General features: G+C 57.8%; 45 protein-coding genes. 14 read left to right on the forward strand and 31 right to left on the reverse strand.

All coding sequences use genetic code 11. The features are described 5' to 3' along the window. Positions 1 to 146 precede the first annotated feature (146 nt). Positions 147 to 623, forward strand: a complete 477-nt coding sequence (locus tag B2590_RS00005) for a DUF4124 domain-containing protein (protein ID WP_278368445.1) — start codon at positions 147 to 149, stop codon at positions 621 to 623. A gap of 5 nt (positions 624 to 628) precedes the next feature. Here B2590_RS00005 and B2590_RS00010 read toward each other — a convergent pair whose 3' ends face one another. Together B2590_RS00010 and B2590_RS00015 are read right to left on the reverse strand one after the other, a co-directional pair. Further along, positions 629 to 1,810 (reverse strand): methyltransferase, encoded by a 1,182-nt coding sequence (locus tag B2590_RS00010; protein WP_341456181.1) that lies wholly within the window; start codon positions 1,808 to 1,810, stop codon positions 629 to 631. A gap of 62 nt (positions 1,811 to 1,872) precedes the next feature. Further along, positions 1,873 to 3,144 (reverse strand): D-amino acid dehydrogenase, encoded by a 1,272-nt coding sequence (locus B2590_RS00015; protein WP_041332479.1) that lies wholly within the window; start codon positions 3,142 to 3,144, stop codon positions 1,873 to 1,875. A gap of 118 nt (positions 3,145 to 3,262) precedes the next feature. On the opposite strand from B2590_RS00015, the gene B2590_RS00020 reads away from it, so the two are divergent. Continuing rightward, the gene (locus B2590_RS00020) at positions 3,263 to 4,072 is read left to right on the forward strand and encodes a TatD family hydrolase (protein ID WP_041332478.1); all 810 of its coding nucleotides are present in this window, start codon (positions 3,263 to 3,265) and stop codon (positions 4,070 to 4,072) included. Next, on the forward strand, positions 4,069 to 5,277 hold the full coding sequence (locus B2590_RS00025; protein WP_041332477.1) for an HD-GYP domain-containing protein: 1,209 nt from the start codon (positions 4,069 to 4,071) through the stop codon (positions 5,275 to 5,277). Before B2590_RS00020 ends, B2590_RS00025 begins: the two co-directional genes overlap by 4 nt. A gap of 4 nt (positions 5,278 to 5,281) precedes the next feature. Here the strand turns inward: B2590_RS00025 and B2590_RS00030 are convergent, their stop codons facing one another. The 6 genes from B2590_RS00030 to B2590_RS00055 are packed head-to-tail and all read right to left on the reverse strand — an operon-like array spanning position 5,282 to position 10,184. Next, entirely contained in the window at positions 5,282 to 6,193 is a 912-nt protein-coding gene (locus tag B2590_RS00030; RefSeq protein WP_278368404.1) for a lysine exporter LysO family protein, read from the reverse strand. Positions 6,194 to 6,229: 36 nt separating this feature from the next. Beyond that, positions 6,230 to 6,601, reverse strand: a complete 372-nt coding sequence (locus B2590_RS00035) for a hypothetical protein (RefSeq protein ID WP_036211122.1) — start codon at positions 6,599 to 6,601, stop codon at positions 6,230 to 6,232. A gap of 18 nt (positions 6,602 to 6,619) precedes the next feature. Then, a complete protein-coding gene (locus B2590_RS00040; protein ID WP_036211125.1) occupies positions 6,620 to 6,940 on the reverse strand; it encodes a DUF2288 domain-containing protein in 321 nt (106 codons plus the stop codon). 2 nt (positions 6,941 to 6,942) lie between these two features. Beyond that, the gene (locus tag B2590_RS00045) at positions 6,943 to 7,338 is read right to left on the reverse strand and encodes a response regulator (protein WP_075195631.1); all 396 of its coding nucleotides are present in this window, start codon (positions 7,336 to 7,338) and stop codon (positions 6,943 to 6,945) included. After that, complete coding sequence (locus B2590_RS00050) at positions 7,331 to 8,476, reverse strand: response regulator (protein WP_278368408.1); 1,146 nt, start codon at positions 8,474 to 8,476, stop codon at positions 7,331 to 7,333. Before B2590_RS00050 ends, B2590_RS00045 begins: the two co-directional genes overlap by 8 nt. 10 nt (positions 8,477 to 8,486) lie before the next feature. Next, entirely contained in the window at positions 8,487 to 10,184 is a 1,698-nt protein-coding gene (locus B2590_RS00055; RefSeq protein WP_286811715.1) for a diguanylate cyclase, read from the reverse strand. Between the two features lie 106 nt (positions 10,185 to 10,290). On the opposite strand from B2590_RS00055, the gene B2590_RS00060 reads away from it, so the two are divergent. Genes B2590_RS00060 through B2590_RS00070 form a run of 3 tightly spaced genes read left to right on the forward strand, consistent with a single transcriptional unit; the run spans position 10,291 to position 16,487 of the window. Continuing rightward, entirely contained in the window at positions 10,291 to 12,102 is a 1,812-nt protein-coding gene (locus tag B2590_RS00060; protein ID WP_286811714.1) for an ATP-binding protein, read from the forward strand. Then, positions 12,099 to 14,561, forward strand: a complete 2,463-nt coding sequence (locus B2590_RS00065; protein ID WP_278368413.1) for an ATP-binding protein — start codon at positions 12,099 to 12,101, stop codon at positions 14,559 to 14,561. The genes B2590_RS00060 and B2590_RS00065 overlap by 4 nt, the downstream gene beginning before the upstream one ends. A 6-nt stretch (positions 14,562 to 14,567) precedes the next feature. After that, positions 14,568 to 16,487 (forward strand): ATP-binding protein, encoded by a 1,920-nt coding sequence (locus B2590_RS00070; RefSeq protein ID WP_278368415.1) that lies wholly within the window; start codon positions 14,568 to 14,570, stop codon positions 16,485 to 16,487. Between the two features lie 63 nt (positions 16,488 to 16,550). On the opposite strand, the gene acnA is transcribed toward B2590_RS00070, so the two are convergent. The 3 genes from acnA to B2590_RS00085 all read right to left on the reverse strand — a co-directional run bounded on the left by acnA (position 16,551) and on the right by B2590_RS00085 (position 23,234). Continuing rightward, complete coding sequence (gene acnA / locus B2590_RS00075) at positions 16,551 to 19,310, reverse strand: aconitate hydratase AcnA (protein WP_278368417.1); 2,760 nt, start codon at positions 19,308 to 19,310, stop codon at positions 16,551 to 16,553. Positions 19,311 to 19,511: 201 nt separating this feature from the next. Beyond that, positions 19,512 to 21,335 carry an ABC transporter ATP-binding protein gene (locus tag B2590_RS00080; RefSeq protein ID WP_414673314.1) on the reverse strand — a complete coding sequence of 608 codons (1,824 nt, stop codon included), beginning with the start codon at positions 21,333 to 21,335 and terminating at the stop codon, positions 19,512 to 19,514. Between the two features lie 231 nt (positions 21,336 to 21,566). After that, positions 21,567 to 23,234, reverse strand: coding sequence for a carboxypeptidase regulatory-like domain-containing protein (locus tag B2590_RS00085; protein ID WP_126811203.1), 1,668 nt, complete (start codon positions 23,232 to 23,234; stop codon positions 21,567 to 21,569). A 238-nt stretch (positions 23,235 to 23,472) separates the two neighbouring features. On the opposite strand from B2590_RS00085, the gene B2590_RS00090 reads away from it, so the two are divergent. Further along, the gene (locus B2590_RS00090) at positions 23,473 to 24,927 is read left to right on the forward strand and encodes a hypothetical protein (RefSeq protein ID WP_286811717.1); all 1,455 of its coding nucleotides are present in this window, start codon (positions 23,473 to 23,475) and stop codon (positions 24,925 to 24,927) included. Between the two features lie 126 nt (positions 24,928 to 25,053). Here B2590_RS00090 and B2590_RS00095 read toward each other — a convergent pair whose 3' ends face one another. Continuing rightward, positions 25,054 to 26,502: a rhomboid family intramembrane serine protease gene (locus tag B2590_RS00095; protein ID WP_036211151.1), complete on the reverse strand. Its 1,449-nt coding sequence runs from the start codon at positions 26,500 to 26,502 to the stop codon at positions 25,054 to 25,056. 334 nt (positions 26,503 to 26,836) lie between these two features. Between B2590_RS00095 and B2590_RS00100 the strand changes: the two genes are divergently transcribed. After that, positions 26,837 to 27,283, forward strand: a complete 447-nt coding sequence (locus B2590_RS00100) for an OmpA family protein (RefSeq protein ID WP_036211154.1) — start codon at positions 26,837 to 26,839, stop codon at positions 27,281 to 27,283. A 54-nt stretch (positions 27,284 to 27,337) separates the two neighbouring features. Here the strand turns inward: B2590_RS00100 and B2590_RS00105 are convergent, their stop codons facing one another. The 5 genes from B2590_RS00105 to B2590_RS00125 all read right to left on the reverse strand — a co-directional run bounded on the left by B2590_RS00105 (position 27,338) and on the right by B2590_RS00125 (position 31,610). Further along, positions 27,338 to 27,739, reverse strand: a complete 402-nt coding sequence (locus B2590_RS00105) for an MAPEG family protein (protein WP_036211157.1) — start codon at positions 27,737 to 27,739, stop codon at positions 27,338 to 27,340. Between the two features lie 2 nt (positions 27,740 to 27,741). After that, entirely contained in the window at positions 27,742 to 27,984 is a 243-nt protein-coding gene (locus tag B2590_RS00110) for a GlsB/YeaQ/YmgE family stress response membrane protein (protein ID WP_007154902.1), read from the reverse strand. 103 nt (positions 27,985 to 28,087) lie between these two features. Further along, positions 28,088 to 28,798: a lysophospholipid acyltransferase family protein gene (locus tag B2590_RS00115; RefSeq protein ID WP_036211160.1), complete on the reverse strand. Its 711-nt coding sequence runs from the start codon at positions 28,796 to 28,798 to the stop codon at positions 28,088 to 28,090. Positions 28,799 to 28,845: 47 nt separating this feature from the next. Further along, positions 28,846 to 29,457: a class GN sortase gene (locus B2590_RS00120; protein WP_036211163.1), complete on the reverse strand. Its 612-nt coding sequence runs from the start codon at positions 29,455 to 29,457 to the stop codon at positions 28,846 to 28,848. Then, positions 29,454 to 31,610 (reverse strand): marine proteobacterial sortase target protein, encoded by a 2,157-nt coding sequence (locus tag B2590_RS00125; protein WP_278368422.1) that lies wholly within the window; start codon positions 31,608 to 31,610, stop codon positions 29,454 to 29,456. The genes B2590_RS00120 and B2590_RS00125 overlap by 4 nt, the downstream gene beginning before the upstream one ends. 213 nt (positions 31,611 to 31,823) lie before the next feature. On the opposite strand from B2590_RS00125, the gene pdsR reads away from it, so the two are divergent. The 3 genes from pdsR (at position 31,824) to B2590_RS00140 (ending at position 35,946) form a co-directional block, all read left to right on the forward strand. Further along, the gene (gene pdsR / locus B2590_RS00130; RefSeq protein ID WP_036211169.1) at positions 31,824 to 32,525 is read left to right on the forward strand and encodes a proteobacterial dedicated sortase system response regulator; all 702 of its coding nucleotides are present in this window, start codon (positions 31,824 to 31,826) and stop codon (positions 32,523 to 32,525) included. Between the two features lie 3 nt (positions 32,526 to 32,528). Beyond that, a complete protein-coding gene (locus B2590_RS00135; RefSeq protein WP_041335481.1) occupies positions 32,529 to 34,553 on the forward strand; it encodes an ATP-binding protein in 2,025 nt (674 codons plus the stop codon). Between the two features lie 82 nt (positions 34,554 to 34,635). Then, entirely contained in the window at positions 34,636 to 35,946 is a 1,311-nt protein-coding gene (locus B2590_RS00140; RefSeq protein ID WP_278368425.1) for a DUF3422 family protein, read from the forward strand. Positions 35,947 to 35,954: 8 nt separating this feature from the next. On the opposite strand, the gene B2590_RS00145 is transcribed toward B2590_RS00140, so the two are convergent. Then, positions 35,955 to 36,743, reverse strand: coding sequence for an ATP-binding protein (locus B2590_RS00145; protein ID WP_036211178.1), 789 nt, complete (start codon positions 36,741 to 36,743; stop codon positions 35,955 to 35,957). Between the two features lie 89 nt (positions 36,744 to 36,832). On the opposite strand from B2590_RS00145, the gene B2590_RS00150 reads away from it, so the two are divergent. Beyond that, the gene (locus B2590_RS00150) at positions 36,833 to 37,273 is read left to right on the forward strand and encodes a methylglyoxal synthase (protein WP_007154894.1); all 441 of its coding nucleotides are present in this window, start codon (positions 36,833 to 36,835) and stop codon (positions 37,271 to 37,273) included. Here B2590_RS00150 and B2590_RS00155 read toward each other — a convergent pair. Continuing rightward, complete coding sequence (locus B2590_RS00155; RefSeq protein ID WP_227517844.1) at positions 37,266 to 38,078, reverse strand: hypothetical protein; 813 nt, start codon at positions 38,076 to 38,078, stop codon at positions 37,266 to 37,268. The genes B2590_RS00150 and B2590_RS00155 overlap by 8 nt on opposite strands. 57 nt (positions 38,079 to 38,135) lie before the next feature. Here B2590_RS00155 and B2590_RS00160 point away from each other — a divergent pair, with 57 nt between their 5' ends. Together B2590_RS00160 and cysK are read left to right on the forward strand one after the other, a co-directional pair. After that, entirely contained in the window at positions 38,136 to 41,069 is a 2,934-nt protein-coding gene (locus B2590_RS00160; RefSeq protein WP_082040584.1) for a transporter substrate-binding domain-containing diguanylate cyclase, read from the forward strand. 47 nt (positions 41,070 to 41,116) lie between these two features. Next, positions 41,117 to 42,088: a cysteine synthase A gene (gene cysK / locus B2590_RS00165; RefSeq protein ID WP_041335476.1), complete on the forward strand. Its 972-nt coding sequence runs from the start codon at positions 41,117 to 41,119 to the stop codon at positions 42,086 to 42,088. A 73-nt stretch (positions 42,089 to 42,161) separates the two neighbouring features. Here cysK and B2590_RS00170 read toward each other — a convergent pair whose 3' ends face one another. From B2590_RS00170 to B2590_RS00225, 12 genes are all read right to left on the reverse strand, one after another. Next, positions 42,162 to 42,740, reverse strand: coding sequence for a porin family protein (locus tag B2590_RS00170; RefSeq protein ID WP_036211188.1), 579 nt, complete (start codon positions 42,738 to 42,740; stop codon positions 42,162 to 42,164). Between the two features lie 150 nt (positions 42,741 to 42,890). Beyond that, a complete protein-coding gene (locus B2590_RS00175) occupies positions 42,891 to 43,178 on the reverse strand; it encodes a hypothetical protein (RefSeq protein ID WP_051947076.1) in 288 nt (95 codons plus the stop codon). After that, positions 43,175 to 44,083 carry an esterase/lipase family protein gene (locus B2590_RS00180; RefSeq protein WP_041335473.1) on the reverse strand — a complete coding sequence of 303 codons (909 nt, stop codon included), beginning with the start codon at positions 44,081 to 44,083 and terminating at the stop codon, positions 43,175 to 43,177. Before B2590_RS00180 ends, B2590_RS00175 begins: the two co-directional genes overlap by 4 nt. A gap of 103 nt (positions 44,084 to 44,186) precedes the next feature. Further along, complete coding sequence (locus B2590_RS00185; protein WP_041335470.1) at positions 44,187 to 45,506, reverse strand: glycerophosphodiester phosphodiesterase family protein; 1,320 nt, start codon at positions 45,504 to 45,506, stop codon at positions 44,187 to 44,189. A 71-nt stretch (positions 45,507 to 45,577) separates the two neighbouring features. Then, positions 45,578 to 46,087 (reverse strand): hypothetical protein, encoded by a 510-nt coding sequence (locus tag B2590_RS00190; RefSeq protein WP_041335468.1) that lies wholly within the window; start codon positions 46,085 to 46,087, stop codon positions 45,578 to 45,580. 2 nt (positions 46,088 to 46,089) lie between these two features. Beyond that, on the reverse strand, positions 46,090 to 46,413 hold the full coding sequence (locus tag B2590_RS00195) for a DUF883 family protein (protein WP_036211199.1): 324 nt from the start codon (positions 46,411 to 46,413) through the stop codon (positions 46,090 to 46,092). 204 nt (positions 46,414 to 46,617) lie between these two features. Continuing rightward, on the reverse strand, positions 46,618 to 47,466 hold the full coding sequence (locus B2590_RS00200; RefSeq protein ID WP_278368434.1) for a DNA ligase: 849 nt from the start codon (positions 47,464 to 47,466) through the stop codon (positions 46,618 to 46,620). Further along, positions 47,454 to 47,897, reverse strand: a complete 444-nt coding sequence (locus B2590_RS00205; RefSeq protein WP_278368436.1) for a DUF4124 domain-containing protein — start codon at positions 47,895 to 47,897, stop codon at positions 47,454 to 47,456. Before B2590_RS00205 ends, B2590_RS00200 begins: the two co-directional genes overlap by 13 nt. 54 nt (positions 47,898 to 47,951) lie before the next feature. After that, positions 47,952 to 48,965 carry a hypothetical protein gene (locus B2590_RS00210; protein ID WP_278368439.1) on the reverse strand — a complete coding sequence of 338 codons (1,014 nt, stop codon included), beginning with the start codon at positions 48,963 to 48,965 and terminating at the stop codon, positions 47,952 to 47,954. Further along, positions 48,962 to 52,570, reverse strand: coding sequence for a hypothetical protein (locus tag B2590_RS00215; RefSeq protein WP_278368441.1), 3,609 nt, complete (start codon positions 52,568 to 52,570; stop codon positions 48,962 to 48,964). Before B2590_RS00215 ends, B2590_RS00210 begins: the two co-directional genes overlap by 4 nt. Before the next feature lie 38 nt (positions 52,571 to 52,608). Beyond that, a complete protein-coding gene (locus B2590_RS00220; RefSeq protein WP_278368442.1) occupies positions 52,609 to 53,148 on the reverse strand; it encodes a DUF4123 domain-containing protein in 540 nt (179 codons plus the stop codon). Positions 53,149 to 53,160: 12 nt separating this feature from the next. Beyond that, on the reverse strand, positions 53,161 to 54,027 hold an 867-nt coding region (locus tag B2590_RS00225), incomplete at its 5' end, for a type VI secretion system Vgr family protein (protein ID WP_286847767.1).

Raw genomic sequence — 54,027 nt, forward strand, 5'->3', positions numbered from 1 at the left:
CATCGCCAATTGAATTTAAAACACCCAAATGCAACGAACCCCGGATAACCGGGGTTCGTCAGCAATCTGAGGCGCCTTCGGGCGCCTTTTTTATTGGCGGGCAGGCGCCCTTAATTTCATGCTCGCGAGAGAATGCCGTGAAGCGAATGTTGTTCGTCTTTATTCTCACATGGGGTATACCCGCTGCTGCGTGGCCCCAGGTTTACCGGTGCGATGCCGGTGGTGATACTCGCTTTTCGGACCAGCCCTGCGGGGAAGACTCCGAGGAAATCACCATCCGTGACAACCGGATTGGCGGCAATTTTGGCCAGAACCTCCCGCCGTCACCCAAGCGTGATGAAACAGTGGAAGAACCGGAAAAAAGCACACAGGAGGCGACCAGTGATGACACCTGCCGTTTTATTAACTCCACCGACCTGCGGCGCTATCTGGTGCGGGAACAGGTGGTGAAAGGCATGACCAAAGAGCATGTCCTAAAAGCCTTTGGCCGACCTCCGGAAACCTACCCCACACCCCAGGAAACCTGGGTATACCAGACGAAATACTATGGCGCCCTTTATGAACTGACCTACGTGTATTTTCGGGACGGCTGCGTGGAAAACGTGGTGTACCGAAAGCCCTGAGCCATTTAGCAGTCCACAGACCTTTTTTCGGCGTCGATCAGCAGATTGCGGGGCGTCAGCTGGCGCTCGCAGAAGGTCCCCAGCCGAACGTCATACCCCTGTTCCTCAAGAAACATTGAATAATCCAGCACCACCCAAAGCTCCAGTGGCCGCCGGAACAGATGGCGCACCAGCTCGTGGCGGCGCACTTCCTGCCGTCGCCGCTCGCCATGACGTTCCCAGACACCAAAGTCTGTGTCCCCGGGTAGTTCCAGCCCCCTATTGCCGGCTGCCCAGCGACAGAAGGTGGCAAAATCGCCGTTCGTCAGCCGCGTCGGGTGCGACGGCACCGGCAGGTAGGCATCCACGCCGCGAAGCTGCCTTTGAAGACCATCGAACCCGAGACGCCAACGACTGATCCTGCGGGTTTGCTCACGCACACGCTTCGGTGCGGTCACGGTTTCCCTGACGGCCAGTCGCAGCTCGTTGCGGGTCAGCTCCAAGCCATTTTTTGAAACCCGGACGCGCCTGGAAAGAGGCTGGTAGTCCAACGCTTCCGTCAGGTGGTAGCAGCAAGGTGAAACGCTCACTCTTGGCAGGCCCTCGCCAGCCACCTTACGCATCAGCCTGCGATGAAGGTCACCACAAGCGTGCAGGGCAACACCGTGAGCGTCGGGCGGCATCGTCAGGTTCTCGGCCATGACATCCTGGCACTGCAGGGTAACCGCATCCCCGAACTTTCCGGCCAGGCGGTTGCCATCATCCACCAGGGTCGCGTTCCATTCAAACCCGGTTACGTCACCCCCGCACAGGGGTGCCAGGGTTCTGGCCAAGTGGCCCTTGCCGCAACACCAGTCCAGTACGTTGTGCTTCAAGGGTTGGATAGCGCTTGCAAAAGCGCCGGCCTGAAGCCGCTTACGGCCAGGCATATCCGTTGCCCGGACTTCAGGCAAGGTGTTCTGATCGGCGAATTCGACGGCAAGTGGCTGAATGCCGGTCAGCTCACCGAACTCCCGGAAAGAGGGCAACGCCCCGGCCACCCATTCAGCCAGCGCGACAGGATCATCGTCCCATTGCACACAGTCGCTGTCAGAGAGTCGGGCAACCCGGTCCGCCAATGCCGGCCAGTTCTTCGTCCAGGCCGGGCTCGGGTCAGCGAATGGCGCCGGTTGCCAGAACTCACGATGCTGCGCCAGCCAATCGTTCAAGCGCTGCCAGCGCCGATAAAAAGCGTCAGCGCGGTGATGTGAACTCGCCGCCGAAGGTAACGTCACTCGGAAAATCGCCCAGGCCGAAAAGCATCCAGGCACACCGACGGCGCCTCCCCATCAATCAACTGGGAAATCACCGAAGCGCTGCCCGCCGACAGGGTCCAGCCAAAGGTGCCGTGCCCGGTGTTGAGGAACAGGTTCTCCCGGGGGCCTCGACCGATGATGGCAGGACCGTCCGGAGTCATGGGGCGAAAACCGGTCCAGGTCTCGGCGGCCTCCAGATCGGCGCAACCGGGATAACGGGATTCCACGGACTTTCGAATGGTCGCCAGCCGGGCTTCCGGAATGTCGCGGTTGAAGTCGTCCAATTCCACAAAGCCGGAGGCGCGTAGTCTCTCTCCCAGACGGGTCGAGACCACTTTGTAGTTGTCATCGTGGATGGTCGACACCGGCGCGCGGCCAGGGTCTTTCAAGGGTACCGTAAAGCTGTAGCCCTTCACCGGGTAGATCGGCAACTCAAGCCCCAGGGGACGGGTAAGATGCCCAGACCAGCAACCGGCACTGACAACCACAGCGTCTGCCTTCAGGGTTTCCGATGTGCCATCGTCCTTGCGGATGGTCACCCCCGTTACCCGCCGATCATCAGCCACCAAATGTTCGGTTTCCGTGTTGTAGCGGAACTGCACCCCCTTCGTTTCGCAGGCCTTGGCCAGTTCACGGGAGAACAGATGACAATCACCGATGCCATCCGTGTCATAGCTCAGGGCGCCGTAGAGTGGGCCATCCCCGATCATGCCGGGCTCTGCTTCGCGAACCTGTTCAGGAGTGAGCAATCGGGAGGGGATACCCAGTTCGTCGAGCAACCGCTGGGTTTCGCGGTAGTTTTCCAGGGTTTCCGGGGTGCTGGCAAGGTGAAGCAGGCCCTGATGGCCGCCGTCGAACGGCAGATCAAGCTCCTTTTCAAGGGCCAGGAAGCGTTCACGGCTATGAATACCAAGGCGTATCATGGCGCGCTTGTTCAGGCCAAACAGGCCAGGCGACCAGGCGTAGCGCAGCGTTGCGAACATAAACCGCAAGGTTTCCATGGATGGCGGCACCGACATTTTCAGCGGGCCGTCCTTCTTGAATAACCAGGGGATGGCCTTCAACACCATGGATGGGTCTGCCCATGGATAGACCACCCCATAGGAGCGCTGGGCGGCGTTGCCTTTGCTGGTTTCATTCCCAGCCGCGCTGTGACGTTCCAGCACGGTTACCTGATGGCCCCGGCTTTGCAGCTCGTACGCCGTGGTTACGCCAACCACGCCGGCACCAACAACAATGATGTGCATGCACTTCTCCCTATGACAGCAATGTAGGTCAACAATCGAACAAACTGATAAACTACTGTGACAAAGTTCTCAGGATAGCAGCCAACGCTTTGGTTGCGATGGAGTGAAGTAACCGCCAATGAGCAAGAAACGTCGCGACATTCCCGTTTTCGATCAACCGATTATCGAAACCCACTGCCATCTGGATTACCTCAAGGATCGCCCCCTGGCGGAAACCCTGGCCGAAGCGCAGCGGGTCAATATCGAACGTGTGATCACCATCGCTGTGTCACCGGACAATCTGGCTACCGTGCGTGAACTGAGCCAAACAGCCCCCTGGGTGTATGGCACGCAAGGGGTACACCCCCACGATGCCGAACAGTATTCCGATGCCGCCGAGGCGGAAATCCGCGCGCACGCCGGCGACGACAAGATCGTGGCAGTGGGCGAAATTGGCCTGGACTACTTTTACGACAACGCAGACCGGGACGTTCAGCGTGACGTGTTCCGCCGCCAGTTGCAGATCGCCTGTGACACCGACCGGCCCGTGGTCATCCACAGCCGCGAGGCCGATGACGACACCATCGACATCCTGAAGGAGTTCGAAGGTACTCTTAAGCGCCGCGGCGTGATCCACAGTTTCACGTCAGGCCCGGGGCTGGCGCAATACGCATTGGACGAAGGCTGGTGCCTGGGCTTTAACGGCATCACCACCTTCAACAAAGCCGAAAACGTGCGTGACATTGTGCGTATGGCACCCATCGAGCAGATCCTGCTGGAGACGGATTCACCGTTCCTGACCCCGGTTCCCTATCGCGGCAAGGAAAATGCACCTTTCTACATACCATTTGTTGCCGAGAAAATCGCCGAGGTGAAACAACTACCGCTGGAGAACGTACTGGCTACAACCTATGACAACAGCCTGAGAATGTTCTTCCAGCCGCGATGATCAAACGCATCCCCGTCTCCGCGCTCAAGGTCGGCATGTACATCACCGACCTGAACAACGACTGGATTCCTCACAACACCCAGCGCCGTCGCGGCGTGATCAAAAAAGAGGACACCGTTGAAAAAATCCGCCGGATGGGGGTGGACTACGTCTACATCGATGTCTCCAAGGGCTTGGATTCCCAGGATTCGGAACCAGCCCACGAGGTCGATCGCCGCAACGAGTCCGCGCTGCAGCGCGCCGGCGAACAGACTCCCGGCGTTTTCAAACGGGTAGCAGTGGCCGAGGAAATGGTGTTCGCCCAGCAGGTGCACAACCAGGCTCAGGGGCTGGTCGGCAACCTGATGAACAGCGTGAAGCTTGAAGGGGCCATCGACATAGCCCCCATTCACCAACTGGCTGACGAGCTCCAAAGCTCTATCTTGCGCAACGCCAATGCCCTCAGTTGCCTGGGCCGTATCCGCGAGAAGGACAACTACCTGCTGGAGCATTCGGTCAATCTCAGCGTGCTGATGTCCCTGTTTGGCAACTACCGCAAGCTGCCTTCGGAGGCGCTACACCAAACCATTGTTGGTGCACTGCTCCATGACATCGGCAAAATCCTTACGCCGGACGACATTCTCCACAAGCCGGGACGGCTAACGCCAGAAGAGTTTGAGGTCATGAAAGCCCATGCGCGGCATTCGCGGGATATTCTCAAGGCAACAGAGGGTATTGGCGAACTGGCCATCGTCACCGCCGCAGAGCACCATGAGCGCCTGGACGGCAGTGGCTACCCCGAGGGTCTGAAAGGCGAGGAAATCTCCGTGTACGGTCGTATGGTGGCCATTACCGATGTGTACGACGCCATTACCTCAGACCGCGTCTATCACAAGGGCATGACCCCGACCCAGGGCCTGAAGAAACTGCTGGAGTGGAGCGGCAGCCATCTGGACGCCGCCCTGGTGAAAGAGTTTATTCGTTGTGTGGGGCTCTACCCCATTGGCTCACTAGTGCTTCTGGAAAGCGGCCGGCTCGGTGTCGTCATCGAGACCAACGACGAGGACCAGCGATTGCCCGTGCTGCGCGTGATGTATGACACCCGTTTTCGCATGCCCATCACCGTTGACACCCTGAACCTGGCGAAACCGGGTACCCAGGACCGGATTCTGCGTTCCGTGGACCCGGAAGACTACAAGATCGACGTCAGAAAGTTCCTGCTCTGAAACATCACCCTCCCATGGACAGGAACACGGCCATCAGGATGGGAGACAGGAACGACAGGATAAACCCCGACGCAATCGCCACGGGCACGCAATCCAGGCCGCCACTGCTGCGGATCACCGGCAGGGTGAAGTCCATGGCAGTCGCCCCCCCATAGCCGATGGCCATGGCCGGTCGCTGGCCAATTAACAGCGGAATAATCGCAAGCGCAATAATCTCCCGGATCACATCATTGAGAAAGGCAACACCGCCCCAGGACGGCCCCAGGGCATCGCCAATCACAATACCGGACAGGGAATACCAGCCAAACCCGGACGCCAGTGCCAACGACTCATGCCAGGCGGCGTCCAGCAAGGGCACCATTGCAAAACCAGCGAGCAGAGAGCTCCCGGCCAGCGCTAACGCAATGCCCAACCCCTGTCGGTTGAGCAGCAGCCGACGAAGGGACAGGCCGGCATTGCGCAGTTGCAGGCCAATCAGAAACAGCAGCAACATTAGCGACCAGGTCGCCACGTCTTCGGCCATGGGCATATCCGACAGCCAGTAGAAACCGGCCAAACCACCCACCACAACCGCCAACAGTGGCTTCAACCCCGCCAGGAAAAGGCGACGATAGCCACGAGGCTGGTCCACGTGATCCTCCCGCGCTGCCATCGGCTGCCAACGGTGAAACAGCCACAGCCCCGCCAAGTTGGCCACAAACAGTACCACCACAAGCACGGCAACCTGGGATGCCATATTGGCCAACTGGCCACCAACGCCTTCCATCTGCCCGAGGCTCAGTCCCAAGAGTGCCAGAATCAAGTACACCAGCCCTTCAACGCCGTAGTGAATGGCCGTCATCAGATGGCGGTTCTCAAGTGCCAGGGCAAACCCCAGGAAAAGCGGTGCCAGGATCAGCAGTGCGCCGGTCAGCATGAAGTCCTCGAAAAAAGTGTATTGGGGAGGGAAAGATCAGCCGATAGGTTCGTACTGATCGGGATCAAAATGAAACTTGCCTGCACTGGCATCGCGATCGGTTCGAATGGTGCGCGCCAGGCGCTGGGCCATCACCGACCAGACCACATAGTCGTTGGGTTGGGGCTGGTAATCCTGCCCCATCAGCGCGCCCGCGACACTGCGCAACACCGCTTCCGCCTGGGAAATGGAACGATAGGGGCCCTGGCAGCGATGTTTTTCTGGTTGGCCGTCCACCGAACCACTGAGTGCCACCAACGCCCAGATGTCCTCACCGACGGGTTTGATGAACAATTCAACCCGGCGCTGTTCCCGGACCATAACCAGTGCCCGTAGCGGGCCACGCCCATGAAAGTAATGCAGTTTCACGGCCTTATTCCAGGAGTTTCAGTGAAGTACATGCCCGGACCTGTCCTGCACCAGCACCCAGGGCGCAATCACCACTGCCCAGAGTTCCGTGTTTTCGTCATACCAGTGGCGGGCAAGATCCGGAGCGACATCGCCCACTTTGTTATCGGCCAACCAACGCTCAAACTGGGCCTTGTTGTCCGCTGACAGTTCTGCCGCCACATCCAGCAGGTCCAGTTCCGGGACCACCTTCACGACATGGCCACGGGCATAATAAACCTGCAGGTCATGCCAATTAATCCGGGACGTTTCCAGATTCAGCTTGTGTTTCAGTTCCTCTGGCGATTCTTTTGCAACCATGTTCACACCTTGGACGTCCATATTTCACGTATCTGATCGGCAAGGGTCATGGGGTCGAACGGTTTGGGTATCACGTCAACCGCTCCCAATTCCCTGTAGAACGCCACCTCTTCAGTTTGCACCTTAGCGGTCATGAACACCACAGGTGTCGCGCTCAATGCCGGAATTTCCCGTAACGCCTGAAACGTAGTCGGGCCATCCATACCCGGCATCATAACATCCAGCAGGATCAGTTCGGGGTCAAAATCCGGACCCTCAACAAGCGCCTCCTGACCGGAGCTGCAGCTCTTTACTGAAAACCCCCCAACGGTTTCCAGTGCCAGCTCCGCCACGGCCCTGATGTCGGCATCGTCCTCCACATAAAGAATTCGCTGAAGCTCTCCAACCGGGCTAGCCATCGTCTTTACCCCTGTCTTGGTTATCCACACCCAGTCTGCGCAGCAAGCGCAAACACTCTTCGTCCTGATTCTGCCCATCCGCGATCAAGGCGGAGGCACGCATAACCAGTTTTGACTCGCTTGTGGCGTCACGCGGTAAAAAGTGAACGGCCCCAATCAGCTCTCTCAACTGCAAAGGCAGATGCCACTGCACTTTGAGACGATTCCCATAATTCTGAGCCCAAGCCTTTAGCCCGTCCTCAATCTGCTCATCGGAGACCACGCCTTTGCGATCCAGGCACTGCTGCATCACCTTGAGCACCGCCAGTTCGCCGACCCGACTGAGCAGGGCCGCCGTATGCACCGCGGATTGATCGACCCCGATACGCAGAGCAATCCGTGCGGCCTCCTGGGCCACCTTTTCGGCTGTTTCGAGAAAGGCTGTCGCTTTCTTCGCCAAACGGGGATCGCGTAACTGGCCGCCAATATCCAGTGACATCGCCATGGCGTGCCGCAAGGCCATATCCACGCCCATGGTTGCAATCCCGTCACGCAAACTGCGAACCGGCTCACCGGTTTTCTGGAACGAGGCGCTATTGGCCACATCAAGCAGGCGGGTTGTGAGAGCAACCTCGCCATTCCACCGCTCCGCGAGTTGCGATGGCGAGATATCCTGTTTTCGTGCCATCAATTCGAGAACCCGAGCCGTATCAACGGCGGAGGGCAGCTGAATAACGGACTCCACCGACGTCTGCAGCAGGTGCTCCAGATCAGGTTGAGACTCCCGATCAAAGTCTGCCGGGTCCACCAGTGCTGTCAGCCTTTCGTGCACCATCTCCACATTGAACGGCTTGCTGATATAGCCATTGATGCCATAGCGCGCGGCTTTCAGAACCGACTCCCTGTCAGCGCGACCGGAGATCATGACAATGGCGGCCTTGCTGCTCTTCTCGCGGGCAGCGCGAATAACCTCAAGGCCGGAGCCATCCGGCAGGTTCCAGTCGATGATCATCAGGTCAGCACCGTGTTTGGACCAATGTGCCAAGGCTCCCTTGACGGATGCCGTTACAAAAACATCCATTCCGGGATAAAGCCCGCCAACCACCGTTTCCAGCAAATCAGCCAACAGAGTGTCATCTTCCAGAATAAGTGCCTTCATAACGCTCGCTTCATCCCTGCTGGAAAATGGTCACCCCGTTACGGCCCGCTTTTTTGCGCTCGTATAGGGCCTGATCGGCTGCGTTAAGCGCATCGCTACCGGACTCAAATGAACCCAACGCGGCAATACCAACGCTGAGGGTCACCGACAGGCTGACGCCATCATTGTGGAACGACAGGTCTGAGAACGTCTTGCAGACCTGCGCCAGCACCGACTGCCCTTCCTGCACCGTACACTCCGGCAGAACCACCGCAAACTCCTCCCCACCGTACCGACCGATCATGTCGGTGGAACGTAAACGTTGCCTGAGCAGATTTGCGAGTGCCTTGATGACAATATCACCCACTCTGTGCCCGTGTTGATCATTCACCTTCTTGAAGTGATCCAGGTCCAGCATGGCGACAACGGAAGACCGCGACTGTCGCCTGCACCGGGCGTGTTCCTTGTCGACTTCGTGCTTGATGAACGAGTGCTTCAACAGGCCTGTAAGGCTGTCCCGTATCAGAAGCTCGTTCAGTTGACGGGCGCGGTAGCAGCGAATCTGAGCCGCGCGCACAAGATAGCTGTCGGATACGGGTTTGGTCAGGAATTCATCCGCTTCTTTTGCCATCGCCTCAAGCTGAACCTGCTTATCCTGCTCAGACGAAAGGTAAATAATCGGCAGGCTGACCCATTCGGGATCAAAACGGACCAGCTTCGCCACCGTCGGCCCGGAGTAGTCCCCCATACGAACGTCCAGCAGCATTATGTCGGGGGAGAATTCCGAAAGTTCCGACAACACCGTTTCGGGATTGCTGATGGCGCGGACGACAAAACCCGCTCCTTCAAGAACCGCTTGGTAGTGCCCTGCAAGATCTTCGTCGTCATCCAGAATCAGTATTTTCCCGGAAACCGTTCGGCTCCGCTCCGTGACCAAACGCTCAATATTGTCCGCCAGTATGGTGGCATCAACCGGTTCCGTAATCAGTGCATCTGCCCCGTTCTCGGCCAGGGTATACCGGGTTTTAAAATCATCCCTGCTGCCGATGCAAATTAGCGGTGGTTTTAATATGTTCTCGTTCCCGGCCTTGGTATCGAGCACTGCAGACACCTCGGAAAGTACGTCCTCACTGGTCACCACAAGGGTTACCCCCGGCGTCCCGCTGAACGAGAGGGTAGAAACCTCTTGGTGCGATATCGAGAAACCGTGATTTGAGAGCGCGTACTCCAGAAAAATCTGCGAACCTTCTGACAGCCCACACAGGACAACATGAACATCCGAGGCCGTCAGACTGTACTGATCGTTTAAGCGCTCAGGATCGTTGGTGCGGCGGGTTGCTGGCACCGAGGTTTCATCCAGCAAAGAACGCAGTTGCCTTGCCTGTGCCAGGGTATCGATAACCTGTGGAATTTCCTCGCTGGGAACGCCGGGGCTGGCGTCATCATGCAACGGATATTTTTCCACCAATGGTTTAAGGCGTTGCTCCAACCTACGCGCCTCCGCTCCCAACGCCGCATACCCGAAGGTTCCCGCGGAACCGGCCAGACGATGAAGGAGCTGGTAGGCCGACATCACGTCTTCACGCAGCAGTCGCTGCTCCTGATCACCCCCGGTTATCCTTGAAGCAACTTCGCTTAACTGATCGAGTTCTCCCTCCGCCTTACCACGAAAGCTGAGTCGCAATTGCGCGAGTTTGTCGGCGATATCCGCTTTTGGATCCTTTCCCATAAGAAATCTCAGGCTTTGAGTTTTTGCTAATATAAACGCGTCAATTGAGCTAACCTTCTTTCATCACAGAACATTATCCGTCAAAACGCAACAGTGGGGAATTTCATTGCGGCCGCGCAAATCGCTTTCACTTAGCAGCCGGGTGGCCATCATCATCGTCATCGGCAGCCTTGCAACTGTGTCCGCCGTTATTGCGATCGCTTACCAGGCTCTGGTGCAGGACTTCGAAGATCTGCTCACTCAACGCCAGATTATCGAGGCTGAGAGAGCCTCCGAGCGCGTCAACCAGAGGCTGCAGCTCAGTTTGAACTCTCTGTCAGCGTTTGCGTCGCAGCTTGCTGCCGACGACCGCCTTGCGGATCAGTCTGATCTCAATGCAGCACTGGCCCGCCAGACGACGCTTCAGGACCTGTTCCCGGCGGCGCTTCTCATATTCGACGACAAAGGCTGTGCCGTAGCGGAAAATGTGCACGTTCCAAATCGTATTGGGACCTGCTACCTGGATCGCCCCCACTTCCAGGAGGCCGTGGAAACTCGACGGCCCATTGTCAGCAAGCCCATCATCGGAAGGACCACAGGTAGGCCCCTGCTATCATTTCTGGCGCCCATCGAAACCGACGACGGGGATCTACTTGGCTTCGCAGGTGGCACCCTGGACCTGGGCAAGACCAGCCTGTTACCAGAAAACCGACGCAAAGGCTTTGCTGAATCACAGGGTATCGAGAAAATCATCGACACAGAAAACTTTCTGTACGTGGATTCCGGCAAGGGCTCCCAGAATATCGAACCCCTGCCATCTCCTGGCGAAGATGCCCTGACGGACGCTGCGTTATCCGGCATCACTTTCGGACAGGTCAACAGCAAAGATGGCCTCCCACTGATATACGCCACCAATCACCTGCAGCGTCTGGGATGGGTGTTCGTCCGTGCTGTGCCTTACGAACAGGCGACCACGCCAGCCCGCCAATCGTTTATTCAGTTCTTCAACATCAGCCTGCTGATCACGCTTGTGATCGCCGCTTTGAGTTTTCTGCTGGTCAGAACCACCATGTCACCGCTTGATCGAATGACTGGTCGGATTCGGCGTATGGCAGAACGGCCTGACTCAGCCATGCGCCTGAGTGAGTCCGGCACTCCCGAGGTCAGTAATCTGGCCAGCGCTTTTAACCAGCTCCTGGAAGAAAGAGACAACCTGGCACGGCTTAAGGATCACTTCATGTCTTCCGTCAGCCATGAACTTCGCACACCACTCACATCACTTACCGGGGCGTTGAAGCTACTCACTTCTGGCGTAACCGGGCAGCTCAACGACAAAAGCCAGAACATGGCCAGCCTTGCCCTGAGAAACGGAGAGCGCCTGCAACTGCTGGTGTCGGATTTGCTCGACTTCAATAAGTTGTCGGATGGCAGCCTAAAAGTGCGAATTCAAAGCGAAGCGATCCAACCGATACTTTATAGCGCCATTGAAGACAACAACACCATGGCCGCCGAACACCACGTCCGGTTGGTTTCAGACAGCGCTGAGTTACCGCATCTGCTCTGTGATAAGCACCGGTTACGGCAAATTCTGGACAACTACATCAGCAACGCCATCAAATTTTCTCCCCAGGAGAGCGTTGTCACTATAAGCGCCCGGCTCAACTCAGCGGGCGGCGTTCGGATAACCGTCAGTGACCAGGGCTCCGGAGTACCGGATTCCTTTGCCGACAGCGTGTTCAAACGATTCGCGCAGGCCGAAACCGGTACCACCCGTTCGGTAAAGGGCACGGGGCTGGGGCTTGCCATTTGTGCCGAACTGGCACAACTGATGAATGCTGAGGTTGGCTACTACAATAACCAGGGAGCGCACTTCTGGGTCGACATTCCGGTTTTTGGGGAAGCATCGTCGACCGTTTCTGATAAGGAAGCAGACTCATGATAGCACCCCAACATCCATACAATGAGGCGGTACGACTTCTTGCGCTGAAGCGGACACACCTGCTCGATACGTCACCAGAAGAGCGATTCGATCGCTTTACCCGCATGGCCAAGCTGGCCTTCGGAGTCCCCATTGCCCTGGTGTCACTGGTCGACGACAAGCGGCAATGGTTCAAATCCTGCCAGGGGCTGGAAGCCAGGGAGACCCCCAGGGATATCTCCTTCTGCGGCCACGCCATCCTCAGTGATCGTCTGTTTATCGTCGAGGACACCCACGAGGATTCACGATTCGCCGACAACCCGCTCGTTACCGGCCCCCCACACATTCGCTTCTATGCCGGCGCCCAACTCCACAGCCATGACGGTTATCGCCTGGGCACCCTCTGCATCATAGACACCCGGCCACGAACGCTTGACCACGATCAGCGTGTGCTTCTCGAGGAGCTGGCCCGGTGTGTCGATGAGGAGATCAATGACTTCGAGGCGAGCAAATCCCGCCAGGAACAACTCGAGAAGACCCGGATTCTGAGTGCACTGAACAACCTGACGGTGGATGCATCCGCACCCCTGGAACAAAAAATAGGCATGGCCCTGGATCTCGGTCGCCAACATCTTGAATTGGAAACCGGCATCGTCAGCGAGATCACCAGCGAGGTTTACACGATTCGCTGGTTCAGAGCGCCTGACAACTCTCCACTGGAGGCTGGTCTTTCACTACCGGTGGCACAAACCTATTGCTCGCTGATGCTGGCAAAGGGCGACCATCTGGCGATCAGCCATATGGCGGACTCCCGCTACCGCAATCAGTCCTGCTATGCCCAAATGGGCCTCGAGAGCTACATTGCTGCGCCAATAGAATTCGATGGCAAGCTCTTCGGCACCCTTAATTTCTCATCAATATCGCCAAGATCCAGACCATTCACGGATCTGGACCGCCTGTTTATCGTGTGGCTGGCGCAATGGATGGCGGCCCTCCTCCAGCAACATTCTCATGAGGATACGCTGCGAAAGCTATCAGAGAACGTGCCCGGCATGCTCTATCAGTATCACGAGGAAAAGGATGGCCATTCGCGCTTTCTATATTGCAGCGAGGGCATACGCGACATTTATGGCCTTTCTCCGAAGGACGTTGAACATGATGCAAGTGCGGCTTTCGACACAATACACCCTGACGACCTGGGGTCCGTAGAAGAAGCCATCCACCAGTCCCGGAAATCCCTGGCTGTGTGGGATTGCCAATATCGAGTCAGTAGGCCGGGAGAACCCTGGAAATGGGTCCAGGGCCGGGCAACCCCGGAGCGGCGACCAGACGGCAGTTCGATCTGGCACGGATTTATTGCCGACATTGATGAGAGCAAACGCGCCCAGCTTGAGCTCCAGGAGCGAGAACAACAACTGCGCACTTTCTTCGAACTGTCACCCATCGGAATACTACTTACCGATTTTCGGAGCGGACGAAACCTTGACGTAAACGCAGCGCTTCTGAATTTTTCAGGCTACTCCTATTCGCAATTTATCGCGCTGAACCACCGGGACGTAACTCCCGACAACTACGAAGCGCAAACCCGGCAGGCGATCGCTGATTTGGAGGAACATGGGCAGTTCGGCCCCATCGAACAGGAATTCATACGCAAGGATGGCGTCCGGATCCCAATCCTCATTCAGGGCGTCATGATCGAGCGCATAGAAGGCAAGCCACTGGTTTGGTCGCTGGTGGAGGATATATCAGAGCGCCATAAGGTTGACCAGATGAAAAACGAGTTCATTTCCACCGTCAGCCATGAACTACGAACTCCCCTGACGTCCATATCAGGTTCCCTTGGGTTGATTGCGGGCGGGGTTTTTGGCGTCCTGCCTGACAAGGTCAACGACATGGTGGGCATCGCAGCTCGCAACAGCGATCAATTAAGGCATCTGATTGACGATTTGCTGGATATGGAAAAGCTGGTCTCCGGCAAAATGGAACTGCGGATGCAGAGCGAGAACATCAGCGCGATCATTCAGGACAGCCTGGACAGGGCGTCAACCTACGCGGTTGATCGGCAGGTCTCACTTCGATTTGAGAACCACTACCCCTGGGCTAAAGCCGTTATCGATGCCCGGCGCCTGGGCCAGGCGATCGACAACCTGGTGTCCAACGCCATCAAGTTTTCTCCCCAGAAGGCCGAAGTTGTTGTACTGACACAGCTCCATGATGGTCTGTTTCGCATCGAAGTCACGGACTATGGCACAGGCATCCCGGAAGCCTTCCGACCCAGAATATTCGAGAAGTTCGCCCAAGCTGACAGCTCCGACACCCGAGGCCGTGGCGGTACCGGCCTCGGGCTGGCCATTACCCGGGAGACCATGTCGCAGATGGGCGGCGGCGTGGGGTTCAAATCCACTGAGGGATACGGCTCGACGTTCTGGCTGGACATCAAACCCGATGAGAGTGACAAACCCGATGAGAGTGACGAGTAATCGATAGTGGCGGCACAAACGCGGGCTAACGTGTTTCATCGTTTGATCTGGGCTTCAAGGCTGGGCGTTCTGCTGTTGGTCATTGTAGTCTCGGTTTCCCTTGATGCATCCAGCTCTTCCAGCCACCGCAACGATGTTCGTCAGCAGTGGCAGGAAAAAACGGATGAGATAAGCCTCAAGCTGCAAAGTGCCATACTGCAGAACATCCAGACCGTGTGGGGGCTGGCCGCCAACGTCGCAGTACAACCCGATATCGACGCCCAACGTTTTCGGGAACTGGCCTCGGTCATCTTCAGCCTTGCTCCGGAGCTCCGCAACCTCGGACTGGCTCCGGATTTTGTGATTCGCCATGTCTACCCACTGGCCGGCAATGAGGCTGCGATCGGTCTCGACCTGACCGCACAGAGCTTGTCGCAAGATCAGATCAAGATGCTGCTCAACACCCGCCGCGTGGTGTTCACCGGCCCTATTGATCTGGTTCAGGGCGGGCAGGGGCTGGCGGGGCGTGTTCCCATATTTGAACAGGCCTCGGGCGATTTCTGGGGGGTTATTTCAGTGATACTGGACCTTCAGAAACTGTACTCGTCGATAGGGCTGGATAGGTTGCAAGACGACTTCAATGTAGCGATCTCGTCGTCGGCCGACGTTAATGACACTCAGTCGGTTTTTTTCTCCACACGCCCCTTTCAATGGGAAGATCCAGTCACCAGCACGATTCGCATGAGAGGCGCTACCTGGGTGGTGTTTGCCGAACCAGTCGGGGGCTGGCCAAACCACCCCAGTCAGCCCTGGATATTTCGTGGCAGCCTGTTCGCGATGCTGGTCATTGTCAGCGGTGCTGTTTTCTGGCTCACCAGCCTGATGTCACGGGATCGCGAAATGCAGCGGCGGCTCTGGGGACTCTTCGAACTGGCCCCCATGGGCATCGGGCTGTTCAGTGTCACCTCCAATCGACTGCTCCGGGCAAACCCAACGTTCGAAAACCAGTTTGGCAGGTCCGTCCAGTCACTGGATTTCTTCGACCAACCGCTTGATGTCCATGGAGAGCCGCTGGCCAACAGGCCCGGGGTTCAGGAAACCCTTCGGGAACATGCCAGACTCAGCGGCCTCGAAGGCTACTTCATGACGCCAGGGCAGGAACTGGCCCCCGTCATGCTCCACGGGCTGCAACTGGACGATGACGGCAACGAACCCGTTGTCTGGCTGATCACCGAGGACATTTCAGAGCGGAAGAAAGTCGACCACCTGAAGAACGAGTTCATTTCCACTGTCAGCCACGAGCTTCGCACCCCACTGACCTCGATTTCCGGCTCCCTCGGGCTGCTGGCCAACAATGCCGTCGGCGAGCTGCCGGAGAAGGCCTCGAAACTGGCGCACATCGCCTATCGGAACAGCCAGCAGCTTACGTTCCTGATCAACGACTTACTCGATATGGAAAAGCTTGTGGCCGGCAAAATGCCCTTCCGTAGCGAACACCATGTTCTGCAGGATCTTGTTCACGAGAGTGTTGAAAACATCGCAACCTTTGCCCAACAGCGAGACATTCATCTTCAGGTGGCTGAACTGCCAGCCGTGACAGTTCATGTGGATCGTCAGCGCCTGAACCAGGCCATCACCAACCTGTTGTCCAACGCCATCAAGTTTTCTCCGGCAGGGTCCTCCGTCGACATTTTCGCCAGCCAGCGCGGAGAGTCGGTTCGGCTGTGTATCAGGGACCATGGTGAGGGCGTCGCCCCGCATTTTCGGGAGCATATTTTTAAGAAGTTCTCACAAGCTGATTCGTCGGACCGAAGAGCCAGTGGCGGAACCGGGCTCGGTCTGGCCATCACACGGGAGCTGATGGCGCGCATGAAGGGCACGGTGGACTATGAATCCGTTCCGGGCGAGGGGGCTACGTTCTGGCTGGAACTGCCAGTGGCGGGGTAATGGGTAACTGAGTATTGAGAGGCCCGGCAGGTTGCCCTGCCAGACCAACGCCAGACCAAACAGTCACGCCGACTTGAGCATCTCCCGCACGACGTAGTGCAGGATACCGCCGTGGCGGTAATAAACCGCTTCGTTGGCGGTGTCGATCCGGGACAGCAGTTCACAGGTCTCGGTCTTGCCGTCCGGATAGGTCACCGTCATTTCGAGTGTCTGACCCGGCTTGATGTCACCGGACAGGCCCTTGATGCTGATGGTTTCCTCGCCCGTCAGCTTCAGGCTCTTGCGGTCGACCCCGTCCTTGAACTGCAGCGGCATCACGCCCATACCGATCAGGTTGGAGCGGTGGATACGCTCGTAGGACTCAGCAACCACGGCCTTCACGCCCAGCAAGCGGGTACCTTTCGCAGCCCAGTCACGGCTGGAGCCAGTGCCGTATTCCTTGCCGGCAATGACCACCAGGGGGGTGTCCTCTTCCTGATACTTCATGGCCGCATCGTAGATCGGCATCTGCTCGCCGGTGGGGATGTGTTTGGTGAATCCACCCTCAACGCCGTCCAGCATCTCGTTCCGGATGCGCACGTTGGCGAAGGTGCCACGCATCATCACCTCGTGATTGCCCCGGCGCGAACCGTAGGAGTTGAAATCTTTCGGTTCCACTCCCCGCTCCTGCAGGTATTTACCCGCCGGGCTGTCGGCTTTGAACGACCCGGCCGGTGAAATATGGTCGGTGGTGACGGAGTCACCCAACAGCGCCAGAATGTTCGCGTCCTTGATATCATCGATGGCGTCCGGCTCTTCCTTCAGGCCCTGGAAGAACGGCGGGTGCTGGATGTAGGTGGACTTGTCGGACCACTCGTAAACCTTGCTTTCCGGTACCTTGATGGCCTTCCAGGTGGCATCGCCGTCAAAGACTTCCGCATACTCCTTATGGAACATGTCGGTTTTCACCTTTTCGACCGCTTCGGCAATCTCCTGCTGGCTCGGCCACAGGTCCTTCAGGTACACAGGCTTCCCGTTTTTGTCTTCGCCCAGAGGATCCTTGGAAAGGTCCAGGCGCACGTTGCCTGCCAAGGCATAGGCCACTACCAGCGGTGGTGAGGCCAACCAGTTGGTTTTCACCAGTGGGTGCACCCGACCCTCGAAGTTACGGTTACCGGAAAGCACCGAGGCCACGGTAAGATCACCATCGGCAATGGCCTTCTCAACGGCATCCGGCAACGGGCCGGAGTTACCGATACAGGTGGTGCAACCATAACCCACCAGGTTGAAACCAAGCTTGTTGAGGTCGTCCTGGAAACCACCCACCTTCAGGTAATCGGTCACCACCTTGGAGCCCGGTGCCAGGGAGGTTTTCACCCAGGGTTTGGTATCCAGCCCCCTTGCGACCGCTTTCTGGGCAATCAGGCCCGCAGCCATCATCACGCTGGGGTTGGACGTATTGGTGCAGGAGGTGATTGCTGCGATGACCACCGCGCCGGGGTCCAGCCGTGTCTTTTCACCGTTCATTTCCAGCGGCTGACTGGCGGCGTGTTCGTAGCTGTCCTGGACACCAACGGCGGTCTGCCCGCCTTCCGATTCCAGTTTGCCTTCGCGGGACTCTGACGGGCCTTCGGCGGTTTCCATCAGCAGTTCAAACGAGGCCTTCATGTTCTTCAGGGCAACCCGGTCCTGCGGGCGCTTGGGGCCGGCGAGGCTGGCCTCGACGTCACCCATATCAAGTTCCAGGGTGTCGGTGTACACCGGCTCCTGGCCGGGCTTGCGCCAGAGGCCCTGGGCCTTCGCATAGGCCTCCACCAGCTCAAGCTGGTCGTCTTCGCGGCCGGTCAGCTGCATGTATTTGATGGTTTGCTCGTCCACCGGGAAGAAACCACAGGTAGCCCCGTATTCCGGCGCCATGTTGGCAATGGTGGCACGGTCCGCGACGGGCATGTCTTTCAGGCCGTCACCGTAGAATTCCACGAACTTACCCACGACACCTTTCTTGCGCAGCATTTCGGTGACGGTCAGTACCAGATCCGTTGCGGTAATGCCTTCGCGCAGCTTGCCGGTAATCTTGAAGCCGACCACTTCCGGAATCAGCATGGACACAGGCTGGCCCAGCATGGCCGCTTCCGCTTCGATACCACCCACACCCCAGCCGAGGATGCCAAGGCCGTTGATCATGGTGGTGTGGGAGTCTGTGCCCACCAGGGTATCCGGATAGGCGATGGTTTTTCCGTCCTGGTCCTTGCTCCACACGGTCTTACCCAGGTACTCCAGGTTCACCTGGTGACAGATACCGGTCCCAGGCGGCACCACGCGGAAATTGTCGAACGCCTGCTGGCCCCAACGCAGGAACTCATAGCGTTCCTGATTGCGTTCCATCTCGATGGTAACGTTGTCCTTGAAGGCTGATGGGTCACCATACTTGTCCACCATCACCGAGTGGTCGATCACCAGATCCACCGGCGACAGCGGATTGATCATTGCCGGGTCCTTGCCGGCTGACTTGACCGCTTCCCGCATGGCCGCCAGATCCACCACACCGGGCACACCGGTGAAGTCCTGCATCAGTACACGGGCGGGACGAAACTGGATTTCGGTATCGGATTTCCGGTCTTTCATCCACTGAACCATCGCATCGATATGGCCCCGGTCCACGGTGGCGTCATCTTCGTTGCGCAGCAGATTTTCCAGCAACACCTTCAGGGAAAACGGCAACTTGTCGATGTTGCCAAGGGTGTCGGCAGCCTTGGGCAGGCTGTAATAGTGATAGGTCTTGCCGCCAGCCTCCAGGCTGGAAAGGGTATTGAGACTGTCTTTACTCAGGCTTTGTTTCGACATGAGGTGCCTCCTTTTGATGATCCGAAGATTTCGGAAGGCTTAGCAGTAGCCTTTGCATCAGCGTACTGACCGCGGATGGCAATAGACTGATGCAAAGACCCTGATTTTGAAAGTCTCCTATAACTATTGCACCGATTGACCAGACTTCAACTGCGGTTCCGTGAATGTTCAGTATTGCGGCGGTGAATACCCCTACCCTCCTCAGGCCTGCCGATCTCCATAAAGCTGAGCGTAGAGCCCCTGGCGGGCGATCAGCTCATCATGATGCCCTTCCTCGGTGATGAAGCCGTCCTCGAAAACGTAAACACGGTCGGCCTGTTTTACGGCACTCAGACGATGGGCAATGATCAGGGTGGTGCGTTGACGCAGGAAAGCCTCCAGATCCTGATGCAGCTGAAACTCGGTTTCGGCGTCCAGGGCGGAGGTGGCCTCATCCAGGATCACCACGGAGGGATCCGACAACACCATGCGGGCAATGGCCAGCCGCTGGCGCTGGCCACCGGACAAACGCACCCCCTGACGGCCAATCATGGTATCCAGTTGCTGAGGCATGTCCGCCACGGTCCCGTCCAGTTGCGCGATCGCCAGGGCCTGCCACAATTCGGCGTCGATCTTGTCCCGGCCCAGGGTGAGGTTCTGTCGCACGGTGTCGTTGAACAGGGCCGGGTGCTGCAGCACGGTGGCCACGTTCTCCCGCAGACAGGGGAGCCCGATGCGCTGGACCGGCACACCACCCAGCAGCACCTGCCCCTGCTGCGGTGTGTACATGCCCAGAATGACCTGTACCAGAGTGGATTTTCCGCCGCCACTGGCGCCCACAACCGCGACTTTCTCTCCCGGTTCAAGGTGGAGGTCAATGCCCTTGAGCACGGATTCCTCACCGTAGCTGAAGTGGATGTCCTTCAGAGTCAGGCCAACGGTGTGACGATCCCTGAAGGGGTTTTCCAGCGCCAGGTAACGGGGCTCCTCCTCCAGTTCCAGCAAGCGGTTGATTCGCCCCAACGCCGCATTGGCGGCGAACCAGGCGTACTGCATATTCAGCATTTCCTGTACCGGCGTGAGCATAAACCACAGGTAGCCAAAGATGGCGAACATCATGCCGATGCTCAGGTCGCTGAACAGGACCGTCACCATCGCCGCCGCGCGGAAGGTGTCGACACCAAACTGGAACAGCGCAAAGCTGGCGCGGGTGGCGGCGTCGCTGCGCCATTCAAACTGTATGGCATGGTCGCGAACCGTGCGGGCGCGGCTGATCAGCTGGCGCAGGTAGTGCTGTTCCCGGTTAGCCGCCCTGAGCTGGTGGATCGCGTCCAGAGTTTCCGTCAGGTCACCCTGGAAGTCCTCGTAGGCGCTATTCTCCTGGCGTTTGAGTTCCTTGACCCGTTTGCCAATGAGCATGGTGGCGAAAATCACCAGCGGATTGAACAGCAGGATCAGCAGTCCCAATTGCCAGTGAACCCACATCAGCACGATGGCGGTTCCGGTGACGGTCAGGCTCGCCACCAGGAAACGGCTGATGGTGGTACCCAGGAACTGGTCGATGGTATCCAGGTCGGTAATAAAATGACTGGTGATGCCGCCCGAGCCACGGGTTTCGTACTCCGACATGGCCACCCGCTGCAGCCGACCCAGCAGCCGGGAACGGATACGAAACACCACATCCTTGGAAATCTTGGAGAACTCACGGGACTGGAGCACGTTGAAGGTGAGCGACAACGACCTTAGCAGAAACGCTGCTACCACCATCAGGCCGATGTAAACCACCGGCAGGTGCCATGCTTCGGGCAGCATCGCCTGCATCACGGGCAGCACCGGGCCGGCCTCATCAAGCAGCACTTCGTCCACCAGTACCGGCAACAGCAGGGGAATAGGCACGCTGACCACCGTGGCCAGTATGGCGAGCAGATTAGCGCGGACCAGACGGGGCCGGTGCTTCAATGCAAGTACGAAGATATGTGCCCAATTGTACTGATATGGCTCTACAGCGCTCGGGTGCTGATCAGATTCTCTTACTGGTGCCTTCAAGACGACTCCGATTTGGAATGATGGATCCCCGCGGAACAATAAGGGTTTTACTTCGACGCCGCGCTATGTACGTAAAATGTGGCGGTGTAGGTTTGTTTTGGAGGCTGCGGAGGCAGAATAGCAGGCAGTTGAAGCAAAACGCCCGCGTGACGAGTGCGAAATCAACAATACCGATAGGTACGAATAAAAAAGGGCCTCACCCGGGCCCTTTTACAGTTCTTCTCGGCTTAATCAACGAGCATAGTATTTACGCTCAACCTGTGCCTTAGCTGGATTTTCGTTGCCTTCCATAACACCCAGCGCCGAAGGGCTGACCGTCGCCTGCGCCGGGTTAGCACCGAAATCGCGCCACTCCTGCACTGGTTGCAAGGTGACATTGAACTCGGAGTCTACTACGAAATTCACAACAGCCCACCAATCGGTAGCCGTCCCCTGAGCCTGGGTTGGCGAGAAAACGCTGGTTTCCCCTCCGATAGAAACTTCTACACGGGCAGGCGAGTCCTCAATCGTCCCGCTTCCGCTAAATAGATAAACCAGATAGCGATAGGTACCTGGGTATGGAAAACGGGGAACAGTGGTCACTTCCGGACCAAAGCTAGTGGTATCGTCGACGTCAAGGTTGATGAGAGTTCCATTAACGGACACAGACTGATTGCCGTAATAGACTTCGAACTCGCTGGAACCATTTTCATTCTCCGGGCCAAAAAAATGAGTGTCCAGATCTTCAGGATTCTCGCCCCAGGTCAACGTAATCGACACCGCCGCTTCGGACAGGACAATATCGTTGCCAAGTTCAAAGTCGGTATCACCCACGGAAATCGAGGTTGTGTTGGACAACCCATTTCTGGAAGCCGCGATCAACACATCGGAATTCGGGCGCACCGGAAGGTGAAACGTGCCGTCATTGGCCGTTCGAACGCTAGAGCTACCGATATAATCCTGCCCCTGAGACGTCACCAGGGCATCAGCTACAGGGTCTCCACTTTCGTCGACTACTCGACCGATGACGTCCACGGACTCATACAGGTAGTCCGCATTCCATGTTGTGAAGTGCTCTACGGTACCTTGATAGAAGCTTATGCCATTCTCTGTGACCAACGTTGCAGCGCCTTCTTCCCGCCAAACGCCTTCCTGATCATCGTAATAGAATAGAGGTATGGTTGCAGGTGAGGTAGCCGCAGCCCTGCCCTGCGCTAGTGGAATTCGGATGGTTGCGATTTGGCCCTGGCCGAGCTGGAGGTTTTCGCCACTTTCGGACTCAAAGTTGGCAGTTATTGCTCCCCAGGACTCCATCAACCCCTCGGTACCGTCTGCACCGACCGCCTCATAGCCACCAGGCATAACACTTGGATCGGATGTGGGATCAACAATCGTTATCTCAGCATCCACATCCCCGGAATAGACAGTCCCATCCGGGAGCACAAATGCATTGGCACCGAGCTCCACGACATTCAGCTCGTCAACCGGAAGGTTAGTACTAGTGGAAGCAGAGAATGTCTGTATGCTATTCGCTGGTAACAGTGAGAGTTCAAGTCCCGTAGGTTCAACGTTGTCAAGCGTTGAGGCAATACTGGAGGATTCCGCATAGCCATCTGCATCAGCATTGACAGATATCCTGGCAATCCCCCTATTCACAGACAAAGTAAAACGACCGTCCTCGCCCGCACTGCCTGCCACCTTGGTGCCATCGGCAGACGTAATATCAACAGAAGCACCTGGAACTGGCTCTCCCGTGTAGTAATCACGAACAACGCCACTTACATCGATCTCTTGTTGAACAGGAGGTTGGTCGCTGCCACCTTCGTCAGGGGAGCTATCACTAGACGAGCCACCACAGCCTGTGACAGTGAGGGCCAGTAACAAAGAAAGGCCGACGGTAGATAGTCCTTTATTAAACATAAACTACTCCATTTTCCATATGAGACACATTTCATTCCATTGACATACCGAGCTGCTTAATAAACTAAGTGCTGTATTTTTTCGGTACACTTTATAGCACAAAATCACGACTGAAATTAGCTCCAAGATTTCTTTTGCAGGTGTAAGGCTGTTTTTTGATGTGGTATCCGCAGTGTCCTGGCCCACAAACCCAGTATCTGTAATCATGTGGGCTAAAATTGATTAGAAGATGCGACTAGTGAAACACGACTGCCATTACCACCCCGGCGAACCCGCAAAATGGCATTGCGGTGACTGCCAGATACACTACTGCACCCGTTGCATGCCGGATGCGGACACTCGAAAACAACACGCCTTGTGCCCCCACTGCAGCCGTGCCATGCGCTATCTCGGTGCCGCCACGGAGGCCGTGCCATTCTGGAACCGGATCGGTGCTTTCTTCCGCTACCCGTTCCACACCGATCCGCTGATGGTTATTGCCATTTGTACGCTGGTGCCCTTGGTCGTCAGCGGCAATCTCATCGGCCTGATCATCACGCTGGTGCTGGCCCTGGCACTGCTGAAGTATACCTATGCCGTTATCAGCCACACCGCCGAGGGTCATATGAAACCGCCTCCGGTAGCAGTGGCATTTACCGGCAGCGGGTTTGACATTGTGATCCTGCAGCTACTGGTGTTTGCGCTTATGGGCGGCATGGTAGCGGCCGCTGCCATGGTTGGCGGGCCGCTGTTGATGTTCCTGGCCGTGGCCTTCGTGATACTGGCCCTGCCCGCCAGCATCATGGTGCTGGCCATGGAGCGCTCGGTCATGGCCGCGGTGAACCCCATGAACCTGGCGGTGCTGATCTCGCGCATCGGCACGCCCTATTTCCTGCTGTATGGCTACCTGATCCTGCTGACCCTGGCGTCCGGGGCAGCCCAGGATTTCGCCCTCACCCACTTCGCTCCGGGTGTTGCCCGTACACTGGCGGGTTTTCTCAACAGCACCTTTACGCTGATCCTGTTCCACATGCTGGGTTACCTGCTGTTCCAGTACCAGGAGGAGCTGGGCTTTGCCAGCGATCTGCAGGATGACGAAAACGCCGGCGAAATGCAGAACCGCGACCGCACCCATCGGTTTGACGCCGACATTGACATGAATCTGAAGGACGGCAACTACGACCGGGTCCAGTCGATGCTCAAGGAAGCCCTGAAACGGGATTCCCAGAACGCCTTTCGGTTAGGGCAGTTGCATCAGCTGCTGACCGTCCGCAATGATATTCCGGAGCTGTATCGGTATCACCCCCGATTGCTGAACATGCTGGCGGAACGGAACGACGGCGAGGGTATAGCGGCGTTGTTGGCGGCTATAGAAACTGTGGAGCCAGGGTTCCGGCTGGAGGACCCCGAGCTGTCAGTGCGCTGCGCCCGTTGCCTGTATCAGCGCGGGCATTTCAAACCGGCGCTGAAGTTACTGCAGGACTTCCACAAGCGTTTCCCGGACAGCGAGGAACTGGCACCGGCCTATCTGCTGGTCGCTCAGGCGCTGGCGAATGGTCTGGGGCAGTGGGAAAAAGCGTCGGCGTTCCTGAATTTCGTCAAGAAACGCTGTCTGAACCATCCTTTGCACGAGCAGGTCGATGTGTACCTGCAGCAGGTTGAGAACCGGGAGCCATTGAAAGGCCCGAAGGCTTCTTTCGCAGTTCAGGAGTAAGGCTGATTGTTGGGGAGGCTTTTCCAAAACCGTGCGTAGCCATGGATGGCGGAGCCGAGCGTACATGGATGTATTCACAGCGTGTTTTGGAAAAGTCTCCCCAACAATCGGCCGTCCAACCGTGAGCTAGCCTTCTTGTAACAACTGCCTGTAGTGGCGAGCCTTGGGCGTCATCTCGCGCTTTTCGAACTCCTCGGCCAGCAAGCGGCAGGCTTCGCTGGCCAGGAGCTGATCACCGGCACTGCGCAGGCGTTCGAAGGCTTTCTCCGCGGCTTTCAGGTCGTCATTACGAAGGCAGGTGAACAACACCCGGTTGTGGTCCTCTGCGTCGAGCGGGGCATGGCCCTCGCCTTTGCCCAGGTACTCCTGCCAGATTTCGACCATCCGCTCGGGCTGGCGCCGGCTAAGGGACTCGTTCATCAATTCCTGCGTCCGCTCGCGGTATTGCGGCAGGTCCGGGCGCAGTTTCGCCAGCTGATATAAGTGCTCCAACAGGATAGTGCGGTCCGGGTAGTGCTCTCTCAGCGCCTCGAACTGGCGCCGGGCCAGGTCGAAATCCATGCGGCCGAGGCTGGCCATGGCCTGGCTGTAGCCGGTGGTGAAACGTTCGTCCTGCTCATCTTCCTCTGGTTCGAAAAACTCTTCCTTCACCTGCAACCAGCTCTTGCCCAGCAGCCAGACCATACCCGCGCCGGCCACCAGGCCACCCGCGTGGGCCATGTAGGCAATGCCCGTGGCTCCGGCGAACCAGTAATCGTAGATTTCCTTGCCCAACCACACGGGCAGGATCGCCAACGCCGGGGCGCGAAAATAATTGAAGTACACACCAACGAAATAGAAGAAGCGGATTCTCTGCAACCCGTAGATGGCCACGTACATGCCCATGAGCCCGGAGATAGACCCGGATGCACCCACCAGGGGTATGTGACTGCCCATGGAAAACGCGGTGAACACCACACCCGACAGAGCGCCACACAACAGGTATGCCAGCAGGAAACGCCCTGCCCCCAGGGCCTTCTCGACGGTGAACCCCAGCAGGAACAGGAACACCAGGTTGCCAATAATATGGCCCCAGCCGCCGTGGAGGAATTGGTAGGTAATCAGCGTGTAGAGGGAAAATTCCGCTGGCACCAGCCCCAGCTGATTGGCGCTGAGCCTGTCCATCAGTTGGGTCTGAATGTCCCCCCGCTGCTTCAGCCATAGGCGGCGCTCGGCCGGCGCCCAGAGCCTGTCCCGGTTCTGCAGCATGTACTGGTAAAACTCATGGTCCGCCAGCAGGCTGTAGGCAACCCACAAGTCCCCGCCCTCTTCTTGCAGTTGCTGGAAGTTCTGCAGGTCGTAGACCCGATTCTGATTGTCTTCAAACTCAATCTGGCGCTCGAGGTAGTCCTCGTATACCGGGGCTTCCAAAGACTTCAGGTCCGATTCCAGATACTGCTCAACCGCTTCTTCAATCAGCCGGTTGTCGTCGCCCTGGTAAAAGAAGAATACCAGCAGGCAAGTCGTGATCAGCCCGAGGGTAACCCAGGGTGGGCGCTTCCAGTTCACGGTGTTTTCGGCGGGGATAATCAGCATGGGCCGTCACAATTCATCATAATTTGTCTCTTGAGAGGTGCTTTTTACCACAGCATGGCCAGTTTTTCGCGTTGTAATGAATCCTGAAGCGGTTTAGCCGGCCACGGGCAAAACAAACTGTGCGCGGCACCACAAACAGGCTACTCTGCGGTTGTCACACGATGGTCATACAAATGACATTCAATCAGGGCAGCCGCAAAGGGGCGAATCGCACGATGCTCGAAACGAGCACGGAGTATGGGTTTCGACCAATCGCCAATTGCCGTTGTCCCGGCCACAGCCAATAGTTGCCGGGACAACAAGAAAAACAGGACGTGCAACCAAGGAAACTGCCATGACTGTACTCATACTGGACAATCCGGATCTACTTGCCAGAGCGGCCATCGAATCAGGCCTGCCGATGCCCTCACTGGCATCGGACAGCACACCCCGCAAACCACACCGGCTGCGGTTCCACTACGGTTTCAACAAGCATCGACTGGATGAGCAGGACCTGACCATCCTGCGCCAGCACGCGCTCTACCTGCGACACAACCCGGGCGCTACGGTGCGAATCCATGGCCATGCCGATAATTTCGGCGTTAGTGAATACAACCATTTCCTGTCCCGCCTGCGGGCCAGCAGCGCGGCGAAAGTACTGATTCGCGAGGGCGTCAGGGAAAGCCAGATTCTGGTGAGCGGCTGGGGCAGCGATCGCCCGCTGGCGCGGCCGGAAGACCACGCCGCCAACCGCCGGCTGGAACTGGAATACGTCACCATGGAAATGGCGCGGGCGCTCTAGGAGCCCGGCCTTGCAAATAGAAGATCCGGGGGCTGCGTCGCCCCCGCAGGAGACTCAGCCGTAAACCTGGAACACGTTCCAGAGTAGCAACACGGCAATGGCGAGGATGCCAATCCAGGTCAACAGAATGCCTGCCATACGGGCAATATGGGGGCCGCCCCGGCCATTGATCATGCCGAAGGCATGCAACACACGCCCCACCACAAAGGCCATTCCGGTCCAGTACACCAGCCCGCTGGGAACACCGTTCAACTCGGCAATCGCAAGCATCACCAGCCCCAAGGGGGCGTATTCCACCAGGTTCGCCTGGGCGCGGACAGCCGCCTGGAAGTCCCGGTCGTCGGTGACACCCAGGCTCTTTTTATATTTCAGGCGGAAACGGGAAACCATTCCCGACAACACCAGCAGCAACAGCCCGAGAACGGCTGCGAAAACGGCAGAGACAGGTACGATCATGATCAGGCCTTCTTGATCGCGCTGACAACCGCCAGCAGCAACACGGCACCCACTGTGGCGGTAACCAGTTCACCAATGGCGCCCTGCGCAGCCAGGCCCAGCAGGCGGAAAACGAAACCGCCCAGAACGGACCCGACAATACCGATACCGATGTTAGCCAGTACGCCGAAGCCTCGGCCCTTCATGATCAGGCCGGCCAGCCAACCGGCCACACCACCAATAATCAGGAACAGAATCAGATTCATTGCATGCATCTCCGAGCAGCGAAACAGTCCCCGAAAGACTGCCCTGTTTTACCCGGCGCTTCAAGCACTTCCGCAGGGAGGCAGGCAGTTTCGTGGGACACGTTCAGGCGGTACGTTCGAGGTCTGCGATGGCCGCTTCCATTTGCTGGCGGCACTGGGCCATCAACTGGGGAATATCCGCAACCGTGAGCCCTGCGGTTTCAACCGGCGGAAGCACCCGGATAGCCACCGGTTCGCGACGGCCGGACCACCCCAGGGTACGATCATAGTACTGGCTGGCGCAGACCATGGTGATGGGCGCACCGGAGGCAATGGCGGCGTGAAAAGCCCCTTTCTTGAATGATTGCAGGCCCCGGCCGCGGCTGCGGGTGCCCTCTGGAAAGACCCAGAGGCTCTTGCGGTCACGGCTGATCGCTTCGCTGGTCGCCTGCATCACCGCAACAGCCTTGTGGGAGCGTCCCCGGTTGAGGATGACATTGCCTCCGAGCCAGAACACCTGGCCAAAAAACGGGATCCATATCAGCGACGACTTGCCTACCGTGACGGTGCGGGGCGGCAGCAAATCCCCCATCACGAACAGGTCATCGTTGTGCTGGTGATTGGCAATAACGACCGTGGGCCGGTCCTGCGGCATGTTGTCGGCCCCTTCCAGAGGGCGCTCCATGCCCAGGAGCAAACGACCGACGCGGGCAATCGTTCGTGCCAGCAAGCGGTTGTTGTCCGGATTGAATGGCCGGGCGACATACAGAACCAGTGCAAACAGACAGATGACCGGCACCATCAGCCAGGCCAGCAGTTTTCTTGGCATTCCCATTAACGACAACCCTGATGCAATTTTTGGCGCACAAGTGTACGCCAAAATCAGGTTCCGGCAACAGCCTCCCGGGCCAGGGCGTTATCGGCTTTATTGGCCGTCACCAGGGGCTCGGCTGTGGCCTCCACCACATAGCGTAGCGGACCGTTGTTCTCAAGGCCATCGAAGGGATAACAGGTCACCAGCAACAGCGAATCCCTGGGCAGTTGTGCGGTATTGATTTGCTCGTGCCGGCTATCGACAACGCGAATACGGTCCACCCGGAATGAACGCCAGTCGCCATCGCGATCCTGCAACTTTACCCGGCTGCCGGTTTCCAGATGCTGTAGCCCCCGGAAATGCGTATCGCGGTGGCCCGCAATTACTACCGGGCCCGCCCGGCCGTCGTTGCCCACCACCTGCCCCGGCCCAAAGGCCAGGCTTTCACCGTGCGCGCCGTCCAGCACGATCAGTGACTGGCCGGTTTCAGGCACCATCAGGCGGGCCACTGGCCAGGTGTCTGCCCAGGGCCAGGGCCGGGTTTCCTGCTGCCGCGCCTGGCTTTCAGCCCAGGCCAGCTCCAGAAGCTCCTGCGCCACCAGGGCCTTGAACGGAATCCACAGGCCGACCGCCAGGACAGTCGCGAACGTCGTCGCCAACAGGAGAATCAATCGGTTCATGGGTATACCCTCCGCTTCAGGAGCGTGATCGCGGCCGAGAACATCAGCCCAATCAGGCCAATGGCGATCAGCAGTGGAGACATGGTTGCAGTCTGGGGGTATCGCAACATCGTGCCCTGGCTCCCGGCGGGCAGCAGTGTGGGCACGCTGTCGGTTTCCAGCGCCTCCTGAGACGGTCTGGACGGGGTTTTGTCCTGGGCCAGGAAGCTGGTGTACTTTGTCATCAACTGATGTTCCAGCCCCAAACGGATCACATGCTGGCGCGCGTCATCATCAATCTGGCCGGTCAGCCCACTGTCCATCAGGCTATCGATTTTCTGTTTTGCCCAATGACGATGCAGGCCCTTGCCGTTGGCGGCCTGTTCGAGGCTCAACGACTGTTGCCATTGACTGCCATCCGGAAGACGCCCGGAAACGTCGAGTGCGCCTTCAGCCGGCAGGCCGCGCACAACCTGCACCATGGGCTCCCCCCTGAACAGATCGCCAATTCGGTCAGGGAAGGCTTCGGTTGCAGCGGCCTGGCCCGGCCAACTCACTGCGATATCGGTCAACACCGGCGCCTCCATCTTACCGAACAGCTCGTCCAGCGGGCGGGCCACGTCCGACAGGTCACTGATGGCGGTGTAGGTACCGCGGCCATAGCGTGCAGCTTCACGCATGAAGTGCATGTTGGGGGCAGAACCGATGCCTACGGTGAACAGCCGACTGCTGCCCAGCCCATCACGAATTTTCCCGAAGAGCGCGCTTTCATTACCGACAGCTCCATCGGTAATAAACACCACCTGCCTGACCCTGGCGCGGGACTCCTCGCCACCATCACCGGTCATCTCAAGCGCGGCATCCAGAGCCGAGGCCATCTCGGTGCCACCATCGGCGTTCAGCCCTTTCACGTAACGACGTGCCCGGGCAAGGTTGTTGCCACTGGCGGGAACCGCCTCCATAAACAGTGAGTGGGTCTGACTGTTGAACTGGATAACGTTGAAACGATCATCGGCATCGAGTGTCTCCAGCCCCCGCAACAACGCCTGCCGGGCCTGACGGATGGACTCGCCAGCCATGGAACCAGAGGTGTCGATCACGAACACCAGCTCCCTTGGCAGGCGCTGTTTTCCATTGACGCCGGGCACCACTAACGCCAGCAGGTAGTCCTCACCCTGCCACTGCTCCTGGAAAACGGCGGCTGCGGGCTCCATACCCCGGGCAGGCGCCCAGCGCACGATAAGATCACGGTCCATAGGCACAGCCCGGGATTCCGGCGCCACCTCCACGGTGTTGCCGTTCCAGGTACTGGTCACTCGATGACTGGGGCTCGACACACGGCTTACCGGCAGGCCGGCGTTGATTTCCAGGGCAATGGTTGCGCGATGGCTATCCGGGCCCACATCGTCGGGCCGCACCGTGAACGGGCTGATCTGGTCGGCATCCGGCATTGCCGTGGTGGGCGACGCCCAACCACCCGACCACTGCGCCGGCTCGTTGTCCAGTGCCTGGCCAGGCATGTAGCGCGGTGTCAGCGTGGTGGGCAGGCGCAGTTCGAACTCGCCGGACTGGTAACGCACCGCCTGCTGGTAGTTGAGTTCAACCGTGATGGTTTCTCCCGGGGGGATATTCGCCATACGGGTGGTGAACAGGTTGGGCCGTTGCTGGTCTACACGGGCGACCTTACGGCCTTCCTCCTTCGCCTTGGCGTACTGGCGTTTGGCCTCCTGCTTTTCGTGAATCTCGCCGACAATCACCCGCTCGCCAGCGGTCATGGTCATGCCGTATACGTTCGCATTTTCCGGCAACGGGAACACGAACACGCCTTCCCGCCACTGCTGACTGGTATTACGGAAGCTCTGGCGCAAGCGGGTGTCGGCGATAAGACCGCTGACAGTTACGTTGTAGTCTGTGTTCAACAGGGTTGCCGAGCCCAGTCGCTGGCCGGCATCATCGACAAAATGAAACTCACCGGCGCCTTCGCGTCCAGTTTCGGAGGCCTCTGCGTACACCGGGTGTACAAACAGGAAAAGCAGCACTGCCAGCCACAGGGAAATGCCCTCCAGCCAGCGTCGCAGCCGAGGGGAGATCTTGCTCCCTGTCATACTACCGGCAATCTGCCGCCCGCCATTCGGGGCGGTTGATGAATAGGGTCCCAGGTTGGTCAACAGCATTGTTTCGCTTCCTTGTATCACTGTGGTTGAAAAAGCACGCCTGGTGGCAACTGGCGACTATTTCAGCCCATGGAAGCGGCGATCCGGTGCCACAATCTGGCGATCCGGCGATGAAAAAATGATGAATTGTGGCAAACCCTCTGCTTTACCTTGTTCTGGCCACAGGCCATGGTTAAATAGGAACCCGTACAAACAGGGGAATGGTTGCAGGCTATGAAGCGACACATCGTGCTGATTGAAGATGAACCCGCCATCCGGGAAAACTACCGTGACGCGTTCGAGCGCCGGGGATACCGGGTGTCTGCCTATGGTGACCGCAACAGTGCCTTCCAGGTATTGCGCACCGCCCTGCCGGACCTGGCCATCATCGACGTGGGACTGGGCGATGAACCCGAAGGCGGCTTTACGCTGTGTCAGGACCTGCGCAGCCTGTCCAAAACCCTGCCAATCATCTTCCTGACCGCCCGCGACAGCGACATCGATTCCGTTCACGGCCTGCGACTGGGTGCCGATGACTATGTCACCAAGGATATGAGCATGGACCACCTGCTGGCCCGGGTTACCGCTCTGCTGCGCAGGGCAGATGCCTGGGCCGAGGCCCTGAAGCAACCGGATGAAGTGGTGCACCGTGGCCGCCTGGCATTAAACGTGGACCGCATGACGGCAGAATGGAATGACCAGCCCATCGACCTGACCGTCACCGAATTCTGGATGCTGCATTCCCTGGTTCAGCACCCGGGCCACGTTCGCAGCCGCGACCAACTGATGGAAGCCGCCAGCACGGTACTGGACGACAATACGGTGACCTCACACATCAAACGTATACGCCGAAAGTTCCTGCAGATCGACGACGCCTTCGATGGCATTCACACCGCCTACGGCATGGGTTACCGCTGGAACGCCCATGAGGCCTGAGTTTTGACCCTTAAGCGCCAACTCTTCATTGCCAGCCTGCTGATGCTGCTGATTCCCTGGGCGGGCCTGCAGTTCGTGCTGGAGCTGGACCAGGCCCTGCGTGACCAGGCCGCTCGTCAATTGCAGAGCCAGGCCGGACGCACGGCCGGTTTTGCAGCGGAACAACTTGCCGAGACCCCAACGGTTGCTGCGGGTACCAACGTTATCTACGCCGACCTCCTGTCCCGCAGCCCGAATCTGGATGGCTACGGCGACGACTGGCCCGGATATGATGAGGAAGAATCCCGACAGCAGTGGCAAGGCACACAACAAGCCATCGACAAAGACGGACCCGAGTTATCCTGGCAGGCAGCCGTCGATCAAACCCATCTCTACCTCCTGATTCGTGTCAGCGGCAGAACCGCTGACTTCTTCAACCCCGGCAAACCCCGCCAACCCCATGACCAGATCCAACTCCAGGTTATAGGTGATAAGCAGACGACGCGGCGCCTGATCCGAACCCAGGCGCCAGGGGCCATCAATGCGATTGATCCGGAGCGCGAAGGGGCAACCGACTATCGCATCAGCGGCTACTGGCAGGCGGTCAGCAACGGCTACCAGGCTGAATTGAGAATGCCGCGTCCGGCACCCTCGTCCCGCCTTGGTTTCCAGGTGACATGGCCTACGGAAAAGCCGGTAGCCACCGGTGATGGACGCGTCTCTGCTGGCCCCACCTCAGCGCACATCGTCACCCGAATGCCACAACTCGAAAACCGACTTGCGGCCATGATTGCTCCGGGCCAGGGCACCTGGGTTCTGGAGCCGGACGGCTGGGTGATTGCTCGCCAGACACGCGACTCCGAAACCGACGAGGCTGAATTCGACAGCCTCAGCCCACTGCAGATCCTGGAACGCATCAGCCTGAACGGCCTGCGGGCACTGGTGAGCTTCTACCAGCCCGAGCCTTCACGGCTGAATGCGGAAACCCATCGCATGGACGCTGGGGAACTGCCATCACAGGGGCTGGTTCGTCACCGGGACGGCGACACCTACATGCTGGTGAAACAATCATTGGGCGATGGCCGGATGCTGGTGCTGGAAGAATCACTGGACCAATTGCTGGCTTTGTCCGGCAGCACCCTTGGTTCGGTCATTTCCCGCAGCGTGTTATTGATCATCGGCCTGATGCTGGTTCTACTGGGTTACGCCAGTTGGCTGTCCTGGCGCATTACCCGGCTGCAGCGGGCGGTCAGCGCCAGCATTGACGACGACGGCCGCGTATTGGGCACCCTGCCACCTGCAAAAGCGAAGGACGAACTGGGCGACCTGTCACGGCAATTCAGCCAAATGGTGGACCGCCTTCAGGGCTACACAGACTATCTGGAGAGCTTCTCCCGGCGCCTGTCCCACGAACTGAAAACCCCCGTGGCGGTGGTACGTTCTTCCCTGGAGAATCTGGGGCAAACCACAGACCCGGCTGATCAGGCCAGTTACATCGAACGAGCCCGTTCCGCCACCGACCGCCTCAGCCAGATACTGCAGGGCATGAGCGAGGCAGCCCGGCTGGAGCAAAGCTTTGACCACGCCGAAAAGGAAACCTTTGACCTGGCCGAAGTCGCCTCCCAGACCACCCTCGCCTATCAGGAACTGGACCCCGACCACCGTATTCACTACATCGGACCGGCCAACGGTTGTCTATGCCACGGTTCCCCGGAATTGCTGGTGCAGCTTCTGGACAAACTGGTGGACAATGCCCGGGATTTCACACCAGAGCAGGGAAACATTGAAGTACGGCTGACGCAGAACGCCCGACACCTGGAACTGAGCGTGTTCAATGAAGGTTCCTCCCTGCCGGAGAACCTCGCCAGTGATATTTTCAGCCCCTTCGTGTCCGTGCGAACCGGCCATCAGGAAGGACACCTGGGCCAGGGCCTGTTGATCGTCAGGTTGATTGCCGAGCACCACAACGGCCAAGTGATGGCCAGCGATGATACCGGTGGCGTGCGTTTTACAGTGCTTTTGCCGTCCCGCCCGCGACCAGAGTCGTAAGCCACAAGTCGTCTTTCGGAACGACCCGCGAGCCTTTATTGTTCCGTTGTAGGCCCCTCAATCGTCGTCAAAGGACCAAGCCTTGAACCCGCCGCTCACACAGCTGGATCTGCACCCTCTTCGGGCAGAGCTCTACAACGAGCTCCATTCCCGCCCGTTCCACGTGCTGCCATGCCCGGCGCAGGTTACCCACATTGCCCTGCTAACCACCCCGGAGCAACGGGCCGTCCAGTTCCGACACTGGCAAGACCTGCACATCATGCTGGGGCAACCCGAACCACTGGAGGACGTCAGCTGCTACGAGGCCACCTTTGGCTCCCTGCGTATCCGGCGTGAAATGCACATGGAGTTTGCCTCCTACACGTTTATCAATCTGGGTATTGGGGACGACCATCAGCCCTTCCAGGATACCGGCATCTCGTCGCTGCCCAAGGGATGGCTCGAGAAGCTCACCGGCACCGTGGTGGCCGCCTTTCATATTGACCTGCAGCAAGCCTCAAACGGCCCGGAAACCGACCTGGCGCAAATCCGCCACTGGTTCGAGGGAGAACGACTGGTGGGCAGCAGCCCCTGGGAAGGGAAGGCCCGGGTGTGGGGCACCTTCAGGCTCCATAGTGATGGGTTTGGGCGCTTCATGGTTCTCAACCGGGACATGTCCGACAGCCAGCTCGGCCGGCTGACCCAACGCCTGATGGAAATCGAAACCTATCGCCTGATGTCATTGCTGTCGCTGCCACTGGCACGGGAGATGACACCCTCGCTGAACGACATGGACCAGCAACTGGCGGTGATAACCCAGTCCCTGGCGGACAACCAGGACATCGACGAACGTGAGGTATTGGCGGATCTGACCAACATTGCGGCCCGCATCGAAGCCTTCCGCGCCCATGCCACCTTTCGCTTCTCGGCGACACGGGCCTATCACCAGCTGGTGCTGACCCGCCTGGAAGAGCTGCGGGAAGATGAGCTGTCGGGACACCTCACCATCACCGAGTTCATGACCCGGCGGCTGACACCGGCGGTGGAAACCTGCGAATCGGTGAAGGAACGCCTGGAGGACCTGTCACGCAGAGTGGACCGGGCCTCGGACATGGTGCGTACACGGGTGGAGCTGGCCATCCAGAGCCAGAACCAACAGTTGTTGAGCTCCATGGACCGGCGCTCAAAAATCCAGTTGATGATGCAGCACACAGTGGAAGGGTTTTCCGTGGTGGTCATCAGCTACTACCTGCTGGCACTGCTGAAGCTGGCGCTGGAGTCCGCCGATGACGCCGGATTCGACGTCAACACCTCGCTGGTTCTGGGCATTGCCATACCGGTTGTGCTGGGCCTGGTGTTCATCGGCGTGCGGATGATTCACCACCGGTTCATCAGGCTGGCGCGGCGACAGTAACCAGTTGCCTACTGGCCAAAGGCATCCGGGTCGCCGGCAAACTGGCGGTAGAACTGCTGCGCCGTGCGGCCGTTACGGGCACCCCGGCTGGTGGCAAAGCGAATGGCCTCAAGATGCAACGCCTCGCGATCACTCACTTGGGGAAACAGGGCATCAATGGCCTGCAGGTATACATCCTGAGGAAAACCATAGAACGACAACTGCAGCCCAAACCGGTCCGCCAGGGATACCTGCTCCTCGATGGCCTCCGCCGGATGGAGTTCGCCGCCGCGCATCTCGCTTTTCAGGTTATCGTCCATGAATTCCGGCATCAGGTGCCGGCGGTTGGAGGTGGCGTACACCCTGACGTTTTCGGGCGGCAGCTCGAGCGAGCCTTCCAGCACACTTTTCAACGCCTTGTAACCCGACTCACCTACTTCAAACGATAGATCATCGCAGAAGATCACGAACCGCCAAGGCAATTCAGCGATGTCGTCGACGATCTCCGGCAGGTTCACCAGATCGTCCTTGTCCACCTCGATCATCCGTAGCCCCTGCTCCCGATACCGGTTAAGCAGCGCCTTGATCAGCGATGATTTGCCGGTGCCCCGGGCTCCCCAGAGCAGCGTATTGTTTGAGGGTTCACCGGCCAGGAAGCGCTCGGTGTTACGGGCTAGGGCAGCCTGCTGTCGCTCGATGCCGGTCAGGTCGGCCCAACCCACCGGGTCGAGCCGCCGAATGGCCCTCAGACCCTGACGGTGGCGGCGCCACACGGCGGCGGGCGTCTCTGCCCAGTTGATGGCGTGATCTGTCGACATAACACCTATTTCCTGTTCCGCGTTTATCACGAATATGAAACACTGGAGCCCTATACCGGACACACCCCACAAAGGAGACTTTACCGCAAATGGCCGTTAAATCCGTCGCTCTGGTCGCCCACGACAACAAAAAGAGAGAACTGGTGGACTGGGTCGCCGACAACCAGACACGCTTTGCCTCCCTCCGACTCTACGCCTCCGGCACCACTGGCCGGTTGCTCAAGGAAAACCTGGGCCGGGACGACATCCATTGCCTGCTCAGTGGCCCGCTCGGAGGCGACCAGCAAATTGGCGCCAAGATCGCGGAAGGGGAAATTGACCTGCTGGTGTTCTTCTGGGACCCGCTGGAACCCCAGCCACACGACCCGGACATCAAGGCCCTGCTACGCATTGCTGCATTGTGGAACATTCCCGTCGCCTGCAACCGGGCCACCGCAGAGTTCATCCTGACATCCGCCTATATGACGGATGATCAGCACCAGCCGCAAAGGCCGGATTTCTCCAGCTACACCGGCCGCTCGGTCAACTGAGCGGCTTTCTGGCCAGGAACACCGTGTTGGTGGACTCCCGATTCTGGAACGGGTTGTAGAACGACACCACCTTCGCATCCACATCCGTGAACAGAGTTCGCAACACGTCCATGAACGGCTCGTCCGGCGGGTCGTTGGACCACATGGCGAAAACGCCGCCAGGGCGCAGATGGGCCGCCATTCCGCCTAAGCTTTCAGCATTGTAGAAGCTGGCATTGGACTCATTCAGGAGGGCCCTGGGGGAATGGTCAATGTCCAGCAGGATGGCGTCAAACACCCTGCCCGGGGTTTCGGTATCGAAACCGGATTCCGATACCGCCAGATCGAAGAAACTGCCCAACACATAGCGACAACGTGGGTCGGCATTCAACACTTTACCCAACGGAACCTTTTCCTGCTGATGCCAGTGGATGACGGTGTCTAGGGCATCCACGACCAGCAGCTCGCTCACGCGCTCATGTTTGAGGGCCGCTTCCGCGGTGTAGCCCAGCCCCAGGCCGCCGACCACCACCTTAAGCTGTTCGCCCTCGACGGCGTTCAGGCCCAGGTCCGCCAGGGCTACTTCCGCGTCCACAAACATGCTGGACATGAGAAACTCTTCACCCAGCTTCACCTCATAGATATCCCGGTCACCCAGCGCCGGAATGCGACGGCGGCGAAGCGTGATCTCTCCCAATGATGAGGGTTGGCTGTCGATCTGTTCAAACAAAAGGCCCATGGTCGTTCCCATAACGTACTGAGGTGGCGACATCCTACCATCACGCACCAGCAATCGCAGGCCACGAATCACCTCGTCATTGGGCAAATAACCCGCCAACGACTACACTCACTAGTTAATCACCACAGAATTGTGAATCACCCGATGAGCGCTGTAATTGCCTGGCAAAGGCCATCTCTGATCACACTGCTTGCTAGCATTTTCGGTGTACTGGCGCTCACCTTCCTATCGATGCCTGCCTGGCCCTCTGTAAAAGAACCCATCTCCGTTGGCATTGTGGCCGACAACAAACCTTACACGTCCATGGCGGGCCGCACAGCCTCCGGCTTCTCTATCGATATAGTCCGGGAGGTGGCTAGCCAGTCAGGATTGGACATTGAGTTTCGGGCAGGCAGTTGGCCCGAAGTGTTCGGTGCATTCCAGCGCGGCGACATCGACGTTATCGAAGGAATTTCATACAACGACGGCCGCGCCAGAACCATACAGTTTACCGAGCCGTACCACATTCGCCAGATGCATCTGATGCATGACCCAGCCAACCCGCTCAAAGACATTGATTCCCCGGGATCCCTCAATGACTACCGTATTGGCGTTGTGCGTGACGCCTATTTCCGCGATGCACTTGAAACGGCGGGCTTGTCGCTCGTCACCTACGATTCCATTCCTGGTCTGGTCCGGGCACTGGCCTTCGGCTGGGTGGACGGCATCATCGGTCCTGAACTGACCCTGAACTATTACGCTAACGAGGCCGGCTTCCGGTTTTTGGAGATTGCTGGCCCCGCACCGTTGGGAGAATGGTCGAAAGAAGACTTTCGACTTGGCGTTCTGAAATCAAACGATGAGTTGTTTGACGTGGTCAGCAGCGGCCTGGCTGCCATTCCCGATAAGCGCATTGAGGAACTGTTCAAGCGGTGGCAGGAATACGGCGGGACCAGCATTGCTGAATCGTCGGGTTTTACCCTGAGTGATGCCCATCAGCACTACATCAGTGAGGTCGGCCCGGTACGGGTGGGCTTTATGAGTGACTATGCGCCCTTCAGCTTTCACGACGCAGACGCGTTGCAAGGACTGTCCGTTGACGTGCTGAACCGGATATCGGATCTGACCGGCCTGCAAATCGTACCGGTGCCCGGGCAATGGTCGGAACTGTACCCCCGGTTTATGGACCGTGACATTGATATCATGGCCAATATCTCGAAAACCGACGAACGCGAAGCGTTCATACGGTTCACCCGGCCCTACCATACCATTCCCAACGTCGCCTTCACTCTGGATAAGAATCTGGCATTCAGCTCGCCAGCAGACTTGCAGGGACTGAAGGTCGCTATTGGTTCAGGTATTTACTACGAGGGACCCCTTCGTGAGGCATTGGGCGACAATGTGTTCGCTTTCACCTCCCAGCAGGCCATGTTCCGGGCTCTGGCTGAGGGCTCCGTCGATGTTGCCTTGGCAGCCCTGCCAAACGGAAACTACTGGGTGAGGGAGCTTCGCATTGCCGGAGTGAATATTGCCGGCGAAATGACCCTTGATGGCATGCCGGGAGAAGACCTGCGCTTTGGCGTGCGTCCCGCTCTTGAGCCGCTCGCCTCTATAATGGACGCCGCATTGGAGGCCATCAGCCCAACGGAAATGCGCACTATCGAGAATCGCTGGCTTGGCGCTTCCGCCCGTCGTAACCGGACACCGGCCACCGGCCCGTTAACGTTCTCCGATGCCGAACAGGCCTGGCTGGCCGACCGCAACCGACAACTGACCATCTGCGTAGACCCTGACTGGCTGCCACTGGAGGGCCTCAGCGAAAACGATAAACACCTCGGTATTTCCGCCGACATCTTCGCCCTGTTTGCGAATCGTTCCAATATCACATTCACCCCTCTTCCCGTAGACAGCTGGTCCGAGTCCATAAAGGCAGTCAAAAACCGACACTGCGACATGCTTTCCATGGCCATGGAAACACCGGAGCGGCTTGAATACCTGAATTTCACAAAACCCTATATCCAGATTCCCAGCGTGCTTCTGGGACGTGTGGAAGCCCCCTACATCAATACACTGGACGACATGGGGGACCGGCCGGTCGGCGTGGTAAAGGACTACGCTTTTCTGGAACTGCTGAGGACAACCAATCCCGGCCTCAATCTGGTGGAAGTGCCCAGCGAACAAACCGGACTGCGCATGGTTCAGGAACGGAAGCTGGCGGGGTACCTTGGCACTCTGTCCACCGCCAGCTACAACATGCAGGAGCTGGGTTTGGCGGACCTGAAAGTGCTCGGGCGAATTCCCGCAGACTGGACCCTGGGGGTCGCCACTCGGAATGACCAGCCCGAACTCTTCAACATCATGCAAAAATTGGTGTCCAGCCTGACGGAAGCGGAGCTTAAAACCATTGAACAACAATGGGCAGGACTCAAACTGGAACAGACCGTCGACTACACCCTGGTATTCCAGCTCATCATGGGTGCCGTGGTGCTCTTGGGGTTGCTGTTCTATTGGAACCGCAAACTCGGGCGCCTGAATCATGAACTCGCTGCGGCCAATGACCGCCTTGCGCATCTCAGCGTAACAGACGACCTGACTCAGATCGGCAATCGCAGTTATTTCGACCGTGAGTTCAGCAAGAGCTTCCATTGGTGTCAACGACACGGAGCCGGCTTTGCCGTGGCGATGGTGGACGCGGACCATTTCAAGGAAATCAACGACACCTACGGCCACGACGCGGGCGACCGTTGTCTGGTGGCGCTGGCAGATACCATGCGCTCTCACTTTCGGCGTGACACAGACCGCCTTACCCGGTTCGGCGGTGAGGAGTTTGTGATATTCACCAGCTTCAGCGACCGTGATGAGCTGGTTTCGCGGCTGGAAGCATTCCGCGAGGGTCTGGCGGGGCAAGCCACCTGCTGCGACGACGAACAGATCCGCTTTACCGTGAGTATTGGATTGGCCACTGGCACACCCGGCAAGGACACGGTGCCGGCGGAATTCCTTCGGCTGGCAGACAAGGCGCTGTATCTCGCCAAGCAAAACGGCCGCAACCGCCTGGAAGCTCTCACCACTGAAGATCAGGCAGCCAGACGGGGCTAGCTGATGCTATCCTTTTGCGACAGGGAAAACGCAAAGGAGACGACACCATGGCTAAGATCTACGAAGACAACTCGCTGTCGATCGGCAACACCCCGCTGGTCAAGCTTAATCGGGTCAACGAAGGGGCCACCATCTGGGCCAAGATTGAAGGGCGCAACCCGGCCTATTCCGTGAAGTGCCGGATCGGTTCCGCCATGATCTGGGATGCGGAAAAGCGTGGCGCTCTCAAACCCGGCATGACGATCGTCGAGCCCACCAGCGGTAACACCGGCATCGCGCTGGCTTTCGTCGCTGCTGCGAGAGGCTACAAGCTGAAACTGACCATGCCGTCATCCATGAGCCTTGAGCGCCGCAAAGTACTGAAGGCCATGGGGGCGGAACTGGTGCTTACGGAGCCGGCGAAGGGCATGAAAGGCGCCATCGCCAAGGCCGAAGAGATCGTTGCTGAAGACCCGGACAACTGCTTCATGCCACAGCAGTTCGAGAACCCGGCCAACCCCCGCATCCACGAGGACACCACCGGGCCCGAAATCTGGAACGATACCGACGGTGCCATCGACATCTTCGTTTCCGGGGTTGGTACCGGCGGCACCCTGACCGGCGTAACCCGTTACATCCGCAATACCAAAGGCAAGGCCATCACCACCGTTGCCGTGGAGCCGGAAGACTCGCCAATCATCACTCAGGCCCGCGGCGGTCAGGACCAAACACCAGCACCCCACAAGATCCAGGGCATTGGCGCCGGCTTCATTCCGGGCAACCTGGACATGGACCTGGTGGACCGGGTGGAAAAAGTCAGCAATCAGGACGCCATGGACATGGCGCACCGGTTGATGCAGGAGGAAGGCATCCTCTGTGGTGTTTCCTGTGGTGCAGCGGTTGTGGCTGCGGTCAGAATCGGAAAGCTGCCGGAATTCAAGGGCAAGAATATCGTGGTGGTTCTGCCGGATTCCGCCGAGCGCTACTTGTCGTCAGCGCTGTTCGCAGAGCGGTTTGGCGAGCTGGAAAACGTTCAGTAATACGGTAGGTATTGCAGAGAAGCTGATAAAAAGCCCGGGGCCAGAACCGCCCCGGGTTTTTCAGGTACTTACGTTAGAACTGGAAACGCATACCAACACGACCGGTATCGAAGTCCGGCCCGTCATTGGTGACCTGGCCATTGAAGTCGTCTTCGTCGATATCAACGTTGTAGCGGTTGTATTCCGCAAACGCCGTCAACTGTTCGGTGACCCGGAAATCAACACCGGCACCGACAAATGGATTGACCTCATCGTAGGTCTCACTTTCGTCAAACGCGTCTACATCGAACGACGAAGCAAATGCGCCAGCCTTAGCATAAACACCAAAGGTATCTGTCAAAGGCAGCCGCCCGATCAGGCCAAGGGAAGTACCCTTCAACTTGCCATCGACGTCATCGTCGCCAAAGTTGCCGAAATCAATGTACTCGGCTTCCAGGGCGAAGAACTGGTTGAACTGGTAGCCCAGCCCCACGCCGAACAGATCGTTTTCATCATCAAACTCGCCACCATGGGCTTTGTAGCCACCATAACTGCCGCTCAGATATACACCGGAGCTGTCGCGATCGGTGTTGTCCTGGGCTGATACAACCGGGGCGGCCAGCATGGCCGAGGCCAGAACCGTTACATAGGCAAAACCGGATTTATAGCTCATATCGCATCCATCCTTCTGAGTTCGGAAATGATTGATTTCCTGTTGGATTAACCGGTAAAGCGTCATACCGATTACCTGAACTCAGGCTACCTACAAATTGGCGGGATGTGGGTTAAATGCACAATACGGTCTGTTCACCTCATTTTCATGTTAGTTAATGTCAGCTTTGCAATTTTTCGGCGCATTGATGTATTTCACGGATGCTTCAAGACTGGCAGCCGCCAGCGAAACGCTGCGATAGGAGAGACGGGAAATGCCGTGGTGGATGGAGCGAACAGCCTCACTCCAGGGCCGGGCAATCGGCACCCGTTGCAGAATATTGAAGGTTTCATCCGCAATCGACAGATGAATACGCTCCACTTTGAGAGCGCCGTGATTGAGGCCACTGGCTGTTATATCGGCAACGCCAGCCCACCAATTGCGATTATGTTCGCTCATAACAGCCACTCCTTCAGTTGGCTGGCCACATCCGGGTGATGGGCCAGACGGATATGGTCAACGCCGGGGAAGCTGGCGACACCACTGAGTGTCCAGCCCCTCCGCTCATGGCCACGAGCACTGGATTCATGCACCAGCGCATCTCCAAACAGGGCGTTGATCGGATGTTGACGGGATCGCGCCAGCAGGCCACAGACAACGTAATGCCGGGTTCCGGGTAGCAGAGGAGGTTCGCCCTCATTCCCATGAACAACCTCCCCGCGGGACAGATTGCGAATACCCTCACTGCGCAGATCGATCACCTCACCCACCACGCGCAGGTAATCCCGTGGTGCCCGGTTCATCAGGTCGGCTGTGGCCTTCGCGCCTTTTGCCAGCCAGGAACCATCGTGTGGCGAACCGATGTAGACACAGTCGGTGAGTTTCTCAACCCAGCGGTGAGCTAGATACTGACCATGATGGCAGGCACTGCGAATCAGCAACCCGCCCATACTGTGGCCCATCAGAATAATTCGCTCAACTGGCACCGGCCAACGGCGGATCAGGGTTTCCAGAAGCTCGGCAAGGTCTTCGCCATTGCGATAAATCGGTCGGCCGGTGTTGTAGCGAAGGGTAAGCGGTGTGATGGAGCGTCCTTCGTCAGCCAGTAGGGACCCGTAGTGAGTATCGGCTTGCCCCGGAAGGTCCCAAACCGTCTCCAGTTCCATCAAACCATGTATGGACAGGCACAGTGTCGAACCGGGCGACTCCACTGCGGGTGCCGACAAGTCAATGGGCGAGCGCCCGTGGAAGAACTCCATGGGCACCGCCAAAGGGTTGTTTCGCGCCTCAAGCCAGTCCCCAAGGAACCCGCTGAGGATGGCCGAGGCGTGTCTTTGCCACACCGGACTGGTGTCTGTATCCATGCACAACCGCTACCGTTTGATGAGTTATCACCAGTCTACTCCGATAACGGCATTAACGATTGGCTGAATTTTCACCAGTTTACGGCGTCGAGGCAACTGACCTTCAATGGCCCCGGCCGGCAAGCCCCATGCAGTTGGCGTAGAAAGTGGTGGTGGCCGGCCAGTCCGAGAAGATACCAATCACCCCAACCTCCCGGGCCAGCACGTCAATCACATTGAACACGTCGCCGTCGTTATTGATGGCGTCGGTGATGGTCTGGTGATACCAACCCCCGCCATTGGCCAACGGACCACTACGCTCGACCGTCCAGGCGATCATATCCAGCCCCGCTGCCTTGGCGTTTTCAGCGTAGTCCGACGGCACGATCTGCTGGTGGCCATCCAGGGTCAACATTTTCCACAATGCGGGGGCCAGGATATTCACGCCTTGCGCAGACAGGCTTTCCATCCACGCCAGGGAGGAATTCTCCGGTGTCAGCGGCTCCTGATCCAGAAACACAGCCTGTCGTCCAAACCGCGGCGTTTCATTGACCCAGAACAGTACATCATCCAGCAGGAACGACTGCGGCCAGACATCCCTCGGGTTCACGCCGGCTTCAACGTAATCCTGAATCATCTGGCGGGCGTAATCTTCCTGGCTGTAGTCGCCCTCATAGGGCATCTCAACCACCGGCGTTTTCAGTTCCGGCGTGAACTTCACACCCAGTCGTTTAAAGAGTTCGATGCTCTCTTTATGGGTCAACAGGGTGCCGCGACTGCTGTAAAGCTCCGTGCGCCAGTCTGCCGTGCCTTCCAGGTACTCCTCCGGCGTGGTTGCCATGGGGTTGAAGGCGTCCATCTTGCCTTCCAGTGACTTGAACTCCTCCAGCGTGATATCGCTGGTGCGGCATTCTGCCTGCGCCTCAGTGCCACTTGCCGGGTCCGCCGGGACAAACGGCTGCGTACACTTGGCGTTCAGTTCCGGAATCGTCACGATGTTGGTGGTGGTATGGAGATCATTCTGTGCGTGACGGCAAACCAGCTCCCGATCCTTGGTAAAGGCAACATCGCACTCCAGGATGCCAGCCCCCATCTGGGCGGCCGCAACATAGGATTCAAGCGTGTGTTCCGGGAACTGCAACGGCGCACCCCGATGGCCGATGGAGAAATCCGTAGGACGGATTTTGTCGGCGCGGCAGGACTGGAGCCGGTCTTTCAGGCGCCCCTCATCCATGTCTTCCACCAGCCAGAACGGGCGCGGCCCCAGATGGACCTCGCGTTTACCCCGGTGATGTCTGTCCTTCAGATCCGGCCACTTGTCGTGCCATTTTTCAAGGCCTGGCGGAGTCCAACGATCCTCCTTGCCATGCCAATCCGGTGCCGCATGGGCGGCAGAGAATAGAGACATCAGTAATGCCATAACCAGTAACGTGCGTAACTTCATAACAAGCTCCCTGTGCAATGAATGGTACTGCACGGCTATTGTCGGCGCGGGGGGTTACGCTCAGGTGACGATCATGTGACTGGCGCGTCCGTGCCACTTTCCCGTGAGTCCGTTTTGTCTTTGTCTCGGGCCTGCTCGGCCTCAGCTTCCTTCATCAGGACCATGCCGCCCTGCAACAGCAGTGACTTCAGGCGAGGATCACCCTGCTCCACCACACCAAGAGTAAATGCCGCAAACACCGCTTCCAGTGGATTGTTGCGGACAAGGTCTCTGATGGCATCGATTGGTGACGTGGAAGACTGGTCATCACCCTCACCGGCGGCACTGGCGGTTTTCTTGGACGTAGCCGGACGAGTCATTCGATAGAAAAACAACGCCAGCAACAACAGGCAGGACATGCCCGTCACCGCCATGGCGCCGGCCTCCCCCATCACGGGCGATAAAGCCAGCATGGCGGCATTGACGAGCATGTAAAAACCGGTAATCAACAGGGCGACCAGCAACACAAAGGCCAGCATAAAACCAATGATGGCCGCGACTGCCTTGCGCAAGACGCCCTGTAACCAGGCGGAATCGGGCATGATCAGCGATCCAGCAACCGGCCAACCAACAAGCCTGCGAGGAACATGAGCACAACACTCAGGAACGGCCGCTCCTCGATTTTGTGCTCAACATCGTGCACCGCTTTACTGCTCGCATCCCGGGCACGGTTGAAGGCCTCATCACCGCGTTGCCGGACCTGATCAAAGGCCTCACGGCTTTCCCGGCGAATTTCATCACGAAGACTACTGATATTGCTCTTTTGCCCATCAGCAACGGCTTTGGTGAGCTTGGAGAGATCTTCGCGAAGTTGCTGCAAATCTTGCCTGACCTGCTCGTACTCGTTCTGACTGGATTTCGCTTCCATTTGTTGCCTCCTTATCAGTATGTCGTACTGCTATTTCGGCTTTCGGTAACGATTCACATTGTCCACTGACTACCGGCATCAGGGTTGCCCTGACAGAGCTGGCATTCAGCAACCATGGAAAGATGTAGAACGACCACGGTTAAAACCACTGTAGCACAAGGTATGGGGCGGTAGATGAAGTCCTCGTAATTGAGCGCCCCAGGATCACGGCGCCTCGGGTTCGTCATTGCGAATCCGCAGAAAACTGGCAAATCTGGGAAGGCCTGTCGACGTGAAGCCGTAATATTTATAGGTAATGGTAGCCCCAACCGGCGGCGGATTTTCCCGTTGCTCATCACTGAACCCGGTACCAATGTGGAACTGGCGTCCATCATTCCGCCTTACTCGAACTGATCCAAGCATGCCTTCGTATTTTCCGCTACCGGCAAGATGCGCCACCACGACCGCCTCGGCATCGTCGTAACGCTTCACCTTCAACAGATCATCTGAACGGCCAGTTGAATGAAGGCTGCCGCCGCGACGCAGCATCAAACCCTCGCCACCCTCGGACACCACATTGTCCAGCGCCGACATCAAACGCTCATGATCCGTGGCCTTACGTTGCACGACCATGGCCAGGAATGGCGACGGTGATGGCTGCACCAACGCTTCCATAGCCGCAACACGTTCAGCAAAGGGCTGATCGAGCGCCGGAAAGTCAAACACCATAAACCGAATCTGGCGCCAACTGGGATCGACCGGTTCCAGCCGGCGCACCGCGCCGGACAGCTCCGCAAACCGGCCTCGCCCCATCCAGAGTTCGCCGTCCATGGGCACATCGGGAAAGCCCTCAGTAAACCAGTCAGGCGCCCGATACTCGTTGCCACCCCGGGACCAGAACCGCTCACCGTCCCAATAGGCCCGTACACCGTCCAGTTTCTCGCTTACCCAATAATCATCGAGGGCAACGCCCTCCTCGTAAACACCGGCCAGCGCCAGTTCCGGTGGTTCTGCATGGGCGTTGAACGCGGTAAAGAGGGCGAAAGCAAACCAAAACGGAATCAGGCGCCGCATTCACTCTTTACCTTGGCACGAAACTCCCGACGGATACGCTCATTTTCTTCATCGTCGACAAACACCCGCTCGCCCTCCTTGTTCAGCCGGTACATACGTGAAACGCTCTTAAGATGCTTCAACCGCGCCCGCAAGGACTCACACATAGCCTCATGCTTCGCCGCCTTCGCCTCCTGCTTGGTTTTCGCTTCATTGCGCTCAGCCCGCTCCTGCTCGGTTTGCTCGAGGAATTCATTCATCCGCTCCTTGCGCGCGCGGGCATCGGCATCCGAAGATGGTGCGGGGGCCTTCAGCTCCACCTCATCAGAGGCTGCGTTCGCAGGCGGCCGGTCCCCGAAGTGGGTCTGGCCGTTTTCATCGACCCAGCGGTAGGTACCGGCCTGGGTGATGGGGGTGATTAGGAGGCAGAGGAGGAGTAGGAGTCCTTTCATGGGTAACTATCCATTTCGATATTAGTGATTCTTCACTGAAACGTGCTTTGCCGACTACCATGAGTGGGCAGCCAGAGCGGTGCGGTTTTTACGTTTGAACGCTTCGTAGTCCTGCTCGCTCATATTACGCCAGTATAAAGGATCTCTTCCCTTTTTCTCATCGTGCGAACGGGTAGTTGGGTCGAGGTGGCGGTAGGCTTCAAACAATGGAATATCTGGTAATGGTTTGGTGACGTCCATGTACTGGCGGACCAGATCCCAATATGCGAGTACGTCTTCCCTATTGGTAGTGGCGGCTAATAGTTGGTTCATGGGCAGCGCCCACTCCTGCGTTTTGTGGACCAGTACCAGCCGATACCAGATATTGCCCTGATGGTCTGGCAGGCTGAGCAGGTAGCCGTCCCATTCATGAAATGGGGCCTGACCCCGTATTTCGCCCGACTGACCTTCCTTCTCCGGGTCCTTGAAGAGGGTGACCATGCCAGTGCGGCGGTTGAGTTCCCACAGCGGGCCTTTCAGGTCCTGATAGACTATTTTAGGGAACTTTTTTTCGAGAAAACGACCGATGCTCCAGCACAGGAGCATGGGGAAGAAAAAGTAGACCAGAAAAGGAAAAATGCCATCCCAGAAGAACTCATGAAAAGTTACTTGACTAGGCTCTTGAGTCCAAAGGAAAGTCATAGCCAGAGCCCATATCGGGAGTAGCCATGTGAACAGTATGCGCCCACCATGCTGCAGCCATAACAGCGCCCAGCTAACCTTAGGCAGGGTTGCGTAGCGCAGGCATTCCTCGTCAAGGCGACCATGGTATGCATGCCGTTCTTCCAGTTCAGCTATACCTTTGCGTTTTTCGATTTCTTCATGTTCCCGCAAGCGTTGGGGATGCCAGGTTTCCAGAAACCCGGGAGGAATGAGCTCGGACAACTTCCCCTTGGGCAAAGGTGGCCCCATAGTCCAGCTTTTGCGGAACAGAACACTCTGTTGCCCGGGTTCTTTTGGATCCGGAACTCTCCGGTTGCTGCGGTATGCAGTTGGAGCGTAGCCGGGGCCTCCCAGGGTGGCTGTCATGTGCTTTCCTCCGTTTTATGGGTCTGCTCATCCGCCCAGAAAAGCCGGCCAGTCTCGCTGAAGTCCGGCTCGCCATGAGCAACCAGATCGAAGATCGTACTATCGTGTAGTTCCGGGGCGGGAAACACTAGGTTACGACAGGCTTCGTCAAATTCCACACTAGCCTGCCATTGCGCACGGACCACTACCTCTCTGGTTCTGACACCTTCCTGGCCCCAGGTGGCTTTGAAGGTTTCCCGCGATGGCAATGCCAGGTAACAGGCCTTGCCATTAGGCAAAGGTTTTTCGAGTATCACATTCGGTGATTCTTCGGCGATCTCACGTCGCGTTCTCAGCCCTCGGCGAGTAGGAGTACGCGTAACCGTTACCGGTCGCATGGCGATATTAAGACTGGATGAATCCAGCATGGCAGCAAGATTGTTTTCAACCCGGACAACGGTGTTGATGGCTGCAAACTTTCTCTCCTGACCTGCATCGATGGCGTAGCCTTCGCCTGCGAGTTTTGCGTGGAGGTTGTTGACCGTTTCAATCGCAATACGTGGCTTTGCCAACAAATTCACCAGTCGGTAATAGGTTTCTTCCGGATTGTCCGCCAAATGGGGATAAGCATCGTCTTGTTCCGGACCAAAGGGGCCGATCTTCAGCCAGTCGACGAGGGGCGGGTCGTCCAGCATTGCGGCCAGCAGACCGGCGCCAATAGCGACCGTGGCTCCAGCCAGAACCCAGCCCCAGGGACCCATACCCAGCAGGATGGGAGCGATTCCAGCTTCGGTCATCTTGGTCATCATCAGACCACCCATCAACATCATGCCGCCACCAACTGCTGACGCACCGTAGGCCGCGGCGGAATCCATATCGCCGGTATCCCATTCGTGAGCCATGTCCAGCAAGGAGACAGTAATGGTTAGTCCGGCTGTGACCATGCCACCGAGTAATCGGCGACTCACTATGCGGGGCAAGGCATCTGCCAGCTTAGTCGACCCTTTTCCGATAATCTCAGGATTGATGGTAAAGGCAGTTTTGTTAAGTCTTATGCTGGTGCTCTTCCAAATGCCCAGATCCATACTCAGCCGCTCAGCCGCAATAGTGCCTGCGAATAACAAATCAACTATGGCACTTGTTGCACCCACACCCGCTCTGAAACGGCCTTTTTCCGCTAGAGTCTTTCTTGCTAGTGACGCTTCATTCCAAATATTATGCCCCTCAAGCACCAACACCAGATAGGGCACCCTTATCCTGCTGAAAAACTCATCCCACCGCTTCAACCGCCGCATATCCCTTTGGGCCCGGACGACTTCAGAGCTTTCGGGAGCGGCGTACACCTGCATTTGCCGAGCTTCTGCAGTGTCGGCCAGATTTGGGATGTCGGATTTTCGGGTACTGGCCAGTGGGTTGCCGTCCGCGTCCATGTATTCTCCGTAGAAGCGCCGATGGCCATTGGATTTATGGACATACTCCCGGTCTGCTTCCGTTAACCCCATATCCAAGCCGGAGGCAGGGTCACGAAGCCCGAGGATGACCCAGCCTTGAGGGACCGCATTGCGGGCCACTCGTTGCACGCTACCAAGTAGTGAGGGATCGCGAGCCTTTGCCATTCTCAACAGTGGACCATATAGCCGGCTGTCGAGTCTGTAGGCCTGGGATTTCAGCCGGTTGGCCAGGGCGCGGACATGCTTGTCGATCCCGTCGAGGGTCGCGCCGACGGCGGCCATCCAGCGTTTCGCTTCAGAGGACAGATCAATAGCATCGGTCTTCGCCAGACCGGCCAGTGCCGCTGCCGTCAGGGTCTGCACCTCATCCGTTTTAGGTGGTTGGTCGGGTAATCTCTCCAAGTCTGCCGGGCGGCATCGGCCATCACCGCACTCTCCCTTTGCGGCGCTTCCATGAGCTACGCCGTCAGGCCCCTGTGATTCCTCAGATGGGAACAACATACGATGCAGTGGTTGGTCGCTGCCCTCTTCAACGATCTTTAAGACCAGGTCGTTGGCATCCTGTATCTGCGCTTCGCTGGTGGACTCGGCGCGGGCCAGATGATCGATACCATCGGGATCCAGAGCCAACGCCAGAAAGAGGTCTCGGGTAACGGCAAAACCTTCGATATAGTCAGCGTTCGAGAGGCTGAACAGATCCGCCATAGCAATCTGGTTATCAGTTTGCCGAATCAGCCCCGCCAGTTGTTTCTGAGCTTCGGCGAGTTCTTCCCGGGCAAGCTGGCGTTGTGCGGTCAGCAGATGGGTATGCAGAGGGCCGAATCGGCTAGAGTCTATTTCGTCCAAGTAGACGTGCAAGGGGTTGTCATGTCCTCCCAATCGTTTCGGCCCCATAAGCCGGTATACGAGCTGGGCGCTATCACTATGAGGTTTTTGACCAACCGCCTCCAGCAGGCCAGTCAGCAAACGATGCGCTTCCAGTGCCTGGGTAAGTCGATGACGCAGCGAAAAGAGGCGGTCTTCCAGGATTACGCCTGCGTAGTGGTTTTCCTTTGCAGATGACAAGGCATCTTCCGAGGTATCGAGTGCTTGCCAGAGTTCAGTATTAATGGAATCCGGTTCTGATCCGGCTAACAGGGCATCAGCCCGGGCGGCAGGCGCTCCCCGGAGGGGGGCATCGCTATAGTACGCAGCTTCCCAGGCTTCTTCCGCAGAAGCGCCACCGGTGCCAAAAGCCTGCAATTCTTCCCTAGCCTGACTGAACAAGCTACTTGCATGGGTACCGGAGAGATCGTAAATCTGATTCCAAGGGCGAGGCAGACGTTGCTCCAGCTCCGACTCTCTCAGTCGCATTGGCGGTAGGGGTGTAAGGGAAACCAAACCGCCCGCCGTCATCTGCTGCTCGGTAGAATCCAGCGGGGAAACCGGGGGTTCCGGGCCTCGCAGTGTCTGACATCGTTGCTGCCGGGCGGCATTGTTTAGTTCCAGATAAGTAATACGCTCAGCAGATAGTTGCACTTCCGAGAAGGCCATCTGAAACTCGACTAGGACGGAGTTATTCATGTGGCACACAGGCAACCAGATTCCGGGTAGGGGTTTACCTGCGACGTCACGGTGATCATCGGTGACGCCCGACGAGCCCGGCTCCAGGTAATCCGCGAGGCGGACATCACAGAACTCTGGGGCACCTGCTTCCCCATTGCGAACCTCAATTTCACGCCAGAGTGTGCCGTTCCGGAAGATGTAGATGAAACCAGGCCTGACCGGAACAACGTTGCCGGCAGACTGGCCGGGTTCCGGGTCCGGATCATTTATCATGGCCAGGGGAACTATTGCCCATATTCGGTTCCACTGTCTCTCGAGCTGACGCGGGGTGCTGGCAACACCGTTGAACAGGGGAACGCGGATGGGAGCGCCTTCCCTAGCCTCAATATCAAGCCAGACGTTACGGTTTGTCTGTCCTTTCCATGGCCAGATAGTCAGCATCGACTCATCCAGATCCTCAACCTGCACTTGATTCTCTAACCATTCCTGTTGCTCATTATCACTTTCGTCATAGATCCGGAAGGTATGCCCCTCAGGGTGATCTTTTCCTATCACCTCAATGATCAAAGATTCGCCCTCGCAGGCCGGGCCACAGCTTCCTGCTGTTTGAGTAGACGTGATTTCAGACATCCATGTAATTCCTTTCGCTTAAAACGATAAATTCATGTTTAGGCGCTGGTGGCATTCAATTCCAACCACTGTTGCTCGTCCAGTGACGGCGCTGGCGATATGGCAATTGGTTCTGGATTCTCAGTCGTTAGCCACCGCTGTTCACCGAGCTCTTCATACCAATAGATGGCCCGCTCAATCACAACTGCCACTGGCTTACTTTGTGGTTTCAATTGATGCCAGATCAGTGGGTCGTAAAACCGAAGCAGTCCTTTTCTTTGACCCTCGAAACACACAGTCAAGCGCTCCCTCAACCAGTTGGCTACTACATCAAGTTCCTTTGAAGATTCCAGAACAAGGCCAGTCAAACGTTCTTGCTTCAGCCCCTTAAGAGCCCAACGATACTCAGCACTGTCCTGTCCGGCTTCCAACAAAATCGGACCATCCTTGAGATAGGCTTGCCAGTCGGTATCCGCAAACAGGTAGAGCCATTGAGGACTTTCCGAGATCTCGTAGAGTTCCTGGAGTAAGGGCTTTTTTTGCTGAGATTCCAAAACAAGATAACGAGTTTTATTGAACTTTTTAGGTGAATTAACCATGAAACTCTCCGCTTACACCTGCTGAGTTTTCCCACACGGGCAATCACTGAGAGGACACGAACCATCAGACTGCTCCTGACACTGTTCCACCACCGCTGCCCGATTCATTCGCGCCTGTTTCAATCGGTGCGCAACCACAGGTTTGGGCTCGGCATTCGCCCGCTGGCCAACATCTGCAATCTCAGCAGCCGCAACAGCCCCACCATTCTTCTCCACCAACCCCGGCATTTCCGGCATCTGAACCTTCTGCCCACTGCCCTTGCCCGGTGACCCACCGGCATTCAGCTTAATGGCAGCACCACCCATGGCAACGCCACTGGGATCAATCTTCACAAAGCTACCGCCGGCCTTGAGGGTGATTTCCGCACCCGCTTCGATAACGGCTTTCTGGCCCGCCTTGATGTGCAGTTCGGTACCGGAGTCGCTGAGCCAGGCGGTGCCGGCTTTCAGGTGCAGGGTGCCGGTGACGTTGAAGCTGTGGTCCTTGCCGGTTTGTTCCCGCTTCTCACCGTTCACGGTGGCGTGGTCATTGCCCTTGATGTGGGCCTTGCGATGGCGGTCCACGGTCAGGTGGCTGTCATTTTTGATGACTTCGGTGCGGTTGTTTTCCGTCAGCAGGTCCAGGTCTTTCTGGGCATGGACGTAGATCTGTTCCTTGTCCGCTTCGTCCTCGAATCGCAGTTCGTTGCTGCCCTCGCCCTTGTGGGTCTGGGTTTTGAGGGTGGTGCGGGTTTTGTGCTCCGGCAGCGCGTACGGCGGCGTGTTGGTGGCGTGGTAGGTTCTTCCGGTAATGATCGGCTGGTCCGGGTCGCCGTCCAGGAAGCTGACGATGACTTCGTTGCCGATTCTCGGTAAGGCCATGAAACCATACTGGCCCCC

Origin of the sequence: Marinobacter sp. UBA3604, assembly GCF_002375325.1 — a bacterium.
GTDB lineage: Bacteria > Pseudomonadota > Gammaproteobacteria > Pseudomonadales > Oleiphilaceae > Marinobacter > Marinobacter salarius.

Bases quoted from the DNA above. Each gene is read 5' to 3' on its own strand.
- B2590_RS00005 (WP_278368445.1), top strand. From the start codon at position 147: ATGTTGTTCGTCTTTATTCTCACATGGGGTATACCCGCTGCTGCGTGG.
- B2590_RS00015 (WP_041332479.1), bottom strand. From the start codon at position 3,144: ATGCACATCATTGTTGTTGGTGCCGGCGTGGTTGGCGTAACCACGGCG.
- B2590_RS00020 (WP_041332478.1), top strand. From the start codon at position 3,263: ATGAGCAAGAAACGTCGCGACATTCCCGTTTTCGATCAACCGATTATC.
- B2590_RS00025 (WP_041332477.1), top strand. From the start codon at position 4,069: ATGATCAAACGCATCCCCGTCTCCGCGCTCAAGGTCGGCATGTACATC.
- B2590_RS00030 (WP_278368404.1), bottom strand. From the start codon at position 6,193: ATGCTGACCGGCGCACTGCTGATCCTGGCACCGCTTTTCCTGGGGTTT.
- B2590_RS00040 (WP_036211125.1), bottom strand. From the start codon at position 6,940: ATGGTTGCAAAAGAATCGCCAGAGGAACTGAAACACAAGCTGAATCTG.
- B2590_RS00045 (WP_075195631.1), bottom strand. From the start codon at position 7,338: ATGGCTAGCCCGGTTGGAGAGCTTCAGCGAATTCTTTATGTGGAGGAC.
- B2590_RS00050 (WP_278368408.1), bottom strand. From the start codon at position 8,476: ATGAAGGCACTTATTCTGGAAGATGACACTCTGTTGGCTGATTTGCTG.
- B2590_RS00055 (WP_286811715.1), bottom strand. From the start codon at position 10,184: ATGGGAAAGGATCCAAAAGCGGATATCGCCGACAAACTCGCGCAATTG.
- B2590_RS00065 (WP_278368413.1), top strand. From the start codon at position 12,099: ATGATAGCACCCCAACATCCATACAATGAGGCGGTACGACTTCTTGCG.
- acnA (WP_278368417.1), bottom strand. From the start codon at position 19,310: ATGTCGAAACAAAGCCTGAGTAAAGACAGTCTCAATACCCTTTCCAGC.
- B2590_RS00085 (WP_126811203.1), bottom strand. From the start codon at position 23,234: ATGTTTAATAAAGGACTATCTACCGTCGGCCTTTCTTTGTTACTGGCC.
- B2590_RS00095 (WP_036211151.1), bottom strand. From the start codon at position 26,502: ATGCTGATTATCCCCGCCGAAAACACCGTGAACTGGAAGCGCCCACCC.
- B2590_RS00100 (WP_036211154.1), top strand. From the start codon at position 26,837: ATGACTGTACTCATACTGGACAATCCGGATCTACTTGCCAGAGCGGCC.
- B2590_RS00105 (WP_036211157.1), bottom strand. From the start codon at position 27,739: ATGATCGTACCTGTCTCTGCCGTTTTCGCAGCCGTTCTCGGGCTGTTG.
- B2590_RS00110 (WP_007154902.1), bottom strand. From the start codon at position 27,984: ATGAATCTGATTCTGTTCCTGATTATTGGTGGTGTGGCCGGTTGGCTG.
- B2590_RS00115 (WP_036211160.1), bottom strand. From the start codon at position 28,798: ATGGGAATGCCAAGAAAACTGCTGGCCTGGCTGATGGTGCCGGTCATC.
- B2590_RS00120 (WP_036211163.1), bottom strand. From the start codon at position 29,457: ATGAACCGATTGATTCTCCTGTTGGCGACGACGTTCGCGACTGTCCTG.
- B2590_RS00125 (WP_278368422.1), bottom strand. From the start codon at position 31,610: ATGCTGTTGACCAACCTGGGACCCTATTCATCAACCGCCCCGAATGGC.
- pdsR (WP_036211169.1), top strand. From the start codon at position 31,824: ATGAAGCGACACATCGTGCTGATTGAAGATGAACCCGCCATCCGGGAA.
- B2590_RS00145 (WP_036211178.1), bottom strand. From the start codon at position 36,743: ATGTCGACAGATCACGCCATCAACTGGGCAGAGACGCCCGCCGCCGTG.
- B2590_RS00150 (WP_007154894.1), top strand. From the start codon at position 36,833: ATGGCCGTTAAATCCGTCGCTCTGGTCGCCCACGACAACAAAAAGAGA.
- B2590_RS00160 (WP_082040584.1), top strand. From the start codon at position 38,136: ATGAGCGCTGTAATTGCCTGGCAAAGGCCATCTCTGATCACACTGCTT.
- cysK (WP_041335476.1), top strand. From the start codon at position 41,117: ATGGCTAAGATCTACGAAGACAACTCGCTGTCGATCGGCAACACCCCG.
- B2590_RS00170 (WP_036211188.1), bottom strand. From the start codon at position 42,740: ATGAGCTATAAATCCGGTTTTGCCTATGTAACGGTTCTGGCCTCGGCC.
- B2590_RS00175 (WP_051947076.1), bottom strand. From the start codon at position 43,178: ATGAGCGAACATAATCGCAATTGGTGGGCTGGCGTTGCCGATATAACA.
- B2590_RS00180 (WP_041335473.1), bottom strand. From the start codon at position 44,083: ATGGATACAGACACCAGTCCGGTGTGGCAAAGACACGCCTCGGCCATC.
- B2590_RS00185 (WP_041335470.1), bottom strand. From the start codon at position 45,506: ATGAAGTTACGCACGTTACTGGTTATGGCATTACTGATGTCTCTATTC.
- B2590_RS00190 (WP_041335468.1), bottom strand. From the start codon at position 46,087: ATGCCCGATTCCGCCTGGTTACAGGGCGTCTTGCGCAAGGCAGTCGCG.
- B2590_RS00195 (WP_036211199.1), bottom strand. From the start codon at position 46,413: ATGGAAGCGAAATCCAGTCAGAACGAGTACGAGCAGGTCAGGCAAGAT.
- B2590_RS00200 (WP_278368434.1), bottom strand. From the start codon at position 47,466: ATGCGGCGCCTGATTCCGTTTTGGTTTGCTTTCGCCCTCTTTACCGCG.
- B2590_RS00205 (WP_278368436.1), bottom strand. From the start codon at position 47,897: ATGAAAGGACTCCTACTCCTCCTCTGCCTCCTAATCACCCCCATCACC.
- B2590_RS00210 (WP_278368439.1), bottom strand. From the start codon at position 48,965: ATGACAGCCACCCTGGGAGGCCCCGGCTACGCTCCAACTGCATACCGC.
- B2590_RS00215 (WP_278368441.1), bottom strand. From the start codon at position 52,570: ATGTCTGAAATCACGTCTACTCAAACAGCAGGAAGCTGTGGCCCGGCC.
- B2590_RS00220 (WP_278368442.1), bottom strand. From the start codon at position 53,148: ATGGTTAATTCACCTAAAAAGTTCAATAAAACTCGTTATCTTGTTTTG.